Annotated in this window: 48 protein-coding genes (1 of these 48 only partly in view); 24 read left to right on the forward strand and 24 right to left on the reverse strand. The window is 71.7% G+C overall.

What is annotated here, in order from left to right; translation table 11 throughout:
- Positions 1-301 precede the first annotated feature (301 nt).
- The 4 genes from Apa02nite_RS39485 to Apa02nite_RS39500 all read right to left on the reverse strand — a co-directional run bounded on the left by Apa02nite_RS39485 (position 302) and on the right by Apa02nite_RS39500 (position 4,878).
- Positions 302-880 carry a TetR/AcrR family transcriptional regulator gene (locus Apa02nite_RS39485; protein WP_203829614.1) on the reverse strand — a complete coding sequence of 193 codons (579 nt, stop codon included), beginning with the start codon at positions 878-880 and terminating at the stop codon, positions 302-304.
- A 75-nt stretch (positions 881-955) separates the two neighbouring features.
- On the reverse strand, positions 956-3,196 hold the full coding sequence (locus tag Apa02nite_RS39490) for a putative bifunctional diguanylate cyclase/phosphodiesterase (protein ID WP_239164858.1): 2,241 nt from the start codon (positions 3,194-3,196) through the stop codon (positions 956-958).
- A 69-nt stretch (positions 3,197-3,265) separates the two neighbouring features.
- Positions 3,266-3,877, reverse strand: coding sequence for an L-type lectin-domain containing protein (locus Apa02nite_RS39495; protein ID WP_203829616.1), 612 nt, complete (start codon positions 3,875-3,877; stop codon positions 3,266-3,268).
- A 47-nt stretch (positions 3,878-3,924) separates the two neighbouring features.
- Positions 3,925-4,878: a helix-turn-helix transcriptional regulator gene (locus tag Apa02nite_RS39500; RefSeq protein ID WP_203829617.1), complete on the reverse strand. Its 954-nt coding sequence runs from the start codon at positions 4,876-4,878 to the stop codon at positions 3,925-3,927.
- 54 nt (positions 4,879-4,932) lie between these two features.
- Between Apa02nite_RS39500 and Apa02nite_RS39505 the strand changes: the two genes are divergently transcribed.
- Positions 4,933-5,601 (forward strand): alpha/beta fold hydrolase, encoded by a 669-nt coding sequence (locus Apa02nite_RS39505; RefSeq protein ID WP_203829618.1) that lies wholly within the window; start codon positions 4,933-4,935, stop codon positions 5,599-5,601.
- 10 nt (positions 5,602-5,611) lie between these two features.
- Here Apa02nite_RS39505 and Apa02nite_RS39510 read toward each other — a convergent pair whose 3' ends face one another.
- Positions 5,612-6,310, reverse strand: a complete 699-nt coding sequence (locus Apa02nite_RS39510) for a hypothetical protein (protein WP_203829619.1) — start codon at positions 6,308-6,310, stop codon at positions 5,612-5,614.
- A 78-nt stretch (positions 6,311-6,388) separates the two neighbouring features.
- Between Apa02nite_RS39510 and Apa02nite_RS39515 the strand changes: the two genes are divergently transcribed.
- Positions 6,389-7,723 (forward strand): AI-2E family transporter, encoded by a 1,335-nt coding sequence (locus Apa02nite_RS39515; protein ID WP_203829620.1) that lies wholly within the window; start codon positions 6,389-6,391, stop codon positions 7,721-7,723.
- Between the two features lie 167 nt (positions 7,724-7,890).
- Here the strand turns inward: Apa02nite_RS39515 and Apa02nite_RS39520 are convergent, their stop codons facing one another.
- Both Apa02nite_RS39520 and Apa02nite_RS39525 read right to left on the reverse strand, forming a co-directional pair.
- Positions 7,891-10,593, reverse strand: coding sequence for an alpha/beta hydrolase family protein (locus Apa02nite_RS39520; protein WP_203829621.1), 2,703 nt, complete (start codon positions 10,591-10,593; stop codon positions 7,891-7,893).
- A 215-nt stretch (positions 10,594-10,808) separates the two neighbouring features.
- Positions 10,809-11,804 carry an aldo/keto reductase gene (locus tag Apa02nite_RS39525; protein ID WP_203829622.1) on the reverse strand — a complete coding sequence of 332 codons (996 nt, stop codon included), beginning with the start codon at positions 11,802-11,804 and terminating at the stop codon, positions 10,809-10,811.
- Positions 11,805-11,906: 102 nt separating this feature from the next.
- Between Apa02nite_RS39525 and Apa02nite_RS52080 the strand changes: the two genes are divergently transcribed.
- Both Apa02nite_RS52080 and Apa02nite_RS39535 read left to right on the forward strand, forming a co-directional pair.
- Entirely contained in the window at positions 11,907-12,767 is an 861-nt protein-coding gene (locus tag Apa02nite_RS52080) for a helix-turn-helix transcriptional regulator (protein ID WP_203829623.1), read from the forward strand.
- Between the two features lie 48 nt (positions 12,768-12,815).
- Positions 12,816-13,709, forward strand: coding sequence for an NAD(P)/FAD-dependent oxidoreductase (locus tag Apa02nite_RS39535; RefSeq protein ID WP_203829624.1), 894 nt, complete (start codon positions 12,816-12,818; stop codon positions 13,707-13,709).
- Positions 13,710-13,761: 52 nt separating this feature from the next.
- Here Apa02nite_RS39535 and Apa02nite_RS39540 read toward each other — a convergent pair whose 3' ends face one another.
- From Apa02nite_RS39540 to Apa02nite_RS39550, 3 genes are all read right to left on the reverse strand, one after another.
- Positions 13,762-15,684, reverse strand: coding sequence for a glycosyltransferase family 2 protein (locus Apa02nite_RS39540; protein WP_239164859.1), 1,923 nt, complete (start codon positions 15,682-15,684; stop codon positions 13,762-13,764).
- Between the two features lie 218 nt (positions 15,685-15,902).
- Positions 15,903-16,319 carry a RidA family protein gene (locus tag Apa02nite_RS39545; protein WP_203829625.1) on the reverse strand — a complete coding sequence of 139 codons (417 nt, stop codon included), beginning with the start codon at positions 16,317-16,319 and terminating at the stop codon, positions 15,903-15,905.
- Positions 16,320-16,367: 48 nt separating this feature from the next.
- Positions 16,368-17,213 (reverse strand): NAD(P)-dependent oxidoreductase, encoded by an 846-nt coding sequence (locus Apa02nite_RS39550; protein ID WP_203829626.1) that lies wholly within the window; start codon positions 17,211-17,213, stop codon positions 16,368-16,370.
- A 79-nt stretch (positions 17,214-17,292) separates the two neighbouring features.
- On the opposite strand from Apa02nite_RS39550, the gene Apa02nite_RS39555 reads away from it, so the two are divergent.
- Both Apa02nite_RS39555 and Apa02nite_RS39560 read left to right on the forward strand, forming a co-directional pair.
- Positions 17,293-18,189, forward strand: coding sequence for a LysR family transcriptional regulator (locus Apa02nite_RS39555; RefSeq protein WP_203829627.1), 897 nt, complete (start codon positions 17,293-17,295; stop codon positions 18,187-18,189).
- 95 nt (positions 18,190-18,284) lie between these two features.
- Entirely contained in the window at positions 18,285-18,482 is a 198-nt protein-coding gene (locus Apa02nite_RS39560) for a hypothetical protein (RefSeq protein ID WP_203829628.1), read from the forward strand.
- 5 nt (positions 18,483-18,487) lie between these two features.
- On the opposite strand, the gene Apa02nite_RS39565 is transcribed toward Apa02nite_RS39560, so the two are convergent.
- Complete coding sequence (locus Apa02nite_RS39565; RefSeq protein WP_203829629.1) at positions 18,488-20,089, reverse strand: DUF885 domain-containing protein; 1,602 nt, start codon at positions 20,087-20,089, stop codon at positions 18,488-18,490.
- Positions 20,090-20,180: 91 nt separating this feature from the next.
- Between Apa02nite_RS39565 and Apa02nite_RS39570 the strand changes: the two genes are divergently transcribed.
- Positions 20,181-20,894 carry an alcohol dehydrogenase catalytic domain-containing protein gene (locus Apa02nite_RS39570; RefSeq protein WP_275412874.1) on the forward strand — a complete coding sequence of 238 codons (714 nt, stop codon included), beginning with the start codon at positions 20,181-20,183 and terminating at the stop codon, positions 20,892-20,894.
- Positions 20,895-21,153: 259 nt separating this feature from the next.
- Positions 21,154-22,320, forward strand: coding sequence for a hypothetical protein (locus Apa02nite_RS39575; protein WP_203829630.1), 1,167 nt, complete (start codon positions 21,154-21,156; stop codon positions 22,318-22,320).
- A gap of 115 nt (positions 22,321-22,435) precedes the next feature.
- Here Apa02nite_RS39575 and Apa02nite_RS39580 read toward each other — a convergent pair whose 3' ends face one another.
- From Apa02nite_RS39580 to Apa02nite_RS39600, 5 genes are all read right to left on the reverse strand, one after another.
- A complete protein-coding gene (locus Apa02nite_RS39580; protein WP_203829631.1) occupies positions 22,436-22,936 on the reverse strand; it encodes a hypothetical protein in 501 nt (166 codons plus the stop codon).
- A 115-nt stretch (positions 22,937-23,051) separates the two neighbouring features.
- Positions 23,052-23,852 carry an SDR family NAD(P)-dependent oxidoreductase gene (locus Apa02nite_RS39585; protein ID WP_203829632.1) on the reverse strand — a complete coding sequence of 267 codons (801 nt, stop codon included), beginning with the start codon at positions 23,850-23,852 and terminating at the stop codon, positions 23,052-23,054.
- Between the two features lie 471 nt (positions 23,853-24,323).
- Positions 24,324-25,022, reverse strand: a complete 699-nt coding sequence (locus Apa02nite_RS39590; RefSeq protein ID WP_203829633.1) for a YdcF family protein — start codon at positions 25,020-25,022, stop codon at positions 24,324-24,326.
- Between the two features lie 53 nt (positions 25,023-25,075).
- The gene (locus Apa02nite_RS39595) at positions 25,076-26,956 is read right to left on the reverse strand and encodes an NACHT domain-containing protein (protein ID WP_203829634.1); all 1,881 of its coding nucleotides are present in this window, start codon (positions 26,954-26,956) and stop codon (positions 25,076-25,078) included.
- Positions 26,957-27,075: 119 nt separating this feature from the next.
- On the reverse strand, positions 27,076-27,675 hold the full coding sequence (locus Apa02nite_RS39600; protein WP_203829635.1) for a TetR/AcrR family transcriptional regulator: 600 nt from the start codon (positions 27,673-27,675) through the stop codon (positions 27,076-27,078).
- Between the two features lie 230 nt (positions 27,676-27,905).
- Between Apa02nite_RS39600 and Apa02nite_RS39605 the strand changes: the two genes are divergently transcribed.
- The 10 genes from Apa02nite_RS39605 to Apa02nite_RS39650 all read left to right on the forward strand — a co-directional run bounded on the left by Apa02nite_RS39605 (position 27,906) and on the right by Apa02nite_RS39650 (position 43,487).
- Positions 27,906-29,474, forward strand: coding sequence for an amino acid permease (locus Apa02nite_RS39605; protein ID WP_203829636.1), 1,569 nt, complete (start codon positions 27,906-27,908; stop codon positions 29,472-29,474).
- Positions 29,471-30,280, forward strand: a complete 810-nt coding sequence (locus tag Apa02nite_RS39610; RefSeq protein WP_067692271.1) for an urea amidolyase associated protein UAAP1 — start codon at positions 29,471-29,473, stop codon at positions 30,278-30,280. Before Apa02nite_RS39605 ends, Apa02nite_RS39610 begins: the two co-directional genes overlap by 4 nt.
- Positions 30,274-30,888 carry an urea amidolyase associated protein UAAP2 gene (locus tag Apa02nite_RS39615; RefSeq protein WP_239164861.1) on the forward strand — a complete coding sequence of 205 codons (615 nt, stop codon included), beginning with the start codon at positions 30,274-30,276 and terminating at the stop codon, positions 30,886-30,888. The genes Apa02nite_RS39610 and Apa02nite_RS39615 overlap by 7 nt, the downstream gene beginning before the upstream one ends.
- A 4-nt stretch (positions 30,889-30,892) precedes the next feature.
- Positions 30,893-34,486, forward strand: coding sequence for a 5-oxoprolinase/urea amidolyase family protein (locus Apa02nite_RS39620; RefSeq protein WP_203829637.1), 3,594 nt, complete (start codon positions 30,893-30,895; stop codon positions 34,484-34,486).
- Positions 34,486-36,129 carry an allophanate hydrolase gene (gene atzF / locus Apa02nite_RS39625; protein WP_203829638.1) on the forward strand — a complete coding sequence of 548 codons (1,644 nt, stop codon included), beginning with the start codon at positions 34,486-34,488 and terminating at the stop codon, positions 36,127-36,129. Before Apa02nite_RS39620 ends, atzF begins: the two co-directional genes overlap by 1 nt.
- A gap of 201 nt (positions 36,130-36,330) precedes the next feature.
- Entirely contained in the window at positions 36,331-39,315 is a 2,985-nt protein-coding gene (locus tag Apa02nite_RS39630; RefSeq protein WP_203829639.1) for a SpoIIE family protein phosphatase, read from the forward strand.
- Entirely contained in the window at positions 39,312-39,722 is a 411-nt protein-coding gene (locus Apa02nite_RS39635) for a response regulator (protein WP_203829640.1), read from the forward strand. Before Apa02nite_RS39630 ends, Apa02nite_RS39635 begins: the two co-directional genes overlap by 4 nt.
- A 95-nt stretch (positions 39,723-39,817) precedes the next feature.
- A complete protein-coding gene (locus Apa02nite_RS39640; RefSeq protein ID WP_203829641.1) occupies positions 39,818-40,678 on the forward strand; it encodes an aldo/keto reductase in 861 nt (286 codons plus the stop codon).
- Positions 40,679-40,766: 88 nt separating this feature from the next.
- Positions 40,767-41,087, forward strand: coding sequence for a hypothetical protein (locus Apa02nite_RS39645; RefSeq protein WP_203829642.1), 321 nt, complete (start codon positions 40,767-40,769; stop codon positions 41,085-41,087).
- Between the two features lie 120 nt (positions 41,088-41,207).
- On the forward strand, positions 41,208-43,487 hold the full coding sequence (locus Apa02nite_RS39650; protein WP_239164862.1) for a putative bifunctional diguanylate cyclase/phosphodiesterase: 2,280 nt from the start codon (positions 41,208-41,210) through the stop codon (positions 43,485-43,487).
- A 66-nt stretch (positions 43,488-43,553) separates the two neighbouring features.
- On the opposite strand, the gene Apa02nite_RS39655 is transcribed toward Apa02nite_RS39650, so the two are convergent.
- Positions 43,554-44,606, reverse strand: coding sequence for an acyl-CoA dehydrogenase family protein (locus tag Apa02nite_RS39655; RefSeq protein WP_239164863.1), 1,053 nt, complete (start codon positions 44,604-44,606; stop codon positions 43,554-43,556).
- Positions 44,607-44,698: 92 nt separating this feature from the next.
- On the opposite strand from Apa02nite_RS39655, the gene Apa02nite_RS39660 reads away from it, so the two are divergent.
- Positions 44,699-45,574, forward strand: a complete 876-nt coding sequence (locus Apa02nite_RS39660; RefSeq protein ID WP_239164875.1) for an AraC family transcriptional regulator — start codon at positions 44,699-44,701, stop codon at positions 45,572-45,574.
- Between the two features lie 72 nt (positions 45,575-45,646).
- Here Apa02nite_RS39660 and Apa02nite_RS39665 read toward each other — a convergent pair whose 3' ends face one another.
- From Apa02nite_RS39665 to Apa02nite_RS39680, 4 genes are all read right to left on the reverse strand, one after another.
- The gene (locus tag Apa02nite_RS39665; RefSeq protein WP_203829644.1) at positions 45,647-47,737 is read right to left on the reverse strand and encodes an iron ABC transporter permease; all 2,091 of its coding nucleotides are present in this window, start codon (positions 47,735-47,737) and stop codon (positions 45,647-45,649) included.
- On the reverse strand, positions 47,734-48,795 hold the full coding sequence (locus Apa02nite_RS39670; protein WP_203829645.1) for an iron-siderophore ABC transporter substrate-binding protein: 1,062 nt from the start codon (positions 48,793-48,795) through the stop codon (positions 47,734-47,736). Before Apa02nite_RS39670 ends, Apa02nite_RS39665 begins: the two co-directional genes overlap by 4 nt.
- On the reverse strand, positions 48,792-49,679 hold the full coding sequence (locus Apa02nite_RS39675) for an ABC transporter ATP-binding protein (RefSeq protein ID WP_203829646.1): 888 nt from the start codon (positions 49,677-49,679) through the stop codon (positions 48,792-48,794). The genes Apa02nite_RS39670 and Apa02nite_RS39675 overlap by 4 nt, the downstream gene beginning before the upstream one ends.
- Before the next feature lie 189 nt (positions 49,680-49,868).
- Positions 49,869-50,699 (reverse strand): helix-turn-helix domain-containing protein, encoded by an 831-nt coding sequence (locus Apa02nite_RS39680; protein ID WP_203829647.1) that lies wholly within the window; start codon positions 50,697-50,699, stop codon positions 49,869-49,871.
- Positions 50,700-50,929: 230 nt separating this feature from the next.
- Between Apa02nite_RS39680 and Apa02nite_RS39685 the strand changes: the two genes are divergently transcribed.
- The 4 genes from Apa02nite_RS39685 (at position 50,930) to Apa02nite_RS39700 (ending at position 55,387) form a co-directional block, all read left to right on the forward strand.
- A complete protein-coding gene (locus Apa02nite_RS39685; RefSeq protein ID WP_203829648.1) occupies positions 50,930-52,138 on the forward strand; it encodes a hypothetical protein in 1,209 nt (402 codons plus the stop codon).
- Between the two features lie 234 nt (positions 52,139-52,372).
- Positions 52,373-53,425, forward strand: a complete 1,053-nt coding sequence (locus Apa02nite_RS39690) for a hypothetical protein (protein WP_203829649.1) — start codon at positions 52,373-52,375, stop codon at positions 53,423-53,425.
- Between the two features lie 54 nt (positions 53,426-53,479).
- Entirely contained in the window at positions 53,480-54,541 is a 1,062-nt protein-coding gene (locus tag Apa02nite_RS39695; RefSeq protein WP_203829650.1) for a lysylphosphatidylglycerol synthase transmembrane domain-containing protein, read from the forward strand.
- A 30-nt stretch (positions 54,542-54,571) separates the two neighbouring features.
- Positions 54,572-55,387 (forward strand): hypothetical protein, encoded by an 816-nt coding sequence (locus tag Apa02nite_RS39700; protein WP_203829651.1) that lies wholly within the window; start codon positions 54,572-54,574, stop codon positions 55,385-55,387.
- A 100-nt stretch (positions 55,388-55,487) separates the two neighbouring features.
- On the opposite strand, the gene Apa02nite_RS51485 is transcribed toward Apa02nite_RS39700, so the two are convergent.
- Both Apa02nite_RS51485 and Apa02nite_RS39705 read right to left on the reverse strand, forming a co-directional pair.
- On the reverse strand, positions 55,488-55,628 hold the full coding sequence (locus Apa02nite_RS51485) for a hypothetical protein (RefSeq protein ID WP_239164864.1): 141 nt from the start codon (positions 55,626-55,628) through the stop codon (positions 55,488-55,490).
- Entirely contained in the window at positions 55,625-56,365 is a 741-nt protein-coding gene (locus Apa02nite_RS39705) for an SMI1/KNR4 family protein (RefSeq protein WP_239164865.1), read from the reverse strand. Before Apa02nite_RS39705 ends, Apa02nite_RS51485 begins: the two co-directional genes overlap by 4 nt.
- An 85-nt stretch (positions 56,366-56,450) precedes the next feature.
- Between Apa02nite_RS39705 and Apa02nite_RS39710 the strand changes: the two genes are divergently transcribed.
- Entirely contained in the window at positions 56,451-56,798 is a 348-nt protein-coding gene (locus Apa02nite_RS39710; protein ID WP_203829652.1) for a hypothetical protein, read from the forward strand.
- A gap of 310 nt (positions 56,799-57,108) precedes the next feature.
- Here Apa02nite_RS39710 and Apa02nite_RS39715 read toward each other — a convergent pair whose 3' ends face one another.
- On the reverse strand, positions 57,109-57,267 hold the final stretch of the coding sequence (locus Apa02nite_RS39715) for a hypothetical protein (RefSeq protein WP_203829653.1). It continues 693 nt past the right edge of the window; 159 of the gene's 852 nt are visible here — the last part of the coding sequence; its start codon lies beyond the right edge, outside the window; it ends in the stop codon at positions 57,109-57,111.

Genomic DNA, 57,267 nt, shown 5'->3' on the forward strand with positions numbered 1-57,267 from the left:
TGCTGGTCTCGCGCCCGGTCGCCCACCCTCCGGACCGCGGCGCGCCGCCCGGTCGTGGGGTGGCAGCGCGAGGTCGCGGCCCGCCCCGGACCGCAGCGCGCCGCCAGACCCCGGCTGGTTCTCACGGCCGTTTCGCGCGGGTCTTAGGGGCCGCCAGCGCCAGCTGGGCACACCGGCAGCCCGGCGAGCGCTCCCGTTGGTTATCCGATCCCGGAAACCGCGATGGATGCGCGCCGGTCGGGTCCGGCGAGCGTCCATGGTTGCTGAACCGGCCGTGAAACGACGAGGGGCGCTCGCCGGATCACGCGGGCTTGCCGCCGCGGAGGATCTCCAGGGCTATGGGGTAGGCGGAGGCTCGCAAGGTTGCCTCGTCGCCGTCGTCCTCGATCGAGGCGGTGACCGCGGCGATCTGGAACGCCGACAGCGCCAGCCGCACCCGCAACCGCTGCTCGGGACCGGCGCCCTCCGGTGACAGCGCCTCGATCAACGACCGCATGGCGCTCTTGATCTCCGCGCCGATCGGCAGGCCGTGGATCTCGGTGTAGTTCTGCCGGACCAGCATGACCAGGTCGAGACCCCACCGCTCCTGGTGCGCGGCGAACCCGCGCAGCAGCGCCTCCTGCCCGTCCGCGGTCAGCGGCCGCGCGGCGTCCACCACCAGGGCGTTGATCCCGTCCAGATAGCCGCGCAGGATCGCGGTGAGGATCTCCTCTTTGGTCCGGAAGTGGAAATACAACGCGGCCTTGGTGATCCCGAGCTGCTCGGCGATCTCCCGCAGCGACGTCGCGGTGTACCCCCGCTGCGCGAACAGGCTCAGCGCGACACCGACCGCCCGCTCCCGGGTGTCGGTCCGCCGGCTGTCCACTCCGTCGCTGCGCACCCGGTCCCCGCCTTACGTCGAAAGGCCAGAGAGATAGCCTGACGGAAGGCTAGCAAACCACCCGATGCGCAGACCTCACGCTGCGGCGCGGTCCTGGGCCTGCTGCAGCATCGCGTCGATCTCGGCGGGCGGCATCGGGCGGGCGAAGTGGAAGCCCTGCGCCTGGCGGTAGCCCAGCTCGTACAGCCGCCGGGCCTGCTCCGCGGTCTCGACGCCCTCGGCGACCGTGCGCAGGCCCATGGTGTCGGCGATGCCGGTCAGGGCGATCGCGATGGCCTCCTGCTGCGGGCTGCCACCGAGGCCGTCGACGAACGACTTGTCGACCTTGATGATGTCCACCGGGCAGGTGCGCAACAGGCCGAGCGACGAGTGGCCGGTGCCGAAGTCGTCCAGGGCGATGCTGACACCCAGCCGGGACAGCGCGTGCACGGTGGCCAGGGCGCGGCCGCCGGTGAACACCGCGGTCTCGGTGATCTCGATGGTGAGCTGCGCGGCCGGTACGCCGTGCCGGGCCAGCGCCGCGGCCACCACCTCGGGCAGCGCCGGGTCGAGCAGCTGGCGGGCCGAGACGTTCACGGCCACCGAGCGCAGCGCGTCCGGCCCGTACGCCCGGCGCCACGCCGCGGTCTGCGCGCACGCGGTGTCGAGGATCCACGCGCCGAGTTCCACGATCAGCCCGGTGTCCTCGGCGACCGGGATGAAGTCGGCGGGGGAGACCACCCGGCCGTCCGGCTGCCGCCAGCGCACCAGGGACTCGACGCCGAGCATCCGGCCGCCCGGCAACTCCACGATCGGCTGGTAGAGCAGGTGGAACTCGCCGGCGGTGAGTGCCCGGCGCAGGTCCGCGGCGATCGTGGCGCGCTGGGTGAGCCGCTGTTCCAGGGACGCGTCGTAGCGGACCAGGCCGCCGTCCAGCCCGGTGGCCGCCTCGCGCAGGGCGAGCTCGGCCTGCCGGTAGAGGTCGTTGCCGCCCTCGGCGATGCCGACCGACACCTCGACGAGCACGTCGTGGCCGGCCGCGGTGAGCGGTTGCGCGTTCGCGGTGGCCAGCCGGGACACGAAGTCGTCGGCTCCGGGCAGCAGCACCCCGAACTCGTCACCGCCGAGTCGTGCCACCACGTGCGGCCCGGCGACGGCGAGCAACCGGGTGGCGAAGGCGGTCAGCAACGCGTCGCCTGCTGTCGTACCCAATTGGTCGTTTATCGATCTGAACTCCTTGAGGTCGAGCAGGACCACGGCGTGCGGTTCGGTCACCTCGGCGACCGCGGCGGTGAAGTAGCGGCGGCTGAACAACCCGGTCAGGTCGTCGTGCATGGCCTGGCGGGCGACGGTGTCCAGCAGCGTGCCGTTCTCGGCCAGCGCGATCGCCTGCCGGGACACCACGAGCAGCAGCAACAGCGTGGTCCCGGCGACCTGGGTGGTGCTCAGGTGCCCGGTACGGATGAAGACCGTCGCCACCAGAACGCTGGTCAGCCCGGTCGCGACCAGCGGGATCGCGGTGCCCCGCCGGTACGCCGGCAGGTCCAGCCGCTGCCGGGCGCGGGACTGACCGCGGGCGACGTGACGGCACTGGGCGGCCGCGGCGAGCGTGCCGAACAACCCGACGAACGGCAGCACCGCGGCACTGCCATTGAGGTGCGGCCACGGTTTCAGCAGGGTCATGAAGACCGTGGAGAGCGGCCCGGCCAGCCCGATCGGGGCCAGCCACCACAGCGCGCCGCGCGGCACCGGGCTGCGCCGCGCCGACATGATCTTCACGACGACGACCACGCCGGCCGCGGCGATCGCCATCATCGCGATGTTCAGCCACCACGCGGCGGCGCTGACACCGAACCGCTCGATGAACCAGCCGGAGTACTCCGAGGCGGCGATCCCGCCGGTCACCACGACCACCGTCACGTCGAGCACGGCGGTGGTGACCTGCCGCCACGAGCTGCCGCCGCCCGGCAGGCGCAGCAGCCCGGCGATCGCCAGGAGCGTGCCGATCACGTAGAACAGCAGCGTGTGACCGCTGATCGGGGGCATGTCGGTGTAGGGGCGGGTGAGGATGTCGACGGTCTGGCTCATCGACGCGACGAGCACGCCACCCATGGCGATCGACTCGCGGCGCCAGAACGTCCGGAGGTCGCCGTCGGTCCTCGCGGCGGCGCTGCGGAACGCGGCGACGGCCAGCCCCGGGCCGATCACGGCGGGCGCCCAGACCAGCAGGTTCGAGAACGGGACGTGCAGGCCGAACAGGATCAGCAGGACCTCGGCGACGGCCATCAGCAGGGCGATCGGTGCGTACCATGCCCGGTGTGAAGGCGTCCGTGCCACGTCGCCTCCTTCCGTCCCGGCTTCTCCCCCCATGACGCGAAATCGGCGGTGACGGCGCGGACCTGAGTGCTACGTGTGCAGCGACCAGTTGAGGATGTCCTGCTTGGCGGTGCGGTGGCCGCTGGCCCCGGTGAATCCGATCCAGGCGGTGGCCGCGCCGAGCCGGTCGGTCAGGTCGACGGTCCGGTTGATCACCAGGTGTGGTTCGGCCTCGCCGCCGGGGCCGCCGAGGTAGACCCGCAGGTCGTGGCGGATGGCCCGGTAGACGACGCGGGCGCGGAACGGCGCGCCGAACAGCGGCACCGGCGCCTCGGCGGTGGCCAGCGGCTGCCGGTGATCGCGGGTGAGGACCAGTGCGACGTGGTCGTCGAACTCCACCGCCAAGGTCCGGTCGCGCTGCGGCCTGTCGGCTCGCAGGACGAACGCGATGTCGGCGGCGCCGGCGGTGCCGTGGTGCAGCAGCACTTCGAAGGTGGTGTCGAACGAGCCGGTCAGGTCGATCCGCTCGCCGAGCCAGGCCGAGCCGGTCTGCCGCCGCCCGCCGTCGGTGAGCCGCAGGATCGGCCAGCGCGACGGTCCGGCCTTGGCGATCGCGGCGCTGCCGTTGAAGTGCATGGTGGCGGCGGGCGCGAAGTTCACCCACTCGAAGTCCGGCCCCGCCGCTACCGGCGCGGGAACCATCAGCAGAAGCCCTGCGGAGAAAAGGTACGAACGTCGCATACCCTAATTTAGCCGAGCGCTCCGCCGAACCGGGCAGCCACCACCGCGACGGCGTCGCGCAGCTCCGGGCCCTCCTCGACGGTGAACGCGAACGGGATGGTGGCCAGCCACTCCTGGGCGTACATCGCCGGGTTCTGGGTGCTGCCGGTCAGCACGCAACGGTCGCCGGCCGCTGCGAGCACACCCATCGGCGGGCGCACCCACGGCGCCACCTGCTCCATCGGGGCGTGGAACACCACGCGGGTCGGGTGGGCCCAGCCCTTGCCGAGGTTCTCCTCGAGCACCGCGACCGGGTCGAGGCCCTCCGGCGGGGTGAACCGGTGCGCGGTCCGCCGCACGGCACGGATCCGGTCCACCCGGTAGGTCCGGATCGCGGCGGCGCGGTGGGAGTGGCACAGCAGGTACCAGCGGCCGTACCGGACGACGACCGCCCACGGATCGACCTCGGCCTCGAAGTCGTCGGCCCGGTCGCGCCGGTAGGTCACCACCACGCTCCGCCTGTCGGCGATCGCCGAGACCAGGGCACTCGCGGTCGCCGGATCGGTCCGGGCCGCTTCGGGGTCAGGAGCAATTGCCGCGTACGCCCGGAGCGCCGCCGCCTGCCGCCCGATCCCGTCCGGCAGTGCCCGGATCACCTTGCCCAGCGCCGCCCCGACCGGATCATCGGCGCCCGCCGCGCCCGGCAGCCCGTCGAGCACCGTCATGACCAGGCCGAGCGCCTGCTCCTCGGTGAACACCACCGGGGGCAGCCGGGCGCCGCGACCCAGCCGGAACCCGCCGTACGGCCCGCGCACCGACGCGACCGGGACGCCGGCCTCGCGCAGGATCGCGACGTAGCGCCGGGCCGCGCGCTCGCTCACGCCCAGCGCGGTGGCGAGCTGCTCGGCGGTCGTGCCCGGCCGCTCCCGCAGGATCTCCATGGTGCGCAGCGCCCGCGCGGTGGGACTCGATCCGTTCGACACGTCGCGAACGGTACCGGAAGCCGATCGTCCGGAATGGGCTCTAGATTGCTCGGCATGACTGCAGAACAGCTTGTCCTCGTCGGTGGCCTGTGGCTCGACGCGGCCGCGTGGGACGAGGTCGTCGCCGACCTGACCGGGCGGGGCCGCGACGTGGTGGCGGTACGCCTGCCGGTGCACGCCGGGGCGACCCTGACCGACCAGGCGGCCGCGGTGCTCGCCGCCGTGGACGCGGCACCCGGCCGCTCGGTGGTGGTCGGCCACTCGGCCGCCAGCACCCTCGCCTGGCTCGCCGCCGACGCCCGCCCGGACCGGGTGGCCACGGTCGCGATGATCGGCGGGTGGCCGCGGGCCGGTGGCCAGACGTACGGTGACTTCTTCGCGATCAAGGACGGTGAGATGCCGTTCCCGGGCTGGGCCGAGTTCGAGGCGGACGCCGCCGACCTGGACGCGGCGGCCCGGGCGGCGTTCACCGCCGCGGCCGTCGCCGTCCCCGAGCACGTCGCCACCGGTGTGATCACCTACACCGACGAGCGCCGCTACGACGTGCCGGTCGTGCTGATCTGCCCAGAGTTCACCCCGGAGCAGGCCCGGGAGTGGCTCGCCGCCGGTGACCTGCCCGAGCTGACCCCGGTCAAGCACCTCGACACCGTCGACATCGACTCCGGGCACTGGCCGATGCTGACCCGCCCGGCCGAGCTGGCCGGGATCATCGCCGCGCTCTGAGCGGGTCGCTTCAGGGGGAGAGCAGGTCGGGGACGATGCCCTCCCCCAGGAGGGCCCGGAGCCCGTACAGCGCGAACGAGACGGCGACCGAGATCAGGAACGCCGTGACCAGACCGCGCAGGCCGCGCAGCCGGTGCTCCGAGCCGTCGTCCTTCAACGGCGGGAACGCGGTCGGCTTGGTCCACGGCACCTCACGGAACGTCCAGTAGAGCAGCCCCAGCCCGAACGGGACGAGCGCGAACAGCCAGAACCAGTACCACCGCGTGCCGATCACCGGCGGCCGCCCGGCCAGCATCATGCCGAGGAAGACCACGGTGAACAGCAGCCCGATCCCGTTGATCAGGGTGCTCAGGGCCGGCACGTCGGCTGACCGGGACTCGTCCACTGACGCGCGCAGCTGAGCGATCCGGGTGGCGTCGCCGTTGGTGTCGATCCAGTGGGTGCGGTTGTCCGGCGTGCGCCAGGCGAAGATGGTCGGGACGGTGCCCCCGCCGTTCAGCGCCGGCACCGAGAACCACCGGTCCGGGCCGTTGTCGTGCCAGTCTGAACCCCACTCGTAGGCGACGACCCGGCCGGCCGCGATGTCCGCGGTGGCCCGCTCGAAACCGGTCTGCCGGGGTGCGCCCCACCACGCCGCGCCGGCGGCCACCACCCACGTCGCGATCAGTAACAGCCGCGCGAGGCGCCACCAAGATCCACCTGAAGCCATGCGTCGACCATAAACCTGCCGTACAAGCATGAAATCGCACGTCCCCGGGCATCTCCAGCACAACCGAAGGGGAAGTCGATGAGCTGGACACAGACGGTCCGGGAGCGTACCCGGGCCTCACTCGCCGCGGCAGCGAACCGCAACGTGCCACCGCCGTTCACGGTCGGCCCCGATCTGCAGGAGCCGGTGGCGCCGGTGGTGCTGGTCAACCAGACACCGAACAGCGCCGACGTGCTGCCCCGCGGGGTCCGGACGGCCGGCGCCTGGGCGTGGCGGTTCATCCTGTTCATCGTGGCGGGCTACCTGCTGCTGCGGATCATCGCGCTGCTGCAGGTGGTGCTGATCCCGATCGCGGTCGCGCTGCTGCTGGCCGCGATGTTCCAACCGGCCGCCGCCGCGCTGGTCCGGCGGGGCGCCAAGAAGTCCCTGGCCGCCGGTGTTGTGCTGATCGCCGCGCTGGTGCTGGTCTTCGGCGGCCTCGGGCTGATCGTGCGGACCTTCATCGGTCAGCTCGACACGCTCTCCGCGAAGGTCGGTGACGGCCTCGGCGAGGTGCAGCGCTGGCTGGCGAACAGCCCGATGCACGTCACCGACGCGCAGCTGAGCACGTACGTCGACAAGATCCGCGAGACGATCACGTCGAGCCAGGGCTCGATCACGACGGGCGCGCTGAACACCGCGGCGACCGTCGGCGAGGTGGTCACCGGGTTCTTCCTGGTGCTGTTCACGCTGTTCTTCTTCCTGCGTGACGGCGGCCAGATCTGGGCGTTCATCTGCCGGCTGCTGCCGCGGGAGGCCCGGGTGCCGACCGCCCGCTCCGGGCACTACGCGTGGCACACGCTGGTGTCGTACGTGCGGGCCACCGTGCTGGTGGCCTTCGTGGACGCGGTCGGTATCGGCATCGGCCTGCTCGTGCTGCGGGTGCCGATGGCGATCCCGCTGGCCGCCCTGGTCTTCCTGGGCGCGTTCATCCCGGTGGTCGGTGCGGCCATCAGCGGCGTGGCGGCGGTGCTGATCGCGCTGGTCGCGAACGGCCCGGCGACCGCGCTCGCCGTGCTCGCCGTGGTGATCGCCGTGCAGCAACTGGAGGGCCACGTCCTGCAGCCGCTGATCATGGGCCGGGCGGTGGCGTTGCACCCGCTCGCGGTGATCCTGGCGATCGCGATCGGCATCGTGGTGGCCGGCATCGTCGGTGGCCTGGTCGCGGTGCCGCTGCTCGCGGTGCTGAACACCGCGATCCGCTACCTGGTGAGCCACCCGAACGGCGAGCCCACCCCGGACCGCGAATCGCCGGGCACCGAACCGGCCGACGACGACGAGGCCGAGCGGGAGGACCGGGCCGAGGATGCCGTGCGCAGTCTCGACCCGACCAGCCCCCCGCCCGCCTCGACCTCGGTCCCGGCCGGGGCGTAGGGCAGCGGCTGGTGCTCAGGGGTGTCTCAACGCCGTTGAGGCACCCCTGAGCACCAGCCGGGATCGTGAGCGCGTCGCGGCCCGGACCGGGCCGCGACGTCGCGTGAGCAAGCGGCCCCGCAACCGGTGACGGTTGCGGGGCCGCTTGCTGTCCGGGCCGTTTCCGGTCAGTCGGCGAGCGTGCCGTCGGCGACCGCGACCGGGATCGGGTCGCTGAAGTCCGGCGGGTACAGCAGCACCTGGAAGCGGACGTGCTCGGCGCCCTCGGCCACCCCGTCCGCGACGGTCGGCACCGCGAACTCCACCGACGTGGTGCCCGGCTCGATCTCGACGAACGGCTGCAGGCCGGTGCCGGACAGCGGCCGGGACGGCTCCGGATCCTCGCCGGAGTTGTTCTGGAACCACTCCGGGTCGACGTCGGTCGACGACAACTCCGGCCCGGTCGCCGGCGCCTCCGGCTGGAGGAGCAGGTAGAGATAGCTGTCGGCGGGCGCCGACAGGTGCAGCGTCCAGGTCAGCGGCGAACCCTCGGCCGCGGTGGCCGGCGCGACCGTGACGGTCGGCACCGGGTCGTCCTCGCGGACGTGCAGACCGCCGATGTAGTCGCCCACCACCGCATTGCTGACCGCCTTCGCGGCGAGCGGATACCGCTGGTCACCGCCGTAGGTGGTGTTGCCCACCACCGAGATCGGCACCGGGACCCGGGACGCGCCCGGCTTGACGGCCGCCACCCAGGACCGGATGTCGCCGGTGACCGGGTCGCTCAGGAACAGCCGCACCTTGGCCTTCAGCCGGCCGCGCGACACCACCGGCACCGAGTAGGTCGTGGAGCCCGCGTCGCCCTCGTCGACGGTCAGGCCACCGACGTCGACGCGGTCGAGTGCGGCCGGTCGGGGCGCCGGGCTGCCCGGCTGCCATCCCCAGGCGTCGATCAGCCACGCCGGGCCGGAACCCTGCGGGGTGATTTCCAACCCCGCGATGGTACGCAGGGAGCGCGGCAGCGGAAGCCGGACCTCCTGCGCCCAGTACGACGTGGTCAGCTCGGTACCGGGCACCCCGGTGACCGTGGTGCTGCCCAGCGAGGTGCGCCGGCCCCGGCCGTCGGTGACGGTCACGGCGAACGAGGTGGCGGGAGCGTTCGGCGGCACGATCAGCCGCAGCGCCAGCGCCTTGGATCCGGTCACCGGCATCGCCGTGGCCGGTCGCAGCGTGGCGGTGGCGCCGCCGGTGAGCGCGACAGCCACCCGCTCGGGTTCCGGCCCGGCGAACGCCACGAAGTGCGGCGACCCACCGACCCACGAGTTGTTGACCAGGCACGCCTTCTCCGGCTGGTCGGCGACCTGGTCACAGAGCTTGGCGTTGCGTACCGTCAGATCCTGACTTGGAATGATCACCGGAGTGCGGCGGGCGCCGATCGCGTGGGTCAGCACCCGCGCCGGGCCGGCCGACCGCGCCCGGACACCGGAACCGTCCAGCAGCGGGCGAGCCCGGTCGTCCCCGCCGACGAACAGCCGCGCCGCGGTCGCGATGTACGTGGCGCCGACCGTCTGCTCCTGCTGCGGGGTGAGCCGGGTCGGAGCGAAGTCGGGCGTGCAGAGCGGGTCGGGTTCCTCGCTGCCGAAGTCGTCGGTGGCCGGCCCGATCGCCTGCCCCGGCGTCCACTCGGTGTTGAAGTAGTTGTGGTTGGCGCCGATCACGTAGAGCGCGCTGTGCAGCGCCCGCCCGGCGCCGATGCCCCGGGACGCGTCGATGAACAGCTGCCCCTGCAGGTCGGAGACGTCGCCGTCACAGCCGGGCAGGATCGTCGCCGACGGCACCTCGGGGTGCGGGTTCTGCCCGAAAATGGTCGGCCCGATCAGCAGCAGTCCGCGGATCGTCCAGCGGACCCGGCCGTGGTAGTCGTCCTGCGCGGCCGGCGGCGGGGTGAGACTGTCCAGCGCGGCCCGGCTGACGCCTTCGCCGCCGCGGGAGTGTCCCATCAGGAAGACCTTCGACAGGTCCGCGCGCGGCGCCTTCCGCACGATGGCGGGTGCGTTCCGGCGCCCGCTGCCGGCCCAGTCGGCCCAGTGCGCGAGGTGCATGCGGACCAGGGACGAGCGGGCCTGCGCCCCGGCGTCGTCGTCGCCGTTGTCGTACGCGTTGATGCCGTTGGCCGAGATCGACACCGTGACGTAGCCCTGCGAGGCGAGCAGCTGCTGCGCCTGCAGGTACCCGCGGTAGCTGGGCACCGCCTGGGACCCGGTCGCGCAGGGCCAGGCCAGGCTGATCGAGTCCAGGTCGTCGCCGGTGAAACACGTCCAGTGCCGGCCGTGCAGGAACAGCGCGAGCGGCCGGCGGCCCGGCGCGTTCGTCGGCGCGACCACGACGGCCTGCATCTCGACCGGCACCGGATAGTCCGACAGGTGCACGCCCGGCAGCGTGTACTCGCCGGTCGTCGTCGCGTACGGTCCCTTGACCCCGGGGTCGACCGGGTTCGCCGGTTGCGCGGGCCCGGTGGCCGGCGTGCTCGCCGCCCGGCGCTGCGCCGGCTTCGGTGCCGCCGCGTCCACCCGCTTGCCGCCGACCCGGACCTGCAGGTCGCTCAGCGGTCCGGACCGGCCCTGCGGCAGGGTGAACGTGCGCAGGTCGGCGGCGCCCTCGGCCCGGCCGAGCAGCCGGTCACCGGACCAGAACTCGACCGCCGCGTCACCCGGCGGGATCAGCCGGTCGCTGGTCCAGGTCAAGGCCTGCTTTTTTCCGCCGGCGCCGTCGAGGGACCAGCCGGGTGGCAGCGCGCTCGCCGCCGGTTCCGGTGGATCGGCCCAGGCGGGAGCCGACGTTCCGAGCAGCAGAGTGCTTGCCACCACCGCGGCGGCCAAGATTCTTCGCATGCCGCCTGTCTAGTAGAGGCATGCAAATCAATCTATCGTCGGCACGTCCAGACCCCGGCTGGCGCTCAGGGGTGTCATCCCCGCCTCGAGACACCCCGGAGAGCCAGCCGGCCACCGCAACGGGCGCCGCGGTCAGTTGCCGACGCCGACGCCGGCCGGTCCGTGGGCCCGCGCGGACGCCGGCCGGTCCGTGGCCCCCGGCGGATGTCGGCCGGTCAGTTGCCGACGCCGACGCCGGCCATGAACGCCGACGGGTAGCGGTCGCCGCGCGCCGCGCCCCTCGGCACCGCCCGCTCGATCTCGGCCAGTTCCTCCGCCGTGAACGTCACGTCGAGGGCCGGCAGCGCCTCGGCCAGCCGCACCCGGGTGCGGGCGCCGACCACCGGCACGATGTCCTGGCCCTGCGCGGCGACCCAGGCGATGGCGAGCTGGGCGACCGTGCAGCCCTTGGCCTCGGCGATCCGGCGCAGCGCGGTGACCAGGGCCAGGTTGTGATCGGCGTTCTCGCCCTGGAATCGCGGCATCATCCCGCGGTGGTCGCCGGCGCGCACCTCGGCCGGGTTCCAGTGCCCGGAGATCAGGCCGCGGCTCAGCACACCGTAGGCGGTCATCCCGATCCCCAGCTCCCGCAGCACCGGCAGCACCTCGGCCTCCACCGCCCGGCTGATCAGCGAATACTCGATCTGCAGGTCGGCGATCGGGTGCACCGCGTGCGCCCGCCGGATCGTCTCGGCGCCGACCTCGGAGAGCCCGACGTGCCGCACGTACCCGGCGTCGATCATCTCCTTGATCGCGCCGACGGTCTCCTCGATCGGCACCGCCGGGTCGAGCCGGGCCGGGCGGTAGACGTCGATGTAGTCGACGCCCAGCCGGGTCAGCGAGTAGGCCAGCAGGTTCTTCACCGCGACCGGCCGCCCGTCCTGCCCGTTGAATCCGCCACCGGGCTGGGTCAGGCCGCCGAACTTCACGCTCAGCAGGTAGTCCTCGCGCTTGCGGCCCCGCAGCGCCTCGGCGAGCAGCATCTCGTTGTGCCCGGTCGCGTAGTGGTCGCCGGTGTCGATCAGCGTGACGCCGGCGTCCAGCGCGGCGTGCACGGTGGCGATGCTCTCGGCCCGGTCGGCGTCGCCGTAGGCGCCGTTCGACATGCCCATCGCGCCGAGCCCGAGGGCGGAGACGGCCGGACCGGTGTTTCCCAGCATTCGTGTCTGCATGCCGTTGAGCCTGCGCCGGGTTCCGGGGGCGCGGGAGCGGAGCGCTTATCGTGGGAGAGCCACTCCCTGTCTCGTCCGGGCCTGGCGAGAGAGCATGGTGGCATGCAGCGTGACCAGCTCGCCGACTTCCTGCGCCGCCGCCGCGAGGCGATCCGGCCGGCCGAGGTCGGCATCGCCGAAGGACCCCGCCGGCGCACCACCGGCCTGCGCCGCGAAGAGGTGGCGATGCTCGCCGGCATGTCGGTCGACTACGTGATCCGCCTCGAACAGGGCCGCAGCAGCCAGCCGTCGACCCAGCTGCTCACCGCCCTGGCCCGCGCCCTGCGCCTCTCCGACGACCAGCGCGACCACCTGTTCCGCCTGGCCGGCCACCAGCCGCCACCCGCCGACGGCGTCGCCCGCCTGGCCCGCGCCGGCCTGGTCCGCATGCTCGACCTGCTCCGCGACACCCCCGCCATGGTCATCTCCGACCTCGGCGAGGTCCTGGCCCAGAACCGCACCTCGATCCTGGTGGCCGGCGACCACAGCGGCTTCACCGGCGACCGCCGCTACCTGACCTACCGCTGGTTCACCGAACCCGAGGCGCAAGCCGGCCATCCCCAGTCCGAAATCGATCGCCATGCCCGCCAGATCGTCTCCGACCTGCGCGCCGTCGTCGGCCGCCGCTCCGGCGACCCGGTCGTCACCGGCCTGCTCACTCGGCTGCAGGCGGCGAGTCCGCACTTCCGGGAGTTGTGGGACGAGCACGAGGTGGGTGTCCGCCGCGCCGACCGCAAGACGCTGATCCACCCGCGAGTCGGCCCGCTCCTGATGGACTGCGAGACGCTCGTGACCCCGGACCTGGGCCAGCAGCTGGTGGTCCTGACCCCGGCCGACGCCGACACCCGCGACCGACTGAACCTCCTGTTGGTCCTCGGCACCGAGGAATTCCCCGCGTCGCTGTCCGGCACCGGCCCCCGCTGACGGCCTCGTCCGAGGTCCCGTGACTGGCCGGTCGGTAGGGTCTCGACCATGGACGTTGTCGTGGTGGGCGCCGGGATCGCCGGGCTGTCGTGTGCGCAGGCGTTGCGCGAGGGCGGCGCTCGGGTACGCGTGGTCGAGCGAGGCCGGGTGCCCGGCGGCCGGTTGGCCAGCAAGCGGTACGACGGCCGCTACGCCGACATCGGCGCCGCCTACCTGGTCGCCGACGACCCGGACTTCACCGCGCAGGTCACCTCGTGGGAGTCGCGCGGGCTCGCCCGGCCGTGGACCACCGCCCTGCGGGTCTATCCCGGCGGGCAGGAGAGCTCCGGACCGGTGCGGTGGGCGGCGCCCGGCGGGCTGCGGTCACTGGCCGCCGACCTCGCCGCCGGGCTCGACGTACGGCTGTCGACGCCGATCACCACCGTCCCCGAGGACGCGGACGCCGTGGTGCTGGCCATGCCCGGTCCCCAGGCCCTGCGGCTGGCTCCGCCACCGGCGATCGCCCTTGCGGCAGGTGCGCAGACCTGGCAGCCGGTGATCGCTGCCGTCCTCACCTATCCGTCCCGCGAGTGGGGCGATCTGCGCGGCGCCTTCGTCAACGAGAGTCCACTGCTCGCCACGGTGTGCGACGACGGTGACCGTCGCGGCGACGGCGCCCCGGTGCTCGTCGCCCACTCGACCGCCGCGCTGGCGGCCCGGCATCTGACCGCCCCCGAGTCGGCCGGGCCGATTCTCGCCGAGGCCGTCGGGGAGCTGCTCGGTATCGCCGCGAAGCCCGAGGTGCACGTGCACCGCTGGACTTATGCCCAGCCGGTGGCCACCACCGGCGCCCTCTACGCCGTGGACGGCCGGGTCTGGCTCTGTGGTGACGCCTTCGGCCGCCCGCGCGTCCAGACCGCCTGGCTCTCCGGCCGTGCGGTGGCCCGGGCCGTGCTCGGCTGACCAGCCGGCAACCGGGAGATCCTCGTCTCCCGGCCACCGGACCGGTCGCCGGTCAGGCCGCCCGAGCCAGCTGGTCCGGAGACCGGTCCGGCCTGGTGTCGGTGGCTGACGCCAGCTCGGCTGTGGTCACGTAACCTGCCTCGACGGCCAGGTCACCCAGGCGCCGCCACGGCCCGTCGGTCATCACCTGCAGGTCGAGCAGCTCGCCCAGCTGTTCCTCGGTGATCAGCCCAGCGGTCATCAGGAGCTGGCCGACCCGGCGACTCGCGACCACGGGCTGGGTACGTGACCAGCGGCCCAGCGCCAGATGAACGATCGGCGCCAGGCAGGTGACGATGGTCAGCACGGCCCAGAAGTACAACGACACGAAGCTGTGGTGCCTCGCGACGCCGGCGGCGATGCAGGCGCCGCTCACCGCGGCCCAGGCCAGGTGGGGCCGGAACGCGCGCCAGGTGTCGCCGGTCGCGGCGGAACCCTTGGGGGTGACCACGTAGGCGAGCGGGCGTCCGGCCAGCTGGGCGGCCGCCGCGGCGAGGTAGACCGGTGCGGTGATCAGTTCGAGCGCCATGCCGCTCAGGCCCCACGAGCGGCGCTCGTGGGCGACCAGATTGAACCGGCGGGTGAACTGGACGAAAGCCAGTCCGGCCGCGACGTTGATCAGGAACAGCAGTGCCCAGATCATGCTGGGGAGCCGGGTGATGGTGACCCCGCCGACCAGGTACAGGGCGGTGAGGAAGATGCCACTGACCCAGGAGATCGCGGTGGTCGGGTAGTGCGTCTGCAACGCCGCGAACGACAGCCGCTGGCTCACCTGCGGCATGCGGCGCAGCACCGCCGGTGAGTGGCTGCGAGCGATCTGCCAGATCCCGTAGGCCCAGCGTTTCTGCTGGCTGAAGAAGTCGGAGTAGGTCGCCGGTCCTTCACCGACCGCGATCACGTCGGGGGTGTAGACGCCGCGCCACGCGTGACCGGTGGCCGGGTTGGTCGCGGCGAAGATCACCATCGAGGTGAGGTGGTCCTCGATGATCGAGTCCTGGTACCCGTTGATCTGCTGGAACGCGGCGGGCCGATAGAGGTGGTTGGTGCCGATCAGCAGCGGGGCGCCACGCCCGTTCCCGCCGCGCTGGATCACCCCGTGGAACAGGTACGCGAGTTCGGCGGCGCCGCGCGCGACGAACGACTCCGTCAGGTTCGCGTACACCTGCGGCGCCACCACGAAGGCGGTGTCCGGGTCGGCGAAGTAGCCGAGCGTTCGTTCCAGGAAGTTCGGATAGGGGACGTGGTCGGGGTCCATCTGCGCCACCACGTCGTACTCGCTCTCGTGGGCGGAGCGCCAGGCGTTGTGGTTGCCGTGTTTTGTCCGGGCCTTGAACGCGCCGGCGGGCTGGTTCCAGTCCGGCTGGCCCTTGCGGCTGAAGTGGCGCACTCCGAGCCGTTCGCAGCGGCGCCGTACCTCGGGGTCGTCGCCCTCATCGAGCAGCCAGACGTCGAGGACACCGTCGTGCCGGATCCGCCGCATCGCCCGCAGGGTCGCCATGACCAGCTCGACAGGCTCCTTGCCGGGCACGATCGTGGTCAGCACCGCCACCCGCAGACCGGGTGGGGGCACCATCGGAATCGGGTCCCTGGCCCGGGCGGCGAAGAACGTCAGCACCAGCGTCCGCAGCGCCACGATGACCTGCATGGCGACCATGACGAGCAGGCCGATCACGGAACAGACCGCCAGGACGGCGTTCTTCGACTGCAGCACCGGCAGGTTGCCCGGCATCAGCAGATAGATCGCCAGGGCGATGGCCGCACCCACGTGCAGCAGGCCGAGCGCCCGCAGGGTCCAGTCGTCGCGGCGGGAGTACGCCGGCCGATAGCCGACGCGGGATCGCGTCGGCTGGAGTGCTCCGGTGAGTTCAGTGGCGGCACGCCCGTAGAGGGCGCCGGGTATTCGGCGTTCGACGTGGTCGTTCATACCTGTGTGCACCAGTCCTGTCCTCGGTTGTCCTTTCATCGGCCGCGTGGGTGGTGGTCCGAGCTTTTGCCACGCCCGTCCTGCCCGCCGGATCGGGCGGGCACCGGGTCGGAGCAGGAGAGGTGCTGGACCCGGGTGTTGACGCCCAGGTGCGGGAGGGTCACCGAGGTGGTCGCGACGCCGAGGCTCGGCGAGACGGTGGCTGCCGGGCCGGGTAGGTCGGCCGGGCACTATTCCGTTCCGCGGGCGGGTGCCGCGGCGACGACTTCGACCTCCAGGGTGAGGCCGGGCAGGAACAGTCCGCTGACCTGGACCGTGGTGCTGGCCGGCGGGTCCGCCGGGAAGATCCGGCGCCGGACCGCGGCGTAGGCCGGGAGATCGGCCAGATCCATCATGTACGTCCGGACGTGCAGGACGTCGCCGAACCCGGCACCGTGCGCGGCGAGCAGCCCGCCGATGATCTCGAAGATCCGGGTGGCCTGGGCTCCGGTGTCGCCGGGTGCGACGACCGCGCCGGCGTCGTCGACCGCCACCTGGCCGGCCAGGGTGAGCAGGGCGCCGCCGGGCAGGTCCAGGCGGGCGACGTTCGCGAACCGATCCGCGTAGGGCGCGGCCACCGAGGCGGGGTTGTCGAGGGTGAGTTTCACGGAGTCCTCCAGGGGGTCACGAGCGTGTTCCGGTGCGGCCCCGGCGAGTCAGGCCGGGTCTGCGGGGTGGCGCGGGGCGGGACTGATCAGGGTGGACAGGTCGGCGGTGTGGTCGGGGAGCGCTTCGAGCAGGCGCAGGGTGGCGGCGACGACGGGGCGGCCGGCCGGCTCGTCGTGCGTCAGGTGCAGGTCCTTGATGGCGAGGGCGACCGGGAAGTCAGCAGTGGTGCTTGTCGCGCGGCGCAGTGCTCCGCCCAGCGGCCCGGTGGTCAGCAGGTCGGCCGCGACGGCCCGGTCGATGCCGAGCCCCTCCGCGGTCAGCAGGGTGTCGTGCAGCGCGCCGAGCGCGGTCAGCATCGCGGTGTTCAGCATCAGCTTCACGCTGCTCGCGACGCCGGCCGCACCACATCGCCGGACGGTGCCGAGGTGGTGCAGGACCGGTTCGGCACGCCGCAGCGCTTCGGGAGTTCCGCCGGCCAGGATGGCCAGGGTGCCGGCCGCTACGGCGTCGACGCTCCCGCCGACCGGGGCGTCCACGAAGTGCACCCCGTCCGGCAGCCGGTCCGCGACCCCCGTCGTCTCCACCGGACCGATCGTCGACATCTGCACCAGGACGGTGCCGGACCGCAGCGCCGCCACCGCACCGTCGCCGGGCAACGCCGCGCCGAATAGGACCGCCTCGACGGCGTGCGCGTCGGTGAGCATGGTGATCACCAGGTCCGCCGCGGACACCGCTTCGGCGGGCGTAGTGGCGACCTTGGCACCGGCGGCGGCCGCCGCGGTGGTGCGGGACTGGTCGCGGTTCCAGACCGTGACCTGGTGACCGGTTTCGCTCAGGCGGATGGCCAGGGCGGTGCCCATCCGGCCGGTGCCCAGGACCGTGATCGCTGTCATGGGAACGACGCTAGGGGAGCGGGCGCCATGCGACCAACGACTGTCTCGCATGGCTGACATGCGCGGCTAGCATGAGTTGGTGGAGACCCAGTTGCTCGACGTTTTCCGTACCGTGGCGCGGCTCGGCTCGATCACGGCGGCGGCCCGGCGGCTGCGGTTCACCCAGTCGGCCGTGTCGCGGCAGGTGGCGGCGCTGGAGGCGGAGGTCGGGGCTCGGTTGCTCGACCGGCTGCCCCGGGGCATCGCGTTGACCGAGCAGGGGCGGGCGCTGCTGCCGTACGCGGAAGCTGTTCTTGATCGTGTGGCCGCGGCCCGTCAGGCAGTCGGCGATCTTGAGGCCCTCGATGCCGGGCGGTTGCGGGTGGGCGCGTTCGCGACGGCGGTGGCGGCGCTCGTGCCGCGGGCGCTGGCGACGTTCCGGGACGAGTTTCCGGGGGTGGCGTTGTCGCTGGTGGAGGGGATGTCGCCGCGGCTGCTGGAGCGGTTGGTGGCCGGGGACGCGGATGTGGCGGTGGTCAGCAGTGCGCCGGCCGGGCCGCCCGATTCCGATCGGTTCGAGCTGCACCATCTGCTTGATGAGCGGATGTTGGTCGCGGTGCCGCGGGGGCATCGGCTGGCGCGGCGGCGGACGGTGCGGCTGACCGAGTTGGCCGACGAGTCGTTCATCGCGAACTCGCCGCGGGCCGAGGAGACGTTGCTGGGGGACAGTGCGGCCGCCGGGTTCCGGCCGCGGATCGACATCGTGGTGGGTGAGTGGACCGGGAAACTGGGGTGTGTCGCGGCGGGGCTCGGGGTGACGCTGGTTCCGGTGCTGGCGGCGCGGGGCGCGCCGGCCGACATCACGCTGCTGCGGCTGCATCCGGACGACGTGCCGGTGCGCAAGGTGTATGCCGCGACGGTGGCAGGGCGGACGCGGTCACCTGCGGTGGAGCGGTTCTTGAGTTGCTTGACCGAGGCGGCGGGCGCCTTCGTGTAGTGGACAGTGAAGATCGACGGACGTTATGGTTCCGGTCCCTCTCCACAAAGGACCGCCCTTGCCCGGCCGCTGACGGCGTCGGCGTCATCGGCACGATGTACTCCATCGACCCGGCCGGCCAACATCACACCCACGACACCATGTGGTGGGGTGGCGCCGGCACGTCGAAGACCTGGGACTTCGAAATCGATGAGGGCTCACAGGTGGTGATGTCCTGCTGGCTGGTCAACGGCGGGATCAACGGCACTCCCGTCCTCGGCACGACCGTCGTCAGCCGGAGCGGCATCGCCTGACGGTGTCACGAGGCCAAGGCCTCGGCCAGCGGGTCCAGGCCCAGCGAGCCGACCTCCAGCGCACGCCGGTGGAAGGCCCGCCGGTCGCCGCGGAACGATGAGCGGGACGCCAGCCAGACCCGCTCGCCGACCTTGTAGGTCAGCGCCTGCCCGGGCCGGCCCAGATAGCGCGCCAGCTCACCGTCCGCGTACACACCCTGGTGGCAGCGGTCCCGCAGCAGTCGCAGCGCGGCGTCCGGTGTCCACAAGGCGCCGTCGCCGGCCGGGATCGGCAGGCGCAGGTGCAGGCCGATGTCGAGTACGACCCGCGCCGCCCGCAGCAGCTGCATGAACAGGTGCCCCAGCCGGGCGCCCGGCTGCTGGTAGAGGCCGAGCTCGTCCATGAACCGCTCCGCGTAGAGGGCCCAGCCCTCGCGGCAGCCGGAGAGCCCGCCGAGCAGGTTCAGCTGCTGGCCGAGGCCGCCCTGGCAGGCTTCGTGGCCGAGCTGGAGGTGATGACCGGGAACGCCCTCGTGGTAGGCGGTGCTGTAGGCGATCCAGGTGGGGAAACTCTGCTGGCCCTCGGGGAGGAACCACCGCACGCGCCCCGGCCGGGTCAGGTCGTGTGACGGCCCGGTGTAGCCGGTGCCGCCGGAAACGGTCACCCGCGACTCGATGCGCCGCAGCGGCGCGGGGATGTCGAAGTGCGTGCCGTGCAGGTGCTCGGTGGTGGCCTCCAGCAGGTCCTGCAGCCAGGCGCCGAACGCGTCCCGGCCGTGCAGGACGCCGGGCGCGTCGGGGCGGTCGAGTCGGTCGAGCGCCGCGGGCACGCTGCCGCCCAGCGACTTGGCCTCCGCGACCAGCTCCGCCTCGATCGCGGTGAACTCGGCCCAGCCCCAGTCGTGCAGCTCGCGCAGATCCGGTTCGGCGCCCAGGAACGTCCGCACCCAGAGTGCGTACCGTTGTGGTCCGAAAGCTTCCTCGCCACGGGTCCGCGGTGCCAGGTCCGCTGTCAGCATCCCGGCAAATTTTTGGTACGCACACCGCGCGCTCAACGCCGCCGCCCGCAACGACGCCAGCTGCCGCCCGTCGCCGTAGCGCTCGACCAAGGAGACGTCCTCGTCGGCCCACTGCCGGCAGCGCTGTGTCACCGTCTCCACCTGACGCCGCGTCGGCAGGTGACCGCGGTCGGCGGCGAGTCGGAGACTGCGCGCGTACCCGTCCAGGGTGGCCGGGATCGCGGCCACACGCGCGCCGACCCGGGCCCAGCTCTCTTCGTACGATCGGCCCTCGGTGTCGCGGCCCGGCACCGCGGCCTCCACGGACTGGCGGACGACCTGGAGCGGGCCGGTGGCCGCCGCGTGCAGCTCGCGCAGGTCCTCACCGGCGTCGTGGAACGCGACCCGGGTGCGCAACCGCTCGGCGAGGTGGGCGTGCAGCGGACTGGTGGCGGGCAGCTGATCGAGCTCGCGCAGGGCGGCGGCGGCGAGATCGGCACGGGCCTGATGACCGTCCGGGCTGTAGTCGGTGAGCCCGTCAACGTCCTGCTCCCCGGCGTCGACCACCGCCGAGCAGGGGTCGAGGCGTGCCAGATCCCGAAGCAGCCGCCCCGCAAAGTCCTCGATCACGAGGCGATGCTAGTGCCTCGTTCTGAGTCTACCCATCCGCGGTTGCCGATACCGGTCCGGCGAGGTCTGTCGAGGTCTGTCGAGGTCTGTAATGAGATGCCGTCCAAGCCTGGGCGGAGTAGGCGTCTGCGACGAGGAGGCGGCGAACATCTGTGGCTCGGATCTGCACATGTACGAAGGTCGGACCGACTTCGAGGCCGGCCGCTGGTTCGGACACGAAAACCTGGGCCAGGTGGTCGAGATCGGCGCCGGCGTCGACAAGATCCGGGTGGGCGACTGGGTCGTCCTGCCGTTCAACATCTCGTGCGGACACTGCAAGAACTGCGAGCGTCAGCTCACGAACTACTGCCTGACCGCTCAGCCCGAGCCGACCATGGCCGGTGCCGCGTACGGCTTCGCAGACATGGGCCCCTACGGCGGCGGACAGGCCGAGCTGTTGCGCGTGCCCTGGGGGGACTTCAACTGCCTGCGGCTGGGGGAGGACGCCGAGCAGCGTCAGACCGACTACGTGATGCTCGCCGACATCTTCCCGACCGGCTACCACGCCACCGAGTTGGCCGGCGTGCAACCCGGCGACCAGACCGTCATTTACGGCGCGGGCCCGGTCGGGTTGATGGCCGCCCTGTCGGCGACCATCCGAGGGGCGAGCAAGGTGATGATCGTCGACCGGCACCCCGACCGGCTGCGCCTGGCCGAGTCGATCGGCGCGATCGCCATCGACGACTCCCAGGAACCGGGACGACGGCTGGACGAAGGTCGTCCTGCACCCGGCGATGGCGGGAGCGTGACAGGACCGGCGAGCTGAACGCACGCCGGCACCTGCACAAGCGGCCGGCAGCGTCCGGCGCCGGCCTGCGTCACGCGGACCGGGACGTGGCGGTCGGCGAGGAGCCGCGAGTCGACGCGACGGCCGGTGGCCCGGATCGCGAGCGTCCTGCCGTGTAACTTGTTCCTCAGTAGCGCGAGTGCTGCGGACGCGGCCGCCCTCCCGGGCCGCCGACCACCACACCTCGGAATCCGCCGCGTGGGACGACGCCTCCCGGACCACTTGGCAGGAGCGGTTGATGACCGGCAACCCGGATGTCGAGACCGCGGACGAGCGCGACGATGACCGGACGGCGATCGTGGTGGGCCTGATCGCCACCCCGCCCGACTATCCCGCGCGGGTCGCGCAGCGGCTTGCCGACGAGCTTGCCGACCTGCTCGCCCGGCGGGTGGACGACGAGGTGCGGTGGGAGGTCCGGACCGGGTGGGGTTCGGTCGCGCCGCGCCGCGACGGGGGTGTCGAGGCGCTGCTCGACGATGTGGCACGCCGTCGCGAGCAGGAGGGCTGGGAGGTGGCGATCTGCCTGACCGACCTGCCGTTTCAGACGCAGCGTGTACCGATCGTGGTGCGATCGTCGGCCGCGCGTCGTGTCGCCATGGTCTCGCTGCCCGCGCTCGGTCTCGGTCAGTGGCGGGCGGTGCGGGCGGTCGTCCCCGACCTGGTGCAGGAACTGCTCCACCGGTCCGGCACGGGTGGCGCCCCGGGACCGCTGAGAGACTTGGTGGGCGTGGTAGCGGCCATTCATCGCATCCTCGACACCAGCGACGATGGCGAGATCGGCCTTGTCGCCTCCCGCTTCCGGGGTGGGTTGCGGCTGGTGGTCGGCATGGTGCGGGCCAACCGGCCCGGCCGGGCACTGCTCGGGTTGTCGAAGCTGCTGGTGGGCGCGTTCGGTACCGCGGCCTTCGCGCTGACCACCAACACCATCTGGCAGATGGGTGAGGCGCTGGGTGCACTGCGCCTGACGACGATCATGGTGCTCGGTATCGGGTCGCTGGTCGCCTGGCTCATCGTCGCGCACGATCTCTGGGAGAAACCCGGCCGCGATACACCTCCGGAGCTGGCCCGGCTCTTCAACATCGGCACCGTGCTCACGCTCTGCCTGGCCACCACGGTGTCCTATCTGGTGCTGTTCGCCGGGACGGCGGCCGCCGCATGGCTCCTGATCCCCCCATTGGTGCTCCAGCAGTCGTTGCATCCGCCGATCGGGATCGCCGACTACCTCACGCTGGCCTGGATCGTCAGCTCATTGGCCACCATCGGCGGCGCGATCGGTTCGGGGCTGGAGCACGAGGAGACCGTCCGGGCCGCGGCGTACGGCTACCATCCCGATCCCGAAGGCTGGTTCGACGAGACCGGCAGAACCGGCCAGCCGCTCGGGAGGGAGCGGCCGGACGACCGCTGATCGCGGCCTATTGGTAGGGCGTGGCGTCAGCGGTCTTCCGGTACTTCGACGTCCCGGCGGACCGTCCGTCTGTCGCGGCACGCTCGACGTTCCCGTACTCAACGCGCGGGGGGATTCAGTCACCGCTGTGGCCGACGAAGAAGATTGCTTCGGGTGTCGCGTCCCGGTAGCCGATGACATAGGTGCCGTGCCAGCGGTCGTACAAGTCCAGTTCTCCGGTTGCTGCCACCTCGGCTACCGCATCCGTGCTCGGCGTGCGGGTTCCGAAAAGGGCGTCGAGTAGTTCACCGGGAGCCGGCGCGACCGCGAACATGTCGGGGACGTCCGACACGGAGCCCATGTCGATAACCGAATGGGTGCCTGACTCGGGCTGGATGAATCGGAGAGTATCGGGGTCGCTCGGCTCGCCGGCACGGACGGCCCGCCACAACGGCCGTGCCTCCGGTTCGGCCAGCGGCCCGGAATCGTCCACGAGCCATTCGACGAACTCGTCCTCCGTCATGGTCAATGCCTGAGGCAGATCGTCGGTGCGGTAGAAATCGCCGCTTCGGAAGGCGTCCCACCTCGCGATCTCCAGGGCGGCGGCGATGTCCGGCTGGTAGGCGACCCGGCTCACCCAGGACGAAGCTCCCACAAGATCCCCCTCGAATTCGCCACAGCCTAATGGAACGCCCGGCTGCCCCTGAGGCGTCCGGTTCTGCCGCGGATGACCTGTCCGTTCCTGATACCGGTCACGGCGAGTGCCGCGCGGACAGCAGAGCCTCGGTGCGCTCGCGCAGCCGGGCGCGAAACGCCGGGTCGTAAGCCTGGTCGAGTGCCCGCGCGGGCTGCGTGCCGTTGAAGTACCGGCCGGATACGCGGTCCAGCTCGGGGTCGACGATGAGGCGCAGCGTCGCGTGCAGTCCTTGCTCCAGCGAGTCGATGGTGCCGTAGCGGGACTCACGCACCATCGCGGTCGGCATCAGTGAGGCCGGGTGCAGGCAGTTGGCGGTGACGCCGGAATCGGCCAGTTCGTCGGCGAGATCGAATGTATGCGCGATCAGCGCAAGTTTGGACCGGCGGTACGCCTCCACCCCGGCGTACTCCTGTTCCATCATCAGGTCGTCGAGGTCGACCCGACGCTGCCCGGCCGAGGCGACATTGACAATTCGGGCGTGACCGGACTGGCGCAGGGCTGGCAGCAGCAACCGGGTCAGCAGATACGGCGCCAGGTAGTTGACCGCCAGGCGCAACTCGTGCCCGTCGCGGGACAGCTCCCGGCCAGCGCCCGGGGCGCCGAACCCCACACCGGCGTTGTTGACCAGCACGTCGATTCCGGCAGCACGCTCGGCGGTCTGAGCCGCGAGCGCGCGTACCTCGTCGAGCGACGACAGGTCGGCCCGGATCGCCACCGCGCCGGTCTCCCGGGCTACACCGGCCAACCGGTCGGCGTCGCGGCCGTGGACAACGAGATGGTGCCCGGCAGCGGCCAGCGCGCGCGCCAGGGCGCGCCCCAGCCCATCCGAGGCGCCGGTGATCAAAATGTTCGTCACGGTGCCAGTCTGCCCTGACCAGTACACCTAGTCAGGGGCCGGATCTGCAGCAGGTATTCCTCCAGCCCGGCGTAGGTCGGCCTCGTCGGCTTCCCACAGGGCCTGGACGACTGCGGCGGTCTGGTCGCGTCCGCGGTGCCAGGCCGTGACCCGGTACGCGAGGTTGATGGTTCCCTTGACCTTCGGTCAGGCCGGTGGAGGTGACGACCGGTGCGATGGTGTCGGCCGCCAAGGCAGGCGCCGGGCCCCAAGCGATCGGCGTTCCGATGAGCGTCGCTGCTGTGAACAGATGAACCGTGCCCATGTTGTACGGCCCCCATGGCGTGTTTGCGGGCCTGACGATACGCAACTTGATCATCTTCTGTCGATCCCGGATCGGGCGGTGTGGAGAGCTGTCGTGAGCGGACTCTGTCCGGCCGGAACAAGCCGCCACTGAACGATCAAGGCGCGCCGTTGTTCTGGCCGTGGCGGTCAGTGGTATTCGCGTTTACCGAGGAGTTGGGCCAGGCTCCAGATGGACTCGGCTCGGCGGGTGGCTACGGTGATCGCACGCTGCGGATCGGTGGGCAGATGAGCCGAGATCACCCGGCTCGACAGGTTGGTCAAAGGGCTCTCGGATTCCGGGCGGGACTCAGGCACGATCACGCCCAGGTATGGGCGACGGAGAGTTCTCGGCGCGATGATCGAGAGCATTCTGCTCAGGTGGGCCCGCTGGGCAACGATCGCTACCGGCCGAGAGTCGCCGAAATGACCTTCGTGCTCGGAGCGGAGCAGGTTCGTAACCGTGTCCACGGAATGGCGCTCTACCCGTATGAGTTCGGGCGGAATGCCGAAGCCGGCCAGGTTGCGCCGCATCGCGTCGGCCTCCGGCAGACCCTGGAAGAACTCACCCGGGGCGTCTTCTGTGGTCCATCGTCGGCCCTTGTTGTCCACCGGGGAACGGTAGCCAGAACAGACTACGCGGCCCCCGCGTTCGCCGACCGCATCGCGGTACAGGAAAGCGGCGACCTCGACCCGTGCGGCACTCAATGAGGTCAAGCCGTCTCCAGCGGCGTTCCGGCCGCGGCCGGGGATCAGGACATGAGCGACCTCGTCGAGAGTGAGACCCGGTGTGCCGGGCAGGATCTCGAAGGTCACCGGTCCGTCAGGGCGTGGGCTGGTCGGGTGCATCCGTCGAGGGTAAGCCTGACCTCCGTGCAAGATCTTATGAGCCGGGACGAGGGCTACCGATCATTCGTGTCAACGAGCGAGAGTTGGGCGCGCAGGCGGCGGTGGCGGAACTCGAAATAGTTGCCGCTGCGGCGCAACAGACCGCCTGAGTGGCAGGCATGCAGGAAGTCCGGCATCCTCCAGGGCAGGCGACCCCGTACCGACAGCCACAGCAGCGCGCAGATGTACCGCGTCCAAGTGTTCCAGCAGAGTAGGGTGATCATCACTGCGATCGGCACGGCGACAAGCCCGGAAAGCGCGACAGGCGGCAGCCAGAACCACCAATAGATCAGGTAGCCGAGCGTGAACAGGACGAGTGCCAGTTTCGCCATTCCGCCGCCGCTGCGACGGTCGTTACTGATGGCGAGCACCGGATCTCCGGCCCGTGCGCCGGTGCCACTGTCCAGTTTCGTGTCCTGACGCAGCCATACGGCAGCGACCCGGCCTCCGAGGATGCCGGCAAGCGTGGCCAGACCAGTCGCCATGGCGAGGCCCGCCCAGAACGAGGCGACCGGCTGACCCCAGCGCCATCCGGCACCGACGAGCACCGCGGTGCCGTACGTGATGGAAGCGAGCAGGACGCCTTTGGCGAGGGACCGGATGTGCTCGCCGGCGGAGCCGTCGGTCGGGCGGCCTGCGGCCAATGACCGGATTACGTACCCGTGCCGGCGTGGATCGTCGCCGCCCGCGGCTCGTCCGCTGGAGTAGCCGCGGGCGAAGGTGTATCCGAAGAACAGACCGGTGAGCAGAAGGTAGAAGACCGGCGCTGCCACTGCGGGGACCGTCCGGGCGAACCATCCGAAGAATGCGCCGGCGAGCACGGACAGGGTCAGCCCGGCGGCGCGGGCCGGCGTGTATCGCGGGAGCTCCCAGAAAGCGACGATGTTGCGGTCGGCGTGAACGGCGAGGAAACGGAGCCAGCGCCGGGCGTCGCGGCGGGTGAAGGTCCTCGCCGGGGAGCCGTCGTGTGGGTTGGCGTCCTGTTTGTCGAAGACCGCGTCGACCAGGCGGCTGAGCAGATGTTCTTCAAGCTGCTCCGGTGTGGTGAACAGGGCCACCAGGTCAGCCGGGTCTCGCGGCGCGACGTAGATGCTTTTGGCGAGCCAGGCCATCAGCGGAGAGGAGAGCGCTACGCTCACCGGCGAAGTCGGGTCGGTCGTCATCCGCTCCGCGACCACATGCCAGCCGGCGATGGTCTCGGGCGGAGCGTCTTCCAATAGGTAGCGACCAACCTCGGCGGCCCCGACCGCGGTCAGGGTGATCACCGCGGCCCGGTCCAGCGCCGCCTCTGGCGACGCCGCGCCCCCATGTGGCGGGATGCTGGTCAGCACCGCGGGTAGATGCTTGGCGTTGAGATAGTGCCGAATAGCGGCGGCTGCCCTGTCGCGGAAGCCTGGATCGATCTCGTCGAAGCCATCGAAAACTGGAAGGATCTTGCTGTCGGCGAGTGACCAGGTGGCGACGTCGCCTTCTTCCCTCCCGTGTAGCAGGCCGGTTCGGAGGTGGTCGGCAAGCCAGTCCTTGAGGCTCACTCTGGCGACATCCCAGGCGGTGAGGGGAAAGAGCACCACCTGCCGGTCGGTGCGCTCGCCGATCAGTTGGACCAACTGGCTGGCCAGTGTGGTCTTGCCGGACTGAGAGGCGCCGAGAATCAGCAACCGGCCGCCCTCGGCGACGAAGCAGGAGAGGTCGTTCTCGTCGACCAAGGCAGGCGCATCCGGGTGTTCCCAAGGGACGATCAGTGCCCCGAGCGGGGTCAGTGAGGTGACCTGCTCGGCGGCTACTTCGACGCCCATCGATCGAAGGTGGTCGAGCGCCTGTTCATAGACACTGGGTGCGATGTTGAAGGTGTTGTTGTTCTGCTCGTTGTTGTCGCCGATCTGAGTGGGATACACGTGCGCCGCCCTCCACGGACCCCGCCGGGAGACAGAATTTAACCCATCGAGGGCACAGTGGACCATGGCTGTTCGGGTGTCGGCTTACACCGTCAGGGCACCGAGACCACGGTGAGGTGCTAGCGGACGAGGCGTAGCGCGGCGGCGGCGACCGTCTCCTGCAGGGACTCGGCGTCCGGCGGGGTGGGCAGGTCGCGGCGCATGCCGATGACGCTTTCCACCAGGCCGAAGACCAGGTCGCCGAGCACTGCCGGGCCGTTCGTGGACGAGGCCGCGGTCAAGCGACGGTACGCCGTTCGCAGCTCCTCGCGTTCGCGCCGGAACAGGGCGAACGGCTCGGACGCGATCTCCGGCAGCGCATACAGGATGCCGATGTTCCAGCGGGCGCCGAGCAGCACCCCGACGTCGTAGCGGACCAGGGCGTGCAACGCGTCCGCCGGCGGGAGGCCCTGGGCGGCCAGCTCCGCGGCGAACGCCAGCGACGGGCGGACCGTGGCCTCCAGCAGCTCGGCCAGGATCTGTTCCTTGGTGTTGAAGTGGTAGTACAGCGACGCCTGCCGGATGCCGACCCGCTCGGCGATCAGGCGGGTCGAGGTGGCCGCGTAGCCGCGCTGGGCGAACAGCTCGGCGGCGGCGTCGAGGATCTCCTCGCGGGCCGTCGCGGCCGGCAGGCGGCGGGCGCCGGAACGGGGTCGTCCGACAGAAGGGGCGGAGCTCACCGGTCCATCGTTCCACGCGCCCGGGCGACCGCCGGATCCGCCGGGGCGGGGCGGCCCGTGGGTCACGGTGCGCCGGGCCACCCGCGGCCGGAGCGGCCGTAACGCTGGCGACACACCCGGCAATCCAAGGTTTACCACCGAGAAACCGTCGTCGATGCCCACTCCCGGAATCTGTCAACTGACAGAAATTGACGGGCGGCAGGTCAGCCGCCCTGTCCATAGGAGGCGGCATGTCCCTCGCTCCTGCCCCGCCCGACGCGAACGACACCGCCGACGCCGCCGATCTGCGCGGCTTCGGGTACGAGCCGCAGCTGCGCCGCAGCATCGGTAGTTACGCCAGCTTCGCGGCCGGGTTCTCGTTCGTCTCGATCCTCACCACGGTCTTCCAGCTCTTCGCGTTCGGGTTCTCGTTCGGCGGGCCGGCGTTCTTCTGGACCTGGCCACTGGTCTTCGCCGGGCAGTTCATGGTCGCGCTGACCTTCGCCGAGCTGGCCGCCCGCTATCCGATCTCGGGCTGCATCTACCAGTGGTCGCGGCGGCTCGGCAACGCCACGGTGGGCTGGTTCGCCGGCTGGGTCATGATCATCGCGCAGATCGCCACGGTGGCGGCGGCCGCGATCGCGCTGCAGGTGGTGCTGCCGTCGATCTGGTCCGGGTTCCAGCTGGTCGGCGGGGATCCGTCGCTCACCTCGACGACCGGCGCCACCAACGCGGTCATCCTCGGCACCGCGCTGATCGCGGTCACCACGATCATCAACATCATCGGCGTACGGCTGATGTCGATCGTGAACAGCATCGGCGTGACGCTGGAGATCATCGGGGTGGCCGCGGTGGTCGTGCTGCTGCTGACCCACGCGGAACGCGGCCCGGGCGTCGTCTTCGACACCGGCGGGACCGGCGAGGGGCTCGGCTACGTCGGCCCGTTCCTGGTGTCGGCGCTGATGGCGGCGTACGTCGTGGTCGGCTTCGACAGTGCGGGTGAGCTCAGCGAGGAGACCCGCGATCCGCGCCACACCGCGCCCCGCACGATCCTGCGGGCGCTCGCGGCGGCCGGTATCGGCGGCGGGCTGATGCTGATCGCCGCACTCATGGCGGCCCCGTCGCTCACCGACGGCCGGTTGGCCACCGAGGGCCTTCCGTACGTCCTGACGAGTCGCCTCGGCGAGACCGGCGGGCGCATCCTGCTCGTCGACGTGGCCATCGCGATCGCGGTGTGCACGCTCGCCATCCAGACGGCCGGCAGCCGGATGGTGTTCTCGATGGCGCGCGACAACGTGCTGCCGTTCTCCGGTGCGCTGCGCCGGGTGTCCCCGCGCACCGGCACCCCGGTCCTGCCGGCGATCGTGGTCGGGGTCGGCGCGGCCGGCGTGCTGCTGGTCAACATCGGTCAGGCCGCGCTGTTCACCGCGATCACCAGTGTCTGCATCGTGATGCTCTACATCGCGTACGCCCTGGTCACCATCCCCCTGCTGCTCCGCCGGTTGAAGGGCTGGCCGCGCGGCGAGCAGGAGACGCTCACCGAGCGCGGCGGGCGGCTGTTCTCGCTCGGCCGGTTCGGACTTGTCGTCAACGTGCTGGCCGTGGTCTACGGCATCGGCATGATCGTCAACCTGGGCTGGCCCCGCCCGGAGGTGTACGACCCGGCCGGCGGCCACTGGTACCTGCACTACTTCTCGCTGCTGTTCGTCGGCGCGGCCCTGCTCGCCGGCGGCCTGGCCTACCTGCGCTACCGCACCCGGGCGATGTCCCTGCACCTGGCACTGCCCACGCCGGTGGTCCCGGAGGGGGAAACCGCATGAGCACGGCCACCACGGCCGGCGCCCGTGAGCACGCCCGCGCCCAGGACGGCACCGTCGTCGAGTGCATGCCGACCGTACCGGCGGCGACCGCCGGCGACGGCGTGACCTGGGCCGAGACGATCCCGGGCGGTGGCTACGCCAGCAAGCGCCTGGCCCGCGGTACCACGCTGCGGCTGACCGACCTCTACGGCGACGCCTGCGTCTCGGTCCTGCTCTTCAACGCGGACGAACCGTGGGAGCGGCTCAACGTCGCCGACACCGTGAAGGTGCTCTGGCAGGCCTACGTCGGCGCGGGGCACCTGCTCCTCTCCGACCAGGGCCGGGTGCTCGCCTCGGTCACCGCCGGGGCGGGCGACCGCTCGGACAGTTTCTGCGGCACGTCCACGGCGACGAGCAACACCACACGGTACGGCGACGGCACCCCGCACGGCCCCACCCCGGCGGGCCGGGAGCTGTTCACCCTGGCCGCCGCGAAGCACGGGCTGACCCGCCGGGACCTGCCGCCGAGCATCTCGTTCTTCCAGGGGCTGCGCGTCGGCGAGGACGGCGGGTTCACCTGGCTGGGCTCGGCGGGCGCCGGGGCGGTGGTGGAGCTGCGCGCCGAGATGCCGGTGACGGTGCTGCTCGTGAACGTTCCGCACCCGCTCGATCCGCGTGACGCGTACACCTGCTCGGCTCTGCGGGTGGAAGCCGTGCGCGGAACGGCGACCGCGCCCACCGATCCGCTCTGGACCCGGTCGCCGGAAGGCGAACGCGCGTTCCGCAACACCGCGGACTACCTGGAGGCAAGGGGCATGCCGTGCTGACCGACAAGACCGTGCTGGACGAGCAGGTGGACGCGCGGGCGCCGTGGTCGGCGATCGTGCGGGCCGGGCAGGTGCTGGACATCGTCGACCTCAAGGGCAATCAGGCGGTCGACTGCCTGCTCTACAACGCCGACGACACCAGCGAGCGGTACTCCGCGCCGGACACCGTCGCGGCGCAGGGCAACATCTTCCTGACCGCCGGCAGCGTGCTGCGCTCCAGCGAGGGACGGCCGCTGATGACCGTGGTCGCCGACGAGGTCGGCCGGCACGACACGGTCGGCGGGGCGTGCAGCCGCGAGTCGAACACCCTGCGGTACGGCCAGCACACCAAGCACCAGCACGCCTGCGTGGAGAACTTCCTGATCGAGGGCAGTCGCTGGGGCCTGGGCAAACGCGACCTGGTCAGCAACATCAACTGGTACATGAACGTGCCGGTCGACCCGGACGGCAGCCTCGGCATCGTGGACGGGATCTCCGCGCCGGGCCTGCGGATCTCGCTGCGCGCCGAGAGGGACGTGCTGGTGCTGATCTCGAACTGCCCGCAGATCAACAACCCGTGCAACGGCTTCGACCCGACACCGGTCCGCATGATCATTACGGGGGACTGAGAAGATGTTCGACACCCTGCTGGTCGCCAACCGCGGTGAGATCGCGTGCCGGATCATCCGCACCGCCGCGCGGATGGGACTCAAGACCGTGGCCGTGTTCTCGGACGCGGACCGCGCCGCACCGCACGTGCGGATGGCCGACGTGGCGGTGCGGCTCGGGCCGGCGCCGGCCCGCGACAGCTACCTGCGGGTGGACCGGGTGCTCGACGCGGCGCTGTCCACCGGCGCCGGCGCCGTGCACCCGGGTTACGGGTTCCTGTCCGAGGACGCCGGGTTCGCCACCGCCGTCGAACAGGCCGGACTGCTGTTCGTCGGGCCGACACCCGCGCAGCTGACCGCGTTCGGGGCCAAGCACACGGCGCGGGCCCTGGCCGCCGACGCCGGGGTGCCGATGATCGAGGGGACCGGGCTGCTGTCCGGTCTCGATCAGGCCTTGGCCGAGGCGGAGCGGATCGGCTACCCGGTCATGGTCAAGGCGACCGGCGGTGGTGGCGGCATCGGGATGCAGGCCTGCGCCGATCAAGCAGCGTTGATCGAGGCCTACGACCGGGTCGAGCGCCTGGCCGTGGCCAGCTTCGGCAGCGGCGGGGTGTTCCTGGAGCGTTTCGTGCAGCGCGCCCGCCACGTCGAGGTGCAGGTCTTCGGGGACGGCGCCGGTCGGGTCGTGGCACTCGGCGACCGGGACTGCAGCCTGCAACGCCGCAACCAGAAGGTGATCGAGGAGGCGCCCGCGCCCGGCCTCCCGGCGTCGCTCCGCGATCAGCTTCAGGCAAAAGCGGTCGCGCTCTGCGAGTCGGTGCGGTACCGGTCGGCGGGCACTGTCGAGTTCGTCTACGACGCGGAGCGGGAGCAGGCCTCGTTCCTCGAGGTGAACGCGCGGCTGCAGGTCGAGCACCCGGTGACCGAGGAGATCTTCGGGATCGACCTGGTCGAGTGGATGCTGCGGCTGGCCGGCGGTGACTCCGGGTTCCTTGACACGCCACTGACGGCGGCCGGGGTGGCCGTCGAGGCGCGCGTCTATGCGGAGGATCCGACGCTGGGCCACCGCCCGAGCGCCGGCCTGATCACCAACGCCGAGTTCCCGGCCGAGCCGCGAGCCGACGTCGAGTCTCCGGCGGAGGTGCGCGTCGACGGCTGGGTCGAGGCCGGCACCGAGGTGTCCACGGCGTACGACCCGATGCTCGCCAAAATCATCGTGGCCGCTCCGACGCGCGCTCTCGCGTACCGGAAATTGGGCGAAGCCCTGAGGACCACCCGCATCGACGGCATCGAGACCAACCTCGGTCTTCTCCGGGCCGCGGCAGCGGACCCGCAGGTCCTGGCGGCGACCCACTCGACCGCGACCCTCGCCGGAGTCCACGACGAGGAACCCCGGATCGTGGTGGAGCGGCCCGGCACGATGACCACCGTGCAGGACTGGCCGGGGCGGGTCGGGCTGTGGGAGGTCGGGGTGCCGCCGAGCGGGCCGATGGACGACCTGTCGTTCCGGCTGGGGAACCGGGCGCTCGGCAACGACGAGGGCGCACCCGGGTTGGAGTGCACGGTTGACGGTCCGGTGCTGCGGTTCAGTGCGGAAACCACGGTGTGCGTGACCGGGGCGGCCGTGCCGGTGACCGTGGACGGGATGCGGGTGGCGCGGTGGGAGCCGGTCGTCGTGCCCGCCGGGGGAGTGCTCGAGGTGGGGAAGGCGGTCGACGGCGGGCTGCGGGCCTATGTCCTGTTCGCCGGCGGGCTGGATGTGCCGTCCTACCTGGGCAGCGCGGCGACGTTCACGCTCGGACAGTTCGGCGGGCACGGCGGGCGGGCGCTGCGGGTCGGCGACGTGCTCCGGACCGTGGCGTCAGAAAACGTCGGCGACGTGCTCCGGACCGCGACCCGGTTGCGGGTATCGGCTGGCTCTCAGGGGTGTCTCAGCACCGCTGAGACACCCCTGAGGCCCAGCCAGGGTCGAGACGAGCGGCCGGTCATCCGCCGCGACTGGCAGATCCGGGTCACCGAGGGGCCGCACGCCGCCCCGGAATTCTTCCTCCGCGAGGACCTCGACGCGTTCTACGCCGCGCAGTGGGAGGTGCACTTCAACTCGGCGCGCACCGGCGTCCGCCTGATCGGCCCGAAACCGCGCTGGGCGCGCGCCGACGGCGGCGAGGCAGGCCTGCACCCGTCCAACATCCACGACACCCCCTACTCGGTCGGCGCGATCGACTTCACCGGTGACGTGCCGATCCTGCTCGGCCCGGACGGACCCAGCCTCGGCGGTTTCGTCTGCCCGGCCACCGTGATCACATCCGAGCGCTGGAAGCTCGGTCAGCTCACCCCGGGTGACACCGTGCGGTTCGTACCGGTGTCCGACATCGATTTCACCCCGCTGATCCGCGTGGTCGACGACGGCATCCTGGCCCGCGACGACGAGGTCACCTACCGGCGTTCCGGCGACGACAACCTGCTCGTCGAGTACGGCCCGATGACCCTCGACCTGGGCCTGCGGATGCGCGCGCACGCCCTGCAGGACCGGTTGCGCGCCGAGGGCCTGCCCGGCGTCGTCGACCTCACCCCGGGCATCCGCTCGCTGCAGATCCACGTCGACCCGGCGGTGCTGCCGGTGCGAACCCTGCTCGACGTGGTCCGGTCGCTGGAACTGCCGGACAGCCTCGAGGTGCCCAGCCGGGTCGTGCACCTGCCGCTGTCCTGGGACGACCCGGCGACCCGGGAAGCGATCGCGCGGTACATGGCCGGGGTCCGCGACGACGCGCCCTGGTGCCCGTGGAACATCGAGTTCATCCGCCGGGTGAACGGCCTCGACAGCGTCGACGACGTGTACCGGACCGTTTTCGACGCCAGCTATCTGGTGCTCGGGCTCGGCGATGTCTACCTGGGTGCACCGGTGGCCACCCCGCTCGATCCGCGCCATCGCCTGGTGACCACCAAGTACAACCCGGCGCGCACCTGGACGCCGGAGAACGCGGTCGGGATCGGCGGCGCGTACCTGTGCGTCTACGGCATGGAGGGGCCGGGCGGGTACCAGTTCGTCGGCCGTACCGTGCAGGTGTGGTCGCGGTGGCAGCGCGAGACGCCGTACCTGCTGCGGCACTTCGACCGGATCCAGTGGTACCCGGTCGGCGCCGAGGAACTGCTCGACCTGCGGGCCGACATGGCCGCCGGGCGGCACCGGCTGCGGATCGAGGACGGCACGTTCCGGCTCGCCGACCACGAGCGGTTCCTGACCGAGAATGCCCCGTCGATCGCGGAGTTCCAGACCCGGCAGGCGGCCGCTTTCGGTCAGGAGCGCGCGGACTGGGCGGCGGCCGGGGAGTTCGACCCGCGGCCGGAGCCCGCCACGCCACCGCCGGCCGGTGAGGTGACCGTGCCGGAGGGCGGGACGCTGGTCGAGGCGCCGTTCACGTCCAGCGTGTGGCGCCTCGACGTGCGGCCCGGCGACACCGTCGTGGCCGGGCAGCCGCTGCTCGCCCTGGAGGCGATGAAGCTCGAGACCGTCGTCACCGCGCCCGCCGCCGGGGTGGTCGCGCAGATTCTGGTCAGCCCCGGTGCGCAGGTCGCGCCCGGGAGTCCCCTCGTCGTTCTCGCCGGAAGGGCATCTTGATGACTCCACAGGACCGTGTCCGGGCCGCTTTCGATCAGCTCGCCCTCGAGGAGCGGCCGGAGGCATGGATCACGCTGCGCTCTCTCGAGGCGGTGCTCGCGGACGCCGTCGTGGTCGAGGCCCGCCTCGCGGCGGGCGAGGAGCTGCCACTCGCCGGGAGGTTGGTGGCGGTCAAGGACAACATCGACGTTGCGGAGCTGCCGACGACGGCCGCCTGCCCATCGTACGAATATCAGCCCCTGATCTCCGCCCCCGCCGTGCAACGGCTCGTCGACGCGGGGGCGATCGTGCTCGGCAAGACCAATCTGGATCAGTTCGCGACCGGTCTGGTCGGCACCCGCAGCCCGTACGGCGCGGTCCGCGACGTGCGGGACCCGTCGCGGGTGTCCGGCGGCTCCAGCTCCGGGTCCGCCGTCGTGGTGGCGCTGGGCATCGTGGACCTGGCGCTGGGCACCGACACGGCCGGCTCCGGGCGGGTCCCGGCCGCGTTCCAGCAGATCGTCGGGATCAAACCGTCGCTCGGGCTGGTGCCGACCACCGGCGTCGTGCCGGCCTGCCGCAGCCTCGACTGTGTGACGATCTTCGCCCGGACGCTGGCCGAGGGCCGCCAGGCGATCGCGATCATGGCCGATCCGGTGTGGCCGGCCGACGCCCCGCTGGCCGCGCCGCCGCACCCGATCGTCGCGGTGCCGGACCGCTCCGAGTTGACCGGGATGTCACCGGACTGGCTCGACGCCTTCGAGCAGGCGGCGAAAACCCTGGAAACCGCCGGGGCACGGTTGCGCCCGATCCGTCTCGGACCGTTTCTGGCCGCGGCCAAGCTGTTGTACGAGGGCGGCTTCGTCGCGGAGCGCTACGCGGCGGTCGGCGCGTTCCTGGACACCGCACCGGCCGATGTCGATCCGGTCGTCGGCGCGATCATCACGGGGGCCCGGGACATCCCCGCGCATGTGCTGGTCGCCGACACCGAGCGCCTCGAAACGCTGCGCCGCGAGGCGATGGCCGAGTGGGGTGACGCCGACGCGCTGCTGCTGCCGACCGCGCCGATCCACCCGACGATCGCCGAGGTGGCCGCGGACCCGGTCGGGGTGAACGCGCGGGTCGGCACGTACACGAACTTCTGCAACCTGTTCGACCTGGCCGCCGTCGCCGTGCCGGCCGGGATCGGGGTGCAGGTGATCACGCGCGGGTTCGCCGACGCGGTGGCCCTGGACATCGCCGCGATGCTGACCGGGGTGCCGTCACCCGGCGGCTACGCCGGCGGGCTGCCGCTGCTCGTGGTCGGCGCGCACCTGAGCGGCCAGCCGCTCAACCACCAGCTCACCTCGGCCGGCGCGCGCCTGATCGGCCGGGTCGACACCGCCCCGGAGTACCGGCTCTACGCGCTGCCCAGCACCCCGCCGAAGCCCGGCCTGGTGCGGGTTGCCGAGGGTGGCGCGGCGGTCGAGGGGGAGCTGTGGGAGCTACCGCCGGCCGCGCTGGGGCCGTTCCTGGCCGCGCTGCCGTCACCGATGGTGCTGGGCAAGGTCGGCCTCGCCGACGGCACCTCGGTCACCGGCTTTCTCTGCGAGACGAGCGCGGTCGCCGGCGCCCCCGACATCACCGGGTACGGCGGTTGGCGCAGCTATCGGGCATCGCGGTGAGGCACCGAATACGCAGATTGCGGTAATCCGACACGCCGGAATGGGCCTCCGTCGTGTCATCGCCTTGTTCTTCCCCGCCGGCCGGGGATAATTCGTATTCCTACCCGGTCCCGTCATAAGGGTGGCGCGGTGGATACGAAAAAATCAACGTCGGCGCCTGTCGTGCGAGATGATGTCGATTCGTTTCAAGAACGTCTGGACATGGTCCGGGTCGCCTGCTCGGCGGCGTTGTCGTTGGATGAACTGGTCACCATTGCGGTCGCCCAGGCGAAGGCGGCCACCCGCGCCGCCGCCGGCATCCTGTTCCTGCTCGACGGGGACGAACTGGTGGTGGCGGCCGGTGACGGCTACCCCGCCGAGCTGATGAACACCTGGTCGCGCTTCGCACTGTCGGCCGACACCCCGGCCAGTAGCGTCGTGCGGAACCGGCGGGCAGAATGGTTCTCCGATCCGGCGGAGAAGGCCCGCCGCTATCCTGACCAGGCGCCGAAACGGACCGGATTCAACGCGCTCGCGGCGCTGCCGATCAATTCTCGTCGATCGACACTTGGAGTATTGGGGATCTCTTTCCGGCATCCCCGGGAGTTCGCCCCGGTCGAACGGCTCTTCCTGCTCATGCTGGCCGACCAGGTCGGCATCGCCCTGGCCCGGATCCTCGATGCCGGTCACGGCGACGGCGTTCTCCACCGCACGCGGCTCGCGGATCCGGTGCGCCGCCGAGCGGTGACCGACGCCATGTCGGCCGTCGACGCGGCCCGGGCCACCATCGACGGTGCCACCGCGCTGGCACGGACGATCTGCGACGCGGACAGGGTTCACCTGTCGCTGATCGGCGACGAGTGGACGCCGGCGGCCGGGTCCGGCGCCGCACCCGGGAGCGGACCCGCCAGCCCGGTCGCCGTGCCGTTGTGCGCCGTGACGAATTCCCCGCACGCCCCGTTGACCATCGCCGCCTCGTCGGCCGCAGGCCGGCTGCCGGCGCCGTGCGGTGGCACCGAGACCTACCTCGGCGCACCGGTGTCGGTCCGGGGCGTGGTGGTCGGAGCGCTCTGCGTCTGCGGCGGGCATCCCCGTGCCTGGTCCGACCGGCAGCGGGAGTTGATGGACGTGCTCGCGGCGGGGATCGGCACCGAGCTGACGCTGCGCAGCCGTGCCGCCCGTGAGGGGCGGCTGCTGCGGTCCGTCGAGACTCGCACCCGGCTGCGTGACCGGTTGGCGGCAGCCGGGAGCGTGAGCCAGGTCGCGGGCGCACTGCTGGAGGCGGTGGCGGATGTCGACGGTGTCGTCGGGGCGGCGGTCACGGTCTGCGACGAACAGGCCGGCATGCGGCATCACCAGGCGCGGTGCTCCGATTCCGCCGTCGCCGCGGCTCTCGGCGTGCTCGCGGCCCAGCCACCTGGCCCGGACGGTGTGCTCAACCGGTCACTGTCGCTCAGCGACCTGATCGACGAGCTCCTGGGAGACGCCTCCCCTCTGGTCGAGATAGGTGCTCGGAGAGCGGAGCTCGTGCGGATGCCGGGCCGGCTGACGACCGGTTGGCTGGCGGTCGCCCTCGAGGATCGGGCGGACACCGAACCGGCGCGCCGCGACCTGATCGACCTGGCCCACCTCGGTGGCGTGGCCTTCGACCAGACGGCGATGCAGGAGCGCCACCAGCTGGCCACCGGCAGGGCGGCCTTCCTGGCCGCTGCCTCGGCGCACCTGGAGGCGTCACTCGACATCGACGAGACGCTGCAGCGAATGACCCGGATCGCGGTGCCCGCCCTCGCCGAGGGCTGCCTGGTCTTCCTGGCCGACCCGGGCGGTCTGCGGCTGGCGGCCGCCAGCCATCTGGACATCCGGGTGGAGAAGCGGATCAAGGCGGAGCTGGGCGCCGACCCCGCCTTTCTCCGGATCGCGGAGTCGGCGCTGGCCGAACCGGTGGCCACCGGGGACGACCTGCCGGGCTGGCTGCGGGCGGAACGGGTGCGCTCGACACCGCTGCGGGGCCGGGGCAGGCTCGTCGGGCTGATAACGCTGCTGGACGCGCCCTCGGACGGGCTGCCCCACCTGGCCGACGACACCCTGATGGCCGACCTCGCCATACACGCCGCCATCACGATCGACAACGCGCTGCTCTACGCCAAGCGTTCCGCGGATCTGGCCGCGCTGCAGTACCGGCTGCTGCCGCCGCGCCTACCGCTGCTGCCGGAGTTCGATGTCGCGGCCCACTACCAGGCCGGCGACCGGTCGCTCGACGTCGGTGGCGACTTCTACGATGTCATCACCCTGGCCGAGGACCGCCGGGTCTTCATGATCGGTGATGTCTGCGGTCGCGGCGCGGCCGCCGCCTCGATCACCGGCCTGGCCCGGGCCGTGCTGCGCACCGTCATCCAGGAGGGTGCCTCACCGGCCCAGGCGTTGCAGCGCCTCAACGAGGCCATGCGGACGGCGGGTGACCGCGGTGAACTCTGCACCGCCGTGGTGGTGCGGATCGACGGACGCGGCGACGAGTGCCACCTGACGGCGGCGGTCGGCGGCCATCCCCTTCCCCTGCTGCGCCGGGCCGGGGACACCACCGAGATCGGCCGGCACGGACCGATGCTCGGGCTGCTCGCCTCCCCGGTCTTCCATGAGGTCAGCCTGCCGTTGGCCGGTGATGACGTGGTCCTGCTGTATACCGACGGGATCACCGAGTCGCGGCGCGGCGATGAGTTCTTCGGCTCCCGCCTGGTGACCGCCGTGACCGAGGCCGGGCAGTCCGCGGAGCAGGTCATCACGGTCGCCATGGATCGGGTCGAGCTGTTCCGCGACGAGAGCAACGACGACATCGCCATGCTCGCGGTACGGCCCCGGGGACGGTCGCTGGCCGGGATCGAGTTGCCGGATCTGACCGGACCGTCCGCCCAGCCGGCCGTGCGCGCCTTGATCAGCCGGGTCCTGGCCGATCATGAAGCGGCCCGGAGAAACCTGTGCCGCCGGCTCGCCGTCCTGATGACCCTGGTGCCGCCGTCGGTGACCGGCCCGGTCCACGTCGGTGTGCTGAAGTTGCCGGGACGGTGGCGGGTGGAGATCACCCGGGTGATACCGCCCGATGGCCCGGTGGCGGGTGCGCGGGGGCCGTCCCGGACGGTGCCCGGTGCCCTCGACCAGGTACGGCACGGGATGCAGGTCATGGCGTCCATCGAAGTGGTGAGCGCGTCATGACCGAGCGCCGGTCCGTCCTGGTGGTGGAGGACAACGAGATCGACCTGGAGGTGATCGTACGGGCGCTGCGGCGGTGGGAGCCCGACCTGCGCGTGGATGCGCTCGCCGACGGTGACGAGGTCGTGCCCTGGCTGTTGCGAGCGGTGCGGCTGCCCCGGCTGATGCTGCTCGACCTCGGCCTCGTCGGCAGGAACGGCCGTGCGGTGCTCAGAGACATCCGCCGGGAGCCGGTGCTCGCGGAACTGGCCGTCGTGGTGTTGACCAGCTCCACCGATCCGCGCGATGTGGACGAATGCTACGCGGCCGGCGCGAACGGGTACCTGGTGAAGTCGATCGACATCGCGTTGCTGCAGTCGACGCTGATCGCGGGGGTCACCTACTGGATGAGACACCCGATCGCGTCCTGAAGACCGGAGCCGGCGACCACCGGGACGGTGGAACGCGGCTGCGCTATCTTCACTCCGGCGGCTTCTTCCGCCAGCGGACCGGAGGTGTCAGGGGCATGACGATCGCGGGCAGCGGCAGCATCGATCTCGGCGGGAAGAGCGTGCACCGCCTCGGCTTCGGCGCCATGCGCATCACCGGGCCGGGCGTCTGGGGCCCGCCGCGGGACCACGACGAGGCGATCCGGGTGCTGCGGCGCGCCGTCGAGCTCGGGGTCACGTTCATCGACACCGCCGACTCGTACGGGCCGGACGTCTCCGAGGACCTGATCCGCGAGGCCCTGCACGACGGCAGCGGCTACGGCGACGTGGTGATCGCGACCAAGGGCGGCTTCACCCGGATCGGGCCGGACCGCTGGGTCGCGCTGGGCCGGCGGGAATACCTGCGCCAGTGCGTACTGATGTCGCTGCGCCGCCTCGGCGTCGAGCAGATCGACCTGTGGCAGCTGCACCGCATCGACCCGAACACCCCGCGCGACGAGCAGTTCGGCGAGCTCAAGGCGTTCCTCGACGAGGGCCTGATCAATCAGGTCGGCCTCTCCGAGGTCAGCGTCGACGACGTACGGCAGGCGCAGGCCGCCGGGCTGCCGGTCGCGTCCGTGCAGAACCGCTACAACCTCGGTGACCGCCGTGCCGAGGACCTCGTCGACTTCTGCACCGAGCAGGGCATCGCGTTCATCCCGTGGGCCCCGGTCGACGCCGGCGCCCTCGCGCGTCCGGGCGGCCCGCTCGACCAGGTCGCCGAAGCGCACCCGGGGGTCACCACCGGGCAGCTGGCCCTGGCCTGGCTGCTGCGGCGCTCGCCGGTGATCGTCCCGATCCCGGGCACGTCGTCGGTCGGCCACCTCGAGGAGAACCTGCTCGCCGCGGACGTGCAGCTCACCGACGACGAGTTCGCCACGCTGACCAAGGCGGTCTGAGGCGGAGCCCGCAGTCAGCCGATTGACGGATCGCGAACCCGTCGGCCGACGGCTGCGGGGCACTGCCGCGGTGGGCGAGGCTCTTCCCATGACTTCCACCCGCAACTTCCTCTCCTACAAGTCGAGCGGCTCGATCCTGAGCGTCTATGCGAAGGACTCGGTGCTCTCGGTCGGGTCCATCGGGTCGATCCTGTCGATCGGGTCGTTCGGCTCGGTGCTGTCGGTCGGCTCGGCCGGCTCGTTCGCGTCGGTGCTGTCGGCCGGGTCGGCGGGGTCGGTGATGGCGATCGGCGCGTTCGCCTCGATGCTGACCGCCGGGTCGCTGGTCACCGCCGGACTGGCCGTCGCGGCCGTCGCCCTCGGCGTGCTGCTGGTCGCCCTGACACCCCGGCCCGGCTGGATCCGGTGACCGGCTCGCCTGGCTCGCCGGTCGCCTGACGCCCCAGGAGGGTGGATCCGGTGACCGGCTGCAACCTGCTTGCACCGGGAAGCGGCCGAAACTCGCCGGTGATTGCTTCATGGTGGAGGCATGGCACAACCAGGGGCTCGTCTTGCGCGGCTGTTGACGGTGGCCGTGTGGGGATCGGGCGCCCTGCTCGGTGTGATCGTGGTGCCGGGTGTGACCGGCTGGGGCACCGACCTCCAGGTGCGGACGATGAACGACCTGGTGTTCGCGCCGGTCACGCTGATGACCGCGGCGCTGGGCCTGAGGCTGGTGCTGAAGGGCGGCCTGCAGCCGAGCGAGCGCCGGGCCTGGCTCGTGCTGGAAGTGGCGTTCCTCCTGCAGGGCGTCGCCCGGATGACGTCGCTGGTCCGGGACTTCCTGCCGGGTATGCCGCCCTACCCGTCCGTTTCTGACTACCTGTACGTGCTGGCGATCCCGTTCCTGGTGGCCGGGCTGGTGCTGCTGCCCGCCGCGCGCCGTAACCGGGCCGAGCGGGTCAAGCTGCTGATCGACTCGCTGATCATCGTGGCCGGCGCGTGCATGGCGCTGTGGTACCTGGAGATCGGGCCGATCCTGCAGACCCCGGGCGCCGATCCCGTGGTGATCGCGTTCTCGGCCACGGTGCCGGTCCTCGACCTGCTGGTGCTCTTCGCGCTGGTCACCCTGCTGCTGCGCCGCCCGAAGGCCGGGGTCGCGGTGGGACTGCTCGGCGCGGCGATGACGGTGAACGTGGTCGCCGACAGCACGTACACCATCGCGTACGTACAGTTCGGGGTGTACTTCCAGCCCGGCAGCTGGCCGTTCCTGCTGTGGGCGGCCGGTGCCTTCCTCGCGTTGCTCGCCGTGCACCATCGGCTGCGCCAGGACGGTGCGACCTCCGGTGAGCGGCGCAGTCGCGGTCGTTTCGGCTGGCTTCCGTACGGTGCGGTGGTGCTCGCCTACGCGCTGATCGCCTTCGTCGCGCGGGACCAGTCGATGTACCCGCTCGGCGGCATGATCCTCGGCGGCATCGTGATCACCAGCCTGGTGATCGTCCGGCAGATGTTCGCGCAGCGGGAGAACCGTCGCCTGGCCGTCACCGACCCGCTCACCGGGCTGTCCAACCGTGCCCTGATCGCCGAGCTGCTCAGCGAGATGCTCCGTCAGCCGCACCGCGACGACCGGCACAGCGCCGTGCTGCTGATCGACCTCGACCGCTTCAAGCCGATCAACGACGCGTACGGGCACGAGGCCGGTGACGCCGTGCTCAAAGCGGTCGCGGCGGCGCTGCGCGCGGTGATCCGGACCGGGGACACCGCGGGGCGGCTCGGCGGTGACGAGTTCGCCGTGCTGCTGCCCGGGATGCCGAGCCGGGAGGTCGCCGAGAGCATCGCGCAGCGGCTGGTCGAAGCCCTGCGCACGCCGGTGATCTTCGGCGATCTGCTGCTGGGCGTCGAGGCCAGCATCGGTGTCGCGTTCCTCGACGAGACCACCGCCGACACCGCGCAGCTGATCGCCCACGCCGACGCCGCCATGTACGCGGTCAAGCGCGCAGGCCGCGGCCACTACCGCGTCTACACCCCGGAGCTGGACACCCGCGCGCGCGACGCCGAGCTGCGCGACGCGGTGGAGAACGGCGAACTCGTCCTGCACTTCCAGCCGGTGGTCAACCTGGTCGGCGGCGACGGCATCGCGGTCGAGGCGCTGGTGCGCTGGAACCATCCGGTCCGGGGCCTGCAGATGCCGGGCGCCTTCATCGAACTGGCCGAGGAGACCGGCGCGATCATCCCGATCGGCGAGTGGGTGCTGCGCGAGGCGTGCCGGCAGGCCGTCGGCTGGTCCACCCCGACCGGCGAGAAGGTGTGGCTGAGCGTCAACGTCTCGGCCCGCCAGGTCACCCAGGCCGGCCTGGTCGACACGATCCGCGAGGTGCTGGCCGAGACCGGGTTCCCGGCCGACCGGCTCGTGCTGGAACTGACCGAGAGCGTGATCCTGCAGCCCGACGAGCAGACCGTGGCACGGCTGAGCACGCTGCGCGAGATGGGCATCGGCATCTCGGTCGACGACTTCGGCACCGGGTACGCGGCGCTGAGCTACCTGCGCACCCTGCCGGTCAGCATCCTGAAGATCGACCGCTCGTTCGTCGACGGCATCGACACCGACCCGGACACCTACGCGGTGGCCGAGGCGCTGGTCCGGCTGGCCCGCGCGTACCGGCTGCACGTGGTGGCCGAGGGCATCGAGACCGCGGAGCAGGCCCGGTGCATGGCCGAGATGGGCTGCACCTACGGCCAGGGTTATCACTTCGCCCGCCCGATGTCCGGCCCGGCCCTGGCCGACCTGCTCGCCTCCGGCGGCGTCGGCAGTCAGATGGTCGCCCGCTGACCGGTATTCGGCTGGCTTCCCGGGGTGTCTCCGCGCCCGCGAGACACCCCGGGAAGCCAGCCGGGGTCAGGACGGGAGCAGGGCGGTGCCGAGGTTCTCGGCGGCGAGGTAGGGGTTGAGGTGGGGGTGGCGGGAGCCCACCGCGACGTCGCGCCAGTAGCGCTGCAGCGGGTTGCCGGCCGCGAAGCCGCTCGCGCCGTGCAGGTCGAGCATCAGGTCCACCGCTGACCGGCAGTCGCGGGCCGCGGAGGCCATGTCCATGGCGAGCCGGGCCGGTTCGGGCGACGCGGCGTCGACGGTCTCCGCCGCCCGGGCCACCGCGAGCATGGTGCTCCGGGCGCGGTCGACGAGGTGGGTCGCGTCGGCCAGCCACTGGCGGGCGCCGGGGGAGTCGCCCATCCGTGCGTACCCGGTCATGAACGGTTTCCGGTCCGAGGCGAACATCGCGGTGACCACGTCGAGCGCACCGGTCGCGGCGCCGACCACCGGGCCCAGGACGGTGAGCGCGTAGAGCAGTCGCTGTGCCGCCGCCGGCGGGGTGGCCGGTGCCACCCGCTCGGCCGGGACCAGCAGGTCCGTCGCGACCAGGGTGTGGCTGCCGGTGCCGCGCATGCCGGCCATCCGCCACGTCCGGTCGACGGTCAGATCCGCGACCGGGACCAGCATCAGCGAGTACGCGCCGTCGACCATCAGGGCCAGGCCCGCCCACGCGGCGTCCTCGCAGCCCGAGACGTTCGGCCAGCGTCCGGTGACCCGGACCCCCTCGGCGACGCGCTCGCCTCGACCGGCCGGGACACCGGAGCCGCAGGCCACCGCGTCCGGGTCGGCGTGGAACTCGGCAAGAACGGCGTCGGGGAAGGAGGCCGCCGTAAACGTCTTGCTGGTCGCGCAGGTGCCGGCGATCCAGGCCGTGGACGGACACGCCCGGGCCAGTGCGGCCAGGTGCACGGCGAGAGCTTCCGGGTTCGACTCGGCTCCGCCGTACAACATCGGGGTGCGCAATGCGAAAGCACCAGCGGCGCCGGCGGCCTTCAAGCTCTCCGGTGCGAGGCGTTCCTGGTTCTCGGTCTGTTCCGCGTTGTCGCGGAGGATTCGGTACGTGGTGTCGGTGCTCGTCACGGGAGAAAGTGCACCATCGGCGCGGGTGCCGCGACCATGCGTGCGCGGCCCGGGTCCATACGCGGATGTGCGGCTACCATCGCGCGGTGGACATGATCAGCGAGGTGATCGGCAGCGTCCGGGCCGGGAACGTCGGCGCTCGCCCGGTCCACGCGTCCGGGGCGTGGGGGATGCGGTACGACGCGTTCGCCGGCAGCGGCTTCCACATCCTGACGCGCGGGGACGCCTGGCTGATCACGCGGAACGAGGAGCCGGTCGCGCTCACCGCCGGTGACGTCGTGCTGAGCCCGTCCGGCGCGGCGCACGGGCTCAGCCACGCGCCGTGCGGATTCGGTGAGCTGCCGCCGGCGGTGATGGCCGTCGAGCCGCCCCCGGTCGAGCCGTCCGACGTGGAGTTCCTCTGCGGGGCGTACCGGTTGGACCGGGGCCGGGCGCACCACTACCTGCGGGCGATGCCCGACGTGGTCGCGGTGTCACCGGACTACGACCGGCATCCGGAGCTGCGCTCGCTGATCGGCCTGCTCGGCGCGGACACCGCCGCTGACCGGCCCGGCACCCGGGCGACCCGGTCGGCGCTGCTCGACCTGCTGCTGGTGCACGTGCTGCGGCTGTGGCTGGAGGACGAGGGCGGGGTGACCTGGCCGGCGCTCGACGATCCGGTGGTGTCGCCGGTGCTGCGGGAGATGCACGCCAGCCCGGAGAAACCGTGGACGGTGCAGCGGCTCAGTGCGAGCAGCGGGCTGTCGCGGACCGCGTTCACCCGGCGGTTCACCGCTGTGGTGGGTGAACCGCCGATGACGTATCTGATGAACTGGCGGCTGGACCGCGGGGCGCGGTTGCTGCGGGAGACGTCGTCGCCGCTGGCGACGATCGCCCGGCAGGTGGGCTATGCGACGGAGTTCGCGTTCGCCGGTGCCTTCCGGCGGGAGTACGGGGTGTCGCCCGGCCGGTTCCGCAAGTCGGTGTAGTCGGCTGGTTTTCAGGGGTGTCTCGGGATGGCTGAGACACCCCTGAAAACCAGCCGACTACCTGACGCCGGATCAGGTTCGGGAGCGGCGTAGCAGCCAGACGAAATACGGCGCGCCGATCAGGGCCATCATCAGGCCGGCCGGGATCTGCGCCGGCGCGATGATCGTGCGGCCCAGCGTGTCGGCGGTGCAGACCAGCAGGCCCCCGAGCAGCATGGCGACCGGGATGATCCGCCCGTGCCGGACGCCGACCAGGCTGCGGGCCAGGTGCGGTGCGACCAGACCGACGAAGCCGACCACCCCGATCGCGATCACGCTCACCGCCGCGGCGACCGCCGCGACCGTCAGCAGGGTCAGGCGTGCGCCCTCCCGGCGTACCCCGAAGATCCGCGGGGTGTCCTCGTCGATGGCCAGCAGGTCGAGCTGGCGGCGCATGCCCAGCGCCGCCGGGATCGCGACCAGCAGCACCAGCGCGACCGGCAGCACGTCGGCGAAGGTGCGGCCGTACGTGGTGCCGGAGAGCCAGGTCAGGATCCGCGGGGTGTCCCACGGGTCGGCGCGCAGCAGCAGGAACGTGCTGACGTTGCTGAGCGCGTACCCGCAGCCGATGCCGATCAGCAGGAACCGGTCCGGGAGCAGTCCGCCGCGCCACGCCAGCACGGTGATCAGCGCGAACGTGGCCAGACCCATCACGACGGCCAGGACGATCAGCGTGGGACGGCCGCCGGACAGCGCCGAGGTCACCACGATCACCGCGCCCAGCCCGGCGCCCGCGGTGATGCCGAGCACGCCCGGCTCCGCGAGGGGGTTGCGGACCGTGCCCTGCACCAGCGTGCCGGCCAGGGCGAGGGCCGCACCGGCGACGACGGCCGCGGCGACCCGCGGGGCCCGGTCGTCGAGCGCCCGGCCGATCAGGTCCGGCGCGGTGCCCTGCAGCCACAGCACGATGTCGCCGGTGCGCAGCCACAGGCTGCCGGCCAGCAGACCGGCCACCGTGGCGACGGCCAGCAGCGCGGCCACCACGATCAGCACGGTGGTGAACCGGCGGCGGGAGCGGACCGCGACGTACGCCCGGGGCGCCTCGCGCGCGGCGCCGGCGTCGCGCAGCCGCAGCGCCAGGATCACGATCACCACGGCGCCGAGCAGCGCGGTCGGGATGCCGGTGGGGATCGAGGCGGCCGCCTGCGCGCCGAGGATCGCCCGCAGCACCGCGTCCGCGAGGATGACCAGCAGTGCCCCGGCCAGTCCGCAGGCCGGGATCAGGAAGCGGTGCCGGGCCAGGGCGCCGATCCGGTGGGCGGCCAGGCGTACCGCGACCGGCGCCGCGAGCCCGACGAACGCGATCGGCCCGGCGAGCGTCACCGAGATGCTGGTCAGCAGCACGGCGCAGAGCACCGCGACGACCCGGGTCGAGCGGACCGGCACACCGAGCGAGGCGGCCGCGTCGTCGCCGAGGCCGAGCACGTCGAGGCGGGTGGCCAGCAGCAGGGCGGCGCCGAGCGCGACCACGATGACCGGGGCGGCGCGCAGGGCGGCGTCGATGTTCAGTTGGGCGAGCGAGCCGCTGCCCCAGGCGTACAGGCCGGTGGTGCTCTCCTTGAACAGGATCAGCAGCATCGCGGTGGCCGCGTCGAGCGCCATCGCGACCGCCGAACCGGCCAGGATCAGCCGGGTCGAGCCGATGCCCGAGGCGGTGCCGACCAGCCCGAGCACCAGGCCCGCGGCGAGCAGGCCACCGGCGCAGGCCACCGCGCCGGACGCCCAGAGCGGCACGGCGAGGCCGAACGCGGCGACCGCGCACAGCGCGAAGTAGGACCCGGCGGTGACGGCGAGGGTGTCCGGCGCGGCCAGCGCGTTGCGGGTGACCGACTGCAGCAGGGCCCCGGCAGCGCCGAGCGCCACCCCGACCGCGACCCCGGCCAGCACCCGCGGCAGCCGCGAGCCGGTCAGCACGTCCGCGACCGGTACGCCACCGACCTGCTCACGCGCCCCGAGCAGGTAACGCACCAGGTCGGTGAAGCCGATGCCGGAGGTGCCCTGGGTGATGTGCCACAGCCCGGCCACCACGACCGCGACGAGCAGGACGGCCAGCACGGCCGCCCCGCTCATCCCGCGACCGAGTCCCAGGCCGGGCAGTGCCGGCCGTACCCGGGTGTCGCTCACGCCGTGGTCAGGATCTTCACGTAGGCGTCGATGGCCTGCTCGTTGGAGAGCGGGCCGCCGGCGCCCCAGACACCCGCCGGGAACGCGTACGCACGGTTCTCCTTGACCGACGGCAGCGCCGACCAGATCGGGCTCTTGCGCAGTTCCTTGACGTAGCTGTCCGCGGTGTCGTCGTCGGAGTAGAACAGGGTGGCACTGCCGACGGCGGTGAGGCCCTCGATGTCGGTCTGCGCGAGACCGTACGCCGGGTCGACGCCGCCGCTGCCGTACGTCTTGTTGATCGCGTCGGTCCAGGCCGGTACCAGGCCGAGCTGCTCGCCGAGCTCGGTGAACAGCGCGCCCTTGCCGTACGGGCGGATGACGACGTTGCCGCCCTCGATCCAGCCGTCGAAGAACAGGAAGTCCTTCGCGGTGACGTTCGCGGCCGCGACCGTGGTCTTCGCCTCGGCGAGGTGCGTGTCGAACTGGCTCAGCACCTTCTCGGCGCGCTCGGTACGGCCGGTGGCCGTACCGATCATCGAGAAGACCTTCTTCATGTTCGCGATCTGGCCGGTGGCGTCGGCGCCCACGGTGGCCAGCACCGGCACGCCGCGCTTCTCCAGCTTGGTGATCAGCTCGTCGTCGGCCTTGAACGCCTCCACGATGATCAGATCGGGGTTCGTCGCGTAGAGCGCGTCGAGGTCGGGCTGGCCGCGCTCGCCGGTGTCGACGACGCCCGCGGGCAGCGTCTCGGCCTTGACGTAGGTGGCGTAGCCCTTGGCGTCGGCGACCGCGACCGGGTTGAGGCAGAGCGTGATCAGGTCCTCGGTCTGCTGCCACTCCAGCACGGCGACCCGCTGCGCCGGCTTGGCCAGCTCCACCGTGCGGCCGACGCCGTCGGTGATCGACACCGGGCCGGTCGCGGTCGTCGTGGTGTCGTTGGCGCAGGTCTGCGACGTGGGGGCGGCCGAGCCGGCGGCGGCGGGCTCGTCCACCTTCGTGGTGCCGCAGGCGCTGAGCGCCACGGCGACCGCGGCGAGGGCCGCCGTGGTGATCGCGAGGCGGTTGACAAGGATCATCGGACTTTTTCTCCTGGGTGGATCGGGGGCGCCGCGGGGGCGGCGTGACGGTTGCGGGCGGGATGCCGCCCGACGGGGTCGAGGCGCAGGCGCCCGGTGCGCGGGTCGACGTCGACGTCGACCCGCAGGTCGTAGACCTCGCTGAGGTGCTCGGCGGTGAGCACCGCGAGGGGGTCGCCGGCCGCGTGGATGCGCCCGGCGTGCAGCAGCACGAGCGTGTCCGCGACCCGGGCGGCGTGGTCGAGGTCGTGCAGCACGATGCCGACGGCGACGCCGTGCTCGTCGGCGAGGTCGCGGACCAGGTCGAGCGTCTCGATCTGGTAGCGCAGGTCCAGGTGGTTCGTCGGTTCGTCGAGCAGCACCACGCCGGTCTGCTGGGCCAGGCAGGCGGCCAGCCAGACGCGCTGCATCTCGCCGCCGGACAGCTCGCCGACCGGCCGCTGGGCCATCTCGGTCACGCCGGTGACCGCCATGGCCGCGGCGATCGCCTCCCGGTCGGCCGGGGACGGGCCGGCGAAGCGCCGCCGGTGCGGGTGCCGGCCGAACGCGACGACCTCGCCGGCCGTCAGCCCGTGCGGGGCCTGGCGCGACTGGGAGAAGAGGGTGACCTCCCGCGCGAAGTCCCGGGCGCTCAGCAGCGACACCGCCCGGGCCGGCCGCCCGTCGCGGTGCTCGAGGGTCACCTCGCCGCCGTCCACCCGGTGCAGCCGGGCCAGCGCCCGCAGCAGCGTGGACTTGCCACTGCCGTTCGGCCCGATCAGCGCGGTCACCCGGCCGGGCGCCAGCTCCACCGAGACGCCGTGCACCACGGCGGTCTTGCCGTACCGGAGCACGAGCTGGTCACCGCGGAGCACGGCCGCGGAGGGCGCAGGCGTCGTGGACATCGAGCGGCTCCGAATTCGCAGGGCAGCAGGCGCGGCACGCCCGGTCGAGGCAGCCGTCGGCCTCGCTTGCGGCGTGACCGTGCTGGCCGGCCGGAGTGAGGTTAGGTTTGCCTTGCCTTACGGAGGCTAGATGATCATCAGATTGTCGGCAATCCGGCCCTCAGGACAGGCGATACGGGATTCCGGACATCAGGCGCGATAGGCGGGCGCCTGGGCGAGCAGGCCCGGCGTCACGTTCATCACCCGCTGGAACGCGGCGATGAACGTGCTCGGCTGCGCATAACCGAGCCGTTCGGACACCCCGCGCACGTCCACGCCCTCGGAGAGCAGGGCCAGCGCCTGGTGCACGCGCAACGCCTGCCGCCACTGCGCGAACGACAGCCCGGTCGCGCCGCGGAACGCCCGGGTGATCGTCCGATCGCTGATGCCCAGCTGGTCCGCCCACTCCTGCAGCCCGCGGTCGTCGGCGGGGTCGGCCAGCAGCGCCTCGGCGATGCCGTCGATGCGGGGATCGCCGGGCAGCTCCAGCGCGAACTGCCGCTCCGAGGGGTCGAGCACGTCGAACACGACCGCCTCGGTGCGGGCCCGCGCCTCGGCGTCGAGATCCGTGCGGACCAGGCGCAACAGCAGCGACTCCAGCAGTGGGGTCATCGTGATCGACGTCGGTCCGGCGAACGCGACCGGGGTGCGCTCGGGGACGAAGAACGCGTCGTGCAGCTCCGCGCCGGCGGTCAGCCGGCCGCCGTGGACCACGCCGGCGGGCAGCCACAGGCCGTACCCGGCCGGGACCGTGAAGATCCGGTTGCCGATCCGCGAGGTCAGCGTGCCGCCGCGCACCCACACCAGCTCGTGCATCGGATGCGCGTGCGGCAGCCAGTCGGTGGCGACGCCGGACACCTCCGACTCGGCGACGATCGTGAGCGGCCCCAGGTCACCGGCCGGCACCGACACGGCCCGGCGCACCACCGTCGCCGGGTCGCGCCGCCAGGTCCCCAGGCTCAGGGCGTCGTGGGCCGGCATGCCGACGAGGGTACGCGAGCGATCTTCACCATCCGCGCCGTCAGGCGGCGTCAGCGCCGCTTCGGCAAAATTCCTGAGGGGTACGCAGGGTCTGGCGCCCGGCCGGTGACCGCCGTCACCCTTCGTGATGGGTCCTCTGAACGGCCATCCGGCAACGGACTCAGGGGCGACTTCCGATGTGGAGAAAAGCCCGTTTTCGTCATCAAAGCTATCCTGAGGATGGAGCGTTGATGAAGAAGATTGCTCGTGTGGTGACCGTAGGTGGCCTCGGTGTTCTCGCCGCACTCGCCACGGCAGCCGGGCCCGCCCAGGCCTCGGGCGCCAACCAGGCGCCGGTGACCAAGCAAGCGGGCGGTTGCTGCAACGATTCCGGAGACACCGGACAGGTCGTCGGCTGGTACACATCTCAGCAGGCGTGCACGGTCGCGGGCCAGTTCGGCCGGGACAACTCCGACTGGAGCGACTTCGACGTCACGTACGTGACGGTCGGCGAGCGGCGCGGGACGTGGGCACTGCGGATCCTCACCGACGGTGACTGGTTGCAGCCGGGCTTCCGGCCGTACGGCCCGTCGCTGGTCGCGGCGTACCCGCTGCTGCCGGGACGTCCGGGCTGGATCCGGCCGCGGCACCTCCGCCCGGCCACCTTCTTCGTCGGGCCGCAGGGTGGCTTCATCTCCGGACACCAGGGCGGCTTCGGCGGTGGACGTCCGGGCAGCGTCTTCGTCGGCCCGCAGGGGGGATTCAACCCGGGACATGGCGGTTTCAACCCCGGCCACGGTGGGTTCAACCCCGGCCACGGTGGGTTCAACCCCGGCCACGGTGGGTTCAACCCCGGGCACGCTGGTGGTGGACACCACGGGGGCTTCAACCCGGGACACCAGGGGGGTAACAACTCCGGACACCAGGGTGGTTGGAACCCGGGACACCAGGGGGGTTCCAACTCCGGTCACGGTGGCGGTTCCAACTCCGGGCACGGCGGGGGCTCCAACTCCGGGCACGGCGGGGGCTCCGGCCCGGGGCACTCCGGTGGCGGGCAGTCGGGCGGCTCGGGGCACTCGGGTGGGGGTATGTCCGGTGGTGGCGCTCCTGGCGGTGGGTCGTCCGGTGGCGGCGCTTCCGGTGGCTCCGGGCACAGCGGCGGCGGGGCTTCCGGTGGCTCGTCGGGTGGCTCGTCCGGTGGCGCTTCTGGTGGTCAGCAGGGTGGCGGCTCGTCCGGTGGTGGCTCCGGGCACTCGGGTGGCGGCTCGTCCGGTGGTGGCCAGCCTGGTGGCGGCTCGTCCGGTGGTGGCCAGCCCGGCGGCGGCTCGTCCGGTGGCGGCGCGTCGGGCGGTGGCTCGGGGCACTCGGGTGGCGGCTCGTCGGGTGGTCAGCAGGGTGGCGGCTCGTCCGGTGGTGGCTCCGGCCACTCCGGCGGCGGCGCGTCCGGTGGCACCCGCTGATGCGATCTCTCACTGACGTCGGGGAGACATAACCCTCGGCCAATCCCGGCAACAGCCCTCGATCGATCATCCCCGCACTCCGGGAAGGCCGATCGGGGGCTGTTGGTATGCCGGCGCGCTATTCCTCAGGAGCGCGGAGCATGAGCCGAATCATAAAGCGAACGCTCGTTCTTGACACGGGGCACTGCCGCCTCCAGACTCAAAAACGAACAGTCGTTCGCTAAGGAGAAGCTCATGTCCACCCAGGTACAGCCCGAGACCACCACGGCCACGCCGTCGCCCTGGCCGAGGGTCGCCGCCGCGGTGGCTCTGCTCACCGTGATCATCAGCGTGCTGCTCACCGCGTTCGCCTGGCCGTCGGTGCACTCGTCGCTGCACGACGTGCCGATCGCCGTGGCCGGCCCGGCCGCCGCGGCCGACCAGGTGATCGCCACCCTCGACACGAAGATGCCCGGCGCGTTCGACGTCACCCGCGTCGCCGACAGCGCCGCCGCCGAGCAGCTGATCCGCGACCGCGAGGTCTACGGCGCGATCGACCTCAGCAGCGGCACCCCGCACCTGCTGACCGCCTCGGCCGGCAGCGCCTCGATCGCGCAGTCCCTGCAGGCCCTCGGCACCGCTCTCGCGCAGGCGCAGGCACCGGGCAGCGGCCCGGCGGTCACCACCCGCGACGTCGTCGCCCTGCCCGCCGACGACCCGCGCGGCGCCGGCCTGTCCGCCGCGGCCCTGCCCCTCGTGATGGGCGGCCTGCTCACCGCGGTGCTGCTCACCAACCTGCTGCGCGGCACCACCCGCCGGGTCACCGGCGCGCTGACCTTCGCGGTCACCGGCGGGCTGGCCATGGCCGCGATCCTGCAGTTCTGGTTCGGCTCGATCGACGGCTCCTACCTGGCCAACGCCGGCGCGATCGCCCTGACCATCGGCGCCATCTCGATGACCCTGCTCGGGCTGGAGGCACTGTTCGGCTACCCGGGCTTCGGGCTCGGCGCGGTGCTGATGATGCTGGTCGGCAACCCGTTCTCCGGCCTCACCAGCGCACCCGAGATGCTGCCCGGCTGGGGTGGCGCTTTCGGTCAGCTGCTCCCGCCGGGTGCCGGTGGACAGCTGCTGCGCTCGACCGCGTTCTTCGACGGCCACGGCGCCGCGCACGCCACCGTCGTACTGATCTCCTGGCTTGTTCTTGGTGTTGTTCTCTGCCTGGTCAGCGGAGTGCGCGCGGGTCGCGCCCGCACCACCGCCCCGGTGACCGGCGCCGCATCCCCCGCTGTCACCCCTGCCACGGTCTGAGTGATTTGCCCGAGGTGGGGGTATGCAGCAGCGAATGATCAGAGCAGCGCACTCATGACGGTGTCCCTCGACTCGGCCCAGCCTGCCGAGGACGGCGCCGCCGAGCCCGGTGCCGCCGCCGAGCCCGGTCGCAAGCGCCGCTGGGCCCGGCGCGCCGCCGTCGCCGCGGTGATCGTCCTGTTCGCTGTCGAGCTCGTTCTCGGCTGGTCGTCGCTGTCCTCGGCGCTCGGCCAGCTGAGAGCGCCGCACCTGGGCTGGCTCGCCGCCGCGGTGATCGCCGAGCTGGCGGCGATGGGTACCTACGCGCGAATGCAGCACACCCTGCTGCGCTCCGCCGGGCTGAAGGTGCCGCTCTACCGCAACATCGCGCTCGCCTACGCCGCCCACTCGCTCAACGAGACCCTGCCGGGTGGCCCGGCGTTCTCCACCAAGTTCAACTTCCAGCAGATGCGCCGCTTCGGCGCGACACCCGCGGTCGCCGCCTGGTGCATCGCGCTGTCCGGCATCCTGTCCACCACGGCACTCGCGGTGGTCACCGTGGTCGGTGCGCTCTTCGCCGGCGGCACCCCGCACTGGTACGGACTGGCCGCCCTGGTCACCGCCATCGCCCTGCTGGTGTTCGGCGTCCGCCGGGTCAGCCGCCGCCCCGCCGCGCTGGAGCCCGCGACCCGGGCGGTCCTGGCGCGGTTCAACCGGCTCCGCCGCCGCCCCGCCGAGCAGGGCCTGGACAAGATCCGGCACTTCGTCGGCCAGCTCGGCGCCGCCCGCCTGACCCCCGGCCGTGGGCTCGCCGCCGCGGTCTTCGCGGTGCTCAACTGGGGGCTCGACGCCGCCTGCCTGTGGATGTGCGTCCGGGCGGTCAGCGACGCGCCGGTCAACGCCGTCCAGCTGCTGCTCGCCTTCTGCGCGGGGATGGCCGCCGGCACCGTGACCCTGGTCCCCGGTGGGCTCGGCATCATCGACAGCGCGCTGATCCTCGGCCTGGCCGGCGGGGGAGTGCCGACCGGCACCGCGATCGCCGCCGTCGTGCTCTACCGGATCATCAGCTTCGGCTTCATCATCGGCGCGGGCTGGATCACCTGGCTCGTCATGCGCCACCGCCACCGCACGGCGTGACGAAGACCCGGCCCGGGTACTGCCTTTTCCATGACTCCCCGCCCGGTCCGTGTCCTCACGGCACTGTTGATCGCCACGGCTGTGGCCACCGTCGTGGTCGAGGTGCTCAATTTCTGGTACGCACCGGAGCGCGGCGCCGGCTTCGTGGTGCGGACGGGCTGGGCGCTCGTTCGTACCCTCGGGTGGTTGATCTTGATCTTCCAGGTCCGCCGGGCTCGGGCCACCGCCAAGCCGCTGAGTCTGATTCTGACCATGACCACGCTGTTCGCGGTCGGTCGCCTGATCGTCCCGTCCTCGGGCCGCCCGGCGCTGCCCGGCCTGATCAGTTTCGGCGTGCTCGCGCTGCTCTGCCTGACCGTGGTGGTGCTGCTCCACCGCCACCCGGGCATCGACGCGCACCTGATCCACCAGCCGCGGCGACCGGTTCTGACCAGGGAGGGCCTGAGCCTGCGGGAGGCCCCGCCGAGCGACCCGTGGGTGCTGACCGCCCGGCTGGCCTCGTTCAGCTACAGCCCGTTGATGCTGGTCCCGGCCCTGACCGCGGTCGGCACGCTGCGGCACCGCCCGGAGTGGACCCTGGCCGTGATCCTCTGGATCCTGGCCGGCATCGCGGTGAGTTACGTGGCCCTGCTGTCCGCTTATTTCATCGGCCGGGGCAGCCACCGCGCCCGCGCCGCATTGACCTCGACCACGCTGGCGGTGCTGGCCTTCGACCTGCCGCTGTGCTGGATCCTGCTGGGCGAGGACGGCTTGATCCGCGACGGCGCGCCCTTGGTGGTGGCGGCCGCCATCACCGTGTACGCCCTGCGGCGAGCCGCCCACACACCCGCCCGAGCCGCCGTGTAGCCCGGCGGGCTCGAGGTTGCTGTGTGGGGACTTTGGGTGCGCTCCGCGCCGTAACTTCACACGGTTGTTGGGTGGGGTTTTTGGGTGCGCTCGCGGCCGGTCAGCGGTCGTAGGAGTGTGGACCGCCGAGCCAGTAGCTCAGATATTCGGACTGGACGTCGCCGGTGAGCAAGTCGGCCAGTGTGGTGGCGAATCCGGTTTCGTACCGTTCCCAGAGCGGTCCCCGCTCCTTGAACATCACGGGCCAGTCGCCGTGCCGGGCTTGACGTGCCAGAACAGGAAATCGCCGTTCCCGGTGTGCCCCCAGGAGATCAGGTCGTCGCCGGGCTCGAACCATGCGGGAATGTCTTCCCGCTCCGGGTTCCAGTGCGACGCGTCACCCAGGTGCCAGTCCCGCCGCCAATTGCCCCGGCCGAAGAACTCCGCGCCGACACACTCGTGGGCATACGAGTTGTGCTCGGCCAAGTTCGCCCACTCCTCGGGTGCGTCGCAGGCGCACACATGGACGTGGTCATCGACCGATCCCGGGCCGTAAGCGTCGATGAATGCCTTGTAGTCGCCGGGCAGTGTGACGCCGAGTTCGGTCTCCACCGCTGACCAGTCCCTGCGCTCCTCGGCCTGATCGGCCAGGGGTGGCAAGCCCAGGATCTCCGCCAGGTGCGCGGCAGCCTCGGCCGGTGTCCGGTGTGATTCGGCGCGGTCCGCGACGGTGCGTTCACCGGACACGGTGTCGTCCGGCCGGAGCAGGTCACCGCCGGTGCCGCTCACGACTGCGTACGACTCGGTGAGCTCGACGACGACCAGGTCCACGTCGCGCGGCTGCCGGCCGGACTCGTTGCAGGCAAGGTGGAAGCGTTCACCTGGCTCTGCCCAGCGCCGTCGGTGATAATCCGGCTCGCCGTCAAGCCGCCACCCGTCCGCAACGGCTTCGACGGAATCGATGGAGAACGCGAAACGCTCAATACGCACGACCAGCATTTTGCACGCCCTTGAGGACATGGTCCGTACCGCGGTGCTACGTCAACTGTGTCGTCTGCCCGCCGGCCGCCGGTAGATTCCGCGCGTGGACCGTGATCACCTCCTGAGCTTGTTGGATCCGAAGGACGAGGTGCTGGCCGCGTGTCGGCGAGCGGTGCTGTACGGCAGGCGGTGGCGGGTCTACTCGACGCCGGTGCCGGCTCCTGATCTGGTGTGGATCTACACCATCCGGGAGGCGCAGCTGCGGGAAGCGGAGACTGCGACGCTCGGCTTCACCTCGGCCCTCGAAGCCTTACGGTCGCTCGGCAACAAGGCGGTGTGTCTCGGGTACGCGGTGGGCGCGGACAACCCGCCGTATCACTTCCAGCTGTTCCTCAACCACGACTCGACGGCCGTCGTGGCCTGCCTGGGGTTCGCACTGCCCGATCGTTAATCACCGCAGGCCGCGGGTCAGGACACTGCGGCAGTTGAACTCATTGACCTCGACCACGCCGGCGGTGCTGGCTTTCGCCCTGCCGCTGTGTCGTTGACCGCACGGTTCGTGACCGTGAGGCATGAATAAGTGATTTATTCGGCTTTCACCTCGTCTTCACTCTTGTGGCTCATGCTTTTTCGCCTTTTAAATGCGTGTCTTGATACTCGAAATATTCGTCGCAGTGCTGATTAAGCTGGTGGGCGTGACGCTGATCGCGGCGGATTGAGGCGGCTGGGCCGTCGGTCCGGAGCGAAGTATCTGACGAGTTTCATGCCTCTCCTGACGAGTCACTTTCCCTGCCCGTCACGCCCTGTGCCGACTGTTGGCTCGGAGGGTTGGTCAGCGACGCCCAAGCACGTTTGATCGCGGAGGCGACCTCGCGCCTCGAAAATTCATCAACTCCGGTAACAAAAATTAGATGGGCATT

It is taken from the genome of Actinoplanes palleronii (assembly GCF_016862315.1).
Taxonomy (GTDB): Bacteria; Actinomycetota; Actinomycetes; order Mycobacteriales; family Micromonosporaceae; genus Actinoplanes; species Actinoplanes palleronii.

What these genes read in the sequence shown, in the direction of transcription:
- Apa02nite_RS39495 (WP_203829616.1), bottom strand. Translation starts at nt 3,877, where the DNA reads ATGGTTCCCGCGCCGGTAGCGGCGGGGCCGGACTTCGAGTGGGTGAAC.
- Apa02nite_RS39505 (WP_203829618.1), top strand. Translation starts at nt 4,933, where the DNA reads ATGACTGCAGAACAGCTTGTCCTCGTCGGTGGCCTGTGGCTCGACGCG.
- Apa02nite_RS39510 (WP_203829619.1), bottom strand. Translation starts at nt 6,310, where the DNA reads ATGGCTTCAGGTGGATCTTGGTGGCGCCTCGCGCGGCTGTTACTGATC.
- Apa02nite_RS39515 (WP_203829620.1), top strand. Translation starts at nt 6,389, where the DNA reads ATGAGCTGGACACAGACGGTCCGGGAGCGTACCCGGGCCTCACTCGCC.
- Apa02nite_RS39520 (WP_203829621.1), bottom strand. Translation starts at nt 10,593, where the DNA reads ATGCGAAGAATCTTGGCCGCCGCGGTGGTGGCAAGCACTCTGCTGCTC.
- Apa02nite_RS39525 (WP_203829622.1), bottom strand. Translation starts at nt 11,804, where the DNA reads ATGCAGACACGAATGCTGGGAAACACCGGTCCGGCCGTCTCCGCCCTC.
- Apa02nite_RS52080 (WP_203829623.1), top strand. Translation starts at nt 11,907, where the DNA reads ATGCAGCGTGACCAGCTCGCCGACTTCCTGCGCCGCCGCCGCGAGGCG.
- Apa02nite_RS39535 (WP_203829624.1), top strand. Translation starts at nt 12,816, where the DNA reads ATGGACGTTGTCGTGGTGGGCGCCGGGATCGCCGGGCTGTCGTGTGCG.
- Apa02nite_RS39550 (WP_203829626.1), bottom strand. Translation starts at nt 17,213, where the DNA reads ATGACAGCGATCACGGTCCTGGGCACCGGCCGGATGGGCACCGCCCTG.
- Apa02nite_RS39560 (WP_203829628.1), top strand. Translation starts at nt 18,285, where the DNA reads ATGTACTCCATCGACCCGGCCGGCCAACATCACACCCACGACACCATG.
- Apa02nite_RS39570 (WP_275412874.1), top strand. Translation starts at nt 20,181, where the DNA reads ATGAGATGCCGTCCAAGCCTGGGCGGAGTAGGCGTCTGCGACGAGGAG.
- Apa02nite_RS39575 (WP_203829630.1), top strand. Translation starts at nt 21,154, where the DNA reads ATGACCGGCAACCCGGATGTCGAGACCGCGGACGAGCGCGACGATGAC.
- Apa02nite_RS39590 (WP_203829633.1), bottom strand. Translation starts at nt 25,022, where the DNA reads ATGCACCCGACCAGCCCACGCCCTGACGGACCGGTGACCTTCGAGATC.
- Apa02nite_RS39605 (WP_203829636.1), top strand. Translation starts at nt 27,906, where the DNA reads ATGTCCCTCGCTCCTGCCCCGCCCGACGCGAACGACACCGCCGACGCC.
- Apa02nite_RS39610 (WP_067692271.1), top strand. Translation starts at nt 29,471, where the DNA reads ATGAGCACGGCCACCACGGCCGGCGCCCGTGAGCACGCCCGCGCCCAG.
- Apa02nite_RS39620 (WP_203829637.1), top strand. Translation starts at nt 30,893, where the DNA reads ATGTTCGACACCCTGCTGGTCGCCAACCGCGGTGAGATCGCGTGCCGG.
- atzF (WP_203829638.1), top strand. Translation starts at nt 34,486, where the DNA reads ATGACTCCACAGGACCGTGTCCGGGCCGCTTTCGATCAGCTCGCCCTC.
- Apa02nite_RS39630 (WP_203829639.1), top strand. Translation starts at nt 36,331, where the DNA reads ATGGTCCGGGTCGCCTGCTCGGCGGCGTTGTCGTTGGATGAACTGGTC.
- Apa02nite_RS39635 (WP_203829640.1), top strand. Translation starts at nt 39,312, where the DNA reads ATGACCGAGCGCCGGTCCGTCCTGGTGGTGGAGGACAACGAGATCGAC.
- Apa02nite_RS39640 (WP_203829641.1), top strand. Translation starts at nt 39,818, where the DNA reads ATGACGATCGCGGGCAGCGGCAGCATCGATCTCGGCGGGAAGAGCGTG.
- Apa02nite_RS39645 (WP_203829642.1), top strand. Translation starts at nt 40,767, where the DNA reads ATGACTTCCACCCGCAACTTCCTCTCCTACAAGTCGAGCGGCTCGATC.
- Apa02nite_RS39650 (WP_239164862.1), top strand. Translation starts at nt 41,208, where the DNA reads ATGGCACAACCAGGGGCTCGTCTTGCGCGGCTGTTGACGGTGGCCGTG.
- Apa02nite_RS39660 (WP_239164875.1), top strand. Translation starts at nt 44,699, where the DNA reads ATGATCAGCGAGGTGATCGGCAGCGTCCGGGCCGGGAACGTCGGCGCT.
- Apa02nite_RS39670 (WP_203829645.1), bottom strand. Translation starts at nt 48,795, where the DNA reads ATGATCCTTGTCAACCGCCTCGCGATCACCACGGCGGCCCTCGCCGCG.
- Apa02nite_RS39675 (WP_203829646.1), bottom strand. Translation starts at nt 49,679, where the DNA reads ATGTCCACGACGCCTGCGCCCTCCGCGGCCGTGCTCCGCGGTGACCAG.
- Apa02nite_RS39680 (WP_203829647.1), bottom strand. Translation starts at nt 50,699, where the DNA reads ATGCCGGCCCACGACGCCCTGAGCCTGGGGACCTGGCGGCGCGACCCG.
- Apa02nite_RS39685 (WP_203829648.1), top strand. Translation starts at nt 50,930, where the DNA reads ATGAAGAAGATTGCTCGTGTGGTGACCGTAGGTGGCCTCGGTGTTCTC.
- Apa02nite_RS39690 (WP_203829649.1), top strand. Translation starts at nt 52,373, where the DNA reads ATGTCCACCCAGGTACAGCCCGAGACCACCACGGCCACGCCGTCGCCC.
- Apa02nite_RS39695 (WP_203829650.1), top strand. Translation starts at nt 53,480, where the DNA reads ATGACGGTGTCCCTCGACTCGGCCCAGCCTGCCGAGGACGGCGCCGCC.
- Apa02nite_RS39700 (WP_203829651.1), top strand. Translation starts at nt 54,572, where the DNA reads ATGACTCCCCGCCCGGTCCGTGTCCTCACGGCACTGTTGATCGCCACG.
- Apa02nite_RS39705 (WP_239164865.1), bottom strand. Translation starts at nt 56,365, where the DNA reads ATGCTGGTCGTGCGTATTGAGCGTTTCGCGTTCTCCATCGATTCCGTC.